General features: G+C 66.5%; 61 protein-coding genes and 1 pseudogene (2 of these 62 only partly in view). 21 read left to right on the top strand and 41 right to left on the bottom strand.

The genetic code is table 11. The features are described from left to right. The 11 genes from PT015_RS18375 to PT015_RS18325 all read right to left on the bottom strand — a co-directional run. On the bottom strand, nt 1–406 hold the start of the coding sequence (locus PT015_RS18375; RefSeq protein ID WP_285186350.1) for a cytochrome P450. The gene continues 821 nt to the left of window position 1, outside the view; only the first 406 of its 1,227 coding nucleotides appear in the window; its start codon is at nt 404–406; its stop codon lies off the left edge, out of view. A 13-nt stretch (nt 407–419) separates the two neighbouring features. Further along, nucleotides 420–842, bottom strand: a complete 423-nt coding sequence (locus PT015_RS18370) for a VOC family protein (RefSeq protein WP_285186349.1) — start codon at nt 840–842, stop codon at nt 420–422. Continuing rightward, nucleotides 835–1,884, bottom strand: coding sequence for an NAD(P)H-dependent amine dehydrogenase family protein (locus PT015_RS18365; RefSeq protein ID WP_285186348.1), 1,050 nt, complete (start codon nt 1,882–1,884; stop codon nt 835–837). Before PT015_RS18365 ends, PT015_RS18370 begins: the two co-directional genes overlap by 8 nt. After that, a complete protein-coding gene (locus PT015_RS18360) occupies nt 1,881–2,324 on the bottom strand; it encodes a hypothetical protein (protein WP_285186347.1) in 444 nt (147 codons plus the stop codon). Before PT015_RS18360 ends, PT015_RS18365 begins: the two co-directional genes overlap by 4 nt. Nucleotides 2,325–2,344: 20 nt before the next feature. Next, a complete protein-coding gene (locus PT015_RS18355; RefSeq protein ID WP_285186346.1) occupies nt 2,345–3,010 on the bottom strand; it encodes a hypothetical protein in 666 nt (221 codons plus the stop codon). A gap of 32 nt (nt 3,011–3,042) precedes the next feature. Next, complete coding sequence (locus PT015_RS18350; protein WP_285186345.1) at nt 3,043–3,171, bottom strand: hypothetical protein; 129 nt, start codon at nt 3,169–3,171, stop codon at nt 3,043–3,045. Between the two features lie 25 nt (nt 3,172–3,196). Then, nucleotides 3,197–4,000, bottom strand: a complete 804-nt coding sequence (locus PT015_RS18345) for a CbbQ/NirQ/NorQ/GpvN family protein (RefSeq protein ID WP_285186344.1) — start codon at nt 3,998–4,000, stop codon at nt 3,197–3,199. A gap of 22 nt (nt 4,001–4,022) precedes the next feature. Beyond that, a complete protein-coding gene (locus PT015_RS18340) occupies nt 4,023–5,555 on the bottom strand; it encodes a nitric oxide reductase activation protein NorD (protein ID WP_285186343.1) in 1,533 nt (510 codons plus the stop codon). A gap of 141 nt (nt 5,556–5,696) precedes the next feature. Further along, entirely contained in the window at nt 5,697–6,299 is a 603-nt protein-coding gene (locus PT015_RS18335; protein WP_285186342.1) for a TetR/AcrR family transcriptional regulator, read from the bottom strand. Nucleotides 6,300–6,361: 62 nt separating this feature from the next. Next, nucleotides 6,362–7,060 (bottom strand): hypothetical protein, encoded by a 699-nt coding sequence (locus tag PT015_RS18330; RefSeq protein WP_285186341.1) that lies wholly within the window; start codon nt 7,058–7,060, stop codon nt 6,362–6,364. 57 nt (nt 7,061–7,117) lie between these two features. Continuing rightward, the gene (locus tag PT015_RS18325; RefSeq protein WP_285186340.1) at nt 7,118–7,717 is read right to left on the bottom strand and encodes a TetR family transcriptional regulator; all 600 of its coding nucleotides are present in this window, start codon (nt 7,715–7,717) and stop codon (nt 7,118–7,120) included. A gap of 139 nt (nt 7,718–7,856) precedes the next feature. Here PT015_RS18325 and PT015_RS18320 point away from each other — a divergent pair, with 139 nt between their 5' ends. From PT015_RS18320 to PT015_RS18310, 3 genes are all read left to right on the top strand, one after another. Then, the gene (locus tag PT015_RS18320) at nt 7,857–8,645 is read left to right on the top strand and encodes an SDR family NAD(P)-dependent oxidoreductase (protein ID WP_285186339.1); all 789 of its coding nucleotides are present in this window, start codon (nt 7,857–7,859) and stop codon (nt 8,643–8,645) included. A gap of 16 nt (nt 8,646–8,661) precedes the next feature. Next, nucleotides 8,662–9,735 carry an NAD(P)H-dependent amine dehydrogenase family protein gene (locus PT015_RS18315; RefSeq protein WP_285186338.1) on the top strand — a complete coding sequence of 358 codons (1,074 nt, stop codon included), beginning with the start codon at nt 8,662–8,664 and terminating at the stop codon, nt 9,733–9,735. A 118-nt stretch (nt 9,736–9,853) separates the two neighbouring features. Next, entirely contained in the window at nt 9,854–10,222 is a 369-nt protein-coding gene (locus PT015_RS18310) for a hypothetical protein (protein ID WP_285186337.1), read from the top strand. Here PT015_RS18310 and PT015_RS18305 read toward each other — a convergent pair. After that, nucleotides 10,219–11,619 (bottom strand): alpha/beta hydrolase domain-containing protein, encoded by a 1,401-nt coding sequence (locus tag PT015_RS18305; RefSeq protein ID WP_285186336.1) that lies wholly within the window; start codon nt 11,617–11,619, stop codon nt 10,219–10,221. The genes PT015_RS18310 and PT015_RS18305 overlap by 4 nt on opposite strands. A gap of 160 nt (nt 11,620–11,779) precedes the next feature. Between PT015_RS18305 and PT015_RS18300 the strand changes: the two genes are divergently transcribed. Further along, nucleotides 11,780–12,988 (top strand): MFS transporter, encoded by a 1,209-nt coding sequence (locus PT015_RS18300; protein ID WP_285186335.1) that lies wholly within the window; start codon nt 11,780–11,782, stop codon nt 12,986–12,988. Here PT015_RS18300 and PT015_RS18295 read toward each other — a convergent pair. From PT015_RS18295 to PT015_RS18275, 5 genes are all read right to left on the bottom strand, one after another. After that, nucleotides 12,959–13,633, bottom strand: a complete 675-nt coding sequence (locus PT015_RS18295) for a hypothetical protein (protein ID WP_285186334.1) — start codon at nt 13,631–13,633, stop codon at nt 12,959–12,961. The two genes, PT015_RS18300 and PT015_RS18295, sit on opposite strands and share 30 nt — an antisense overlap. Before the next feature lie 192 nt (nt 13,634–13,825). Next, nucleotides 13,826–14,254, bottom strand: coding sequence for a pyridoxamine 5'-phosphate oxidase family protein (locus PT015_RS18290; RefSeq protein ID WP_285186332.1), 429 nt, complete (start codon nt 14,252–14,254; stop codon nt 13,826–13,828). A 30-nt stretch (nt 14,255–14,284) separates the two neighbouring features. Then, entirely contained in the window at nt 14,285–15,289 is a 1,005-nt protein-coding gene (locus PT015_RS18285; protein ID WP_285186331.1) for an NADP-dependent oxidoreductase, read from the bottom strand. Next, the gene (locus tag PT015_RS18280; RefSeq protein ID WP_285186330.1) at nt 15,286–16,290 is read right to left on the bottom strand and encodes an LLM class F420-dependent oxidoreductase; all 1,005 of its coding nucleotides are present in this window, start codon (nt 16,288–16,290) and stop codon (nt 15,286–15,288) included. Before PT015_RS18280 ends, PT015_RS18285 begins: the two co-directional genes overlap by 4 nt. Next, nucleotides 16,287–17,417, bottom strand: a complete 1,131-nt coding sequence (locus PT015_RS18275; RefSeq protein WP_285186329.1) for an acyl-CoA dehydrogenase family protein — start codon at nt 17,415–17,417, stop codon at nt 16,287–16,289. Before PT015_RS18275 ends, PT015_RS18280 begins: the two co-directional genes overlap by 4 nt. Nucleotides 17,418–17,474: 57 nt before the next feature. Between PT015_RS18275 and PT015_RS18270 the strand changes: the two genes are divergently transcribed. Beyond that, nucleotides 17,475–17,975 (top strand): winged helix-turn-helix transcriptional regulator, encoded by a 501-nt coding sequence (locus PT015_RS18270; protein WP_285186328.1) that lies wholly within the window; start codon nt 17,475–17,477, stop codon nt 17,973–17,975. On the opposite strand, the gene PT015_RS18265 is transcribed toward PT015_RS18270, so the two are convergent. Both PT015_RS18265 and PT015_RS18260 read right to left on the bottom strand, forming a co-directional pair. Continuing rightward, on the bottom strand, nt 17,951–18,418 hold the full coding sequence (locus tag PT015_RS18265; protein WP_285186327.1) for a PNPOx family protein: 468 nt from the start codon (nt 18,416–18,418) through the stop codon (nt 17,951–17,953). The genes PT015_RS18270 and PT015_RS18265 overlap by 25 nt on opposite strands. Before the next feature lie 25 nt (nt 18,419–18,443). Continuing rightward, a complete protein-coding gene (locus tag PT015_RS18260) occupies nt 18,444–19,163 on the bottom strand; it encodes an NUDIX hydrolase (RefSeq protein WP_285186325.1) in 720 nt (239 codons plus the stop codon). Nucleotides 19,164–19,228: 65 nt separating this feature from the next. Here PT015_RS18260 and PT015_RS18255 point away from each other — a divergent pair, with 65 nt between their 5' ends. Next, complete coding sequence (locus PT015_RS18255) at nt 19,229–20,683, top strand: MFS transporter (RefSeq protein WP_285186323.1); 1,455 nt, start codon at nt 19,229–19,231, stop codon at nt 20,681–20,683. Here PT015_RS18255 and PT015_RS18250 read toward each other — a convergent pair. Beyond that, nucleotides 20,673–21,215, bottom strand: a complete 543-nt coding sequence (locus PT015_RS18250; protein ID WP_285191164.1) for a cob(I)yrinic acid a,c-diamide adenosyltransferase — start codon at nt 21,213–21,215, stop codon at nt 20,673–20,675. The two genes, PT015_RS18255 and PT015_RS18250, sit on opposite strands and share 11 nt — an antisense overlap. A gap of 225 nt (nt 21,216–21,440) precedes the next feature. Further along, nucleotides 21,441–21,626, bottom strand: a pseudogene (locus PT015_RS18245) (MerR family DNA-binding transcriptional regulator); the annotation flags it as partial. Between the two features lie 73 nt (nt 21,627–21,699). Between PT015_RS18245 and PT015_RS18240 the strand changes: the two are divergent. Then, entirely contained in the window at nt 21,700–22,275 is a 576-nt protein-coding gene (locus PT015_RS18240; RefSeq protein WP_285186321.1) for a hemerythrin domain-containing protein, read from the top strand. 65 nt (nt 22,276–22,340) lie between these two features. Here the strand turns inward: PT015_RS18240 and PT015_RS18235 are convergent, their stop codons facing one another. The 4 genes from PT015_RS18235 to PT015_RS18220 are packed head-to-tail and all read right to left on the bottom strand — an operon-like array spanning nt 22,341 to nt 24,272. Then, complete coding sequence (locus tag PT015_RS18235; protein ID WP_285186320.1) at nt 22,341–22,682, bottom strand: PE-PGRS family protein; 342 nt, start codon at nt 22,680–22,682, stop codon at nt 22,341–22,343. Nucleotides 22,683–22,726: 44 nt separating this feature from the next. Continuing rightward, nucleotides 22,727–23,080 carry a VOC family protein gene (locus tag PT015_RS18230; protein ID WP_285186319.1) on the bottom strand — a complete coding sequence of 118 codons (354 nt, stop codon included), beginning with the start codon at nt 23,078–23,080 and terminating at the stop codon, nt 22,727–22,729. A gap of 3 nt (nt 23,081–23,083) precedes the next feature. Further along, on the bottom strand, nt 23,084–23,482 hold the full coding sequence (locus PT015_RS18225) for a VOC family protein (protein WP_285186317.1): 399 nt from the start codon (nt 23,480–23,482) through the stop codon (nt 23,084–23,086). Beyond that, nucleotides 23,472–24,272, bottom strand: a complete 801-nt coding sequence (locus PT015_RS18220) for a helix-turn-helix domain-containing protein (RefSeq protein WP_285191163.1) — start codon at nt 24,270–24,272, stop codon at nt 23,472–23,474. Before PT015_RS18220 ends, PT015_RS18225 begins: the two co-directional genes overlap by 11 nt. Before the next feature lie 111 nt (nt 24,273–24,383). On the opposite strand from PT015_RS18220, the gene PT015_RS18215 reads away from it, so the two are divergent. After that, nucleotides 24,384–24,653, top strand: coding sequence for a YdeI/OmpD-associated family protein (locus tag PT015_RS18215; RefSeq protein WP_285186315.1), 270 nt, complete (start codon nt 24,384–24,386; stop codon nt 24,651–24,653). Nucleotides 24,654–24,765: 112 nt separating this feature from the next. Next, entirely contained in the window at nt 24,766–26,322 is a 1,557-nt protein-coding gene (gene qcrB, locus PT015_RS18210) for a cytochrome bc1 complex cytochrome b subunit (RefSeq protein ID WP_285186313.1), read from the top strand. Here the strand turns inward: qcrB and PT015_RS18205 are convergent. Further along, on the bottom strand, nt 26,300–27,118 hold the full coding sequence (locus tag PT015_RS18205) for an inositol monophosphatase family protein (RefSeq protein WP_285186311.1): 819 nt from the start codon (nt 27,116–27,118) through the stop codon (nt 26,300–26,302). The genes qcrB and PT015_RS18205 overlap by 23 nt on opposite strands. A gap of 481 nt (nt 27,119–27,599) precedes the next feature. On the opposite strand from PT015_RS18205, the gene PT015_RS18200 reads away from it, so the two are divergent. Beyond that, a complete protein-coding gene (locus PT015_RS18200; RefSeq protein ID WP_285186309.1) occupies nt 27,600–28,460 on the top strand; it encodes an aldo/keto reductase in 861 nt (286 codons plus the stop codon). A 56-nt stretch (nt 28,461–28,516) separates the two neighbouring features. Beyond that, a complete protein-coding gene (locus tag PT015_RS18195) occupies nt 28,517–29,734 on the top strand; it encodes a GNAT family N-acetyltransferase (protein WP_285186308.1) in 1,218 nt (405 codons plus the stop codon). Here the strand turns inward: PT015_RS18195 and PT015_RS18190 are convergent. Genes PT015_RS18190 through PT015_RS18180 form a run of 3 tightly spaced genes read right to left on the bottom strand, consistent with a single transcriptional unit; the run spans nt 29,731 to nt 33,693 of the window. Beyond that, nucleotides 29,731–30,756 carry a ketopantoate reductase family protein gene (locus PT015_RS18190; protein ID WP_285186307.1) on the bottom strand — a complete coding sequence of 342 codons (1,026 nt, stop codon included), beginning with the start codon at nt 30,754–30,756 and terminating at the stop codon, nt 29,731–29,733. The two genes, PT015_RS18195 and PT015_RS18190, sit on opposite strands and share 4 nt — an antisense overlap. Nucleotides 30,757–30,790: 34 nt before the next feature. Next, entirely contained in the window at nt 30,791–32,584 is a 1,794-nt protein-coding gene (locus PT015_RS18185; protein ID WP_285186305.1) for a SulP family inorganic anion transporter, read from the bottom strand. Continuing rightward, on the bottom strand, nt 32,581–33,693 hold the full coding sequence (locus PT015_RS18180; protein WP_285186304.1) for a sulfate ABC transporter substrate-binding protein: 1,113 nt from the start codon (nt 33,691–33,693) through the stop codon (nt 32,581–32,583). Before PT015_RS18180 ends, PT015_RS18185 begins: the two co-directional genes overlap by 4 nt. Before the next feature lie 144 nt (nt 33,694–33,837). Between PT015_RS18180 and PT015_RS18175 the strand changes: the two genes are divergently transcribed. After that, entirely contained in the window at nt 33,838–34,332 is a 495-nt protein-coding gene (locus PT015_RS18175) for a nuclear transport factor 2 family protein (RefSeq protein ID WP_285186303.1), read from the top strand. On the opposite strand, the gene PT015_RS18170 is transcribed toward PT015_RS18175, so the two are convergent. The 3 genes from PT015_RS18170 to PT015_RS18160 all read right to left on the bottom strand — a co-directional run bounded on the left by PT015_RS18170 (nt 34,325) and on the right by PT015_RS18160 (nt 37,097). Next, nucleotides 34,325–35,911, bottom strand: a complete 1,587-nt coding sequence (locus tag PT015_RS18170; RefSeq protein ID WP_285186302.1) for an MFS transporter — start codon at nt 35,909–35,911, stop codon at nt 34,325–34,327. The two genes, PT015_RS18175 and PT015_RS18170, sit on opposite strands and share 8 nt — an antisense overlap. Nucleotides 35,912–35,976: 65 nt before the next feature. Further along, the gene (locus tag PT015_RS18165) at nt 35,977–36,540 is read right to left on the bottom strand and encodes a TetR/AcrR family transcriptional regulator (RefSeq protein ID WP_285186301.1); all 564 of its coding nucleotides are present in this window, start codon (nt 36,538–36,540) and stop codon (nt 35,977–35,979) included. After that, nucleotides 36,537–37,097, bottom strand: a complete 561-nt coding sequence (locus PT015_RS18160; RefSeq protein ID WP_285186299.1) for a TetR/AcrR family transcriptional regulator — start codon at nt 37,095–37,097, stop codon at nt 36,537–36,539. The genes PT015_RS18165 and PT015_RS18160 overlap by 4 nt, the downstream gene beginning before the upstream one ends. 325 nt (nt 37,098–37,422) lie before the next feature. Here PT015_RS18160 and PT015_RS18155 point away from each other — a divergent pair, with 325 nt between their 5' ends. The 3 genes from PT015_RS18155 to PT015_RS18145 are packed head-to-tail and all read left to right on the top strand — an operon-like array spanning nt 37,423 to nt 40,059. Further along, on the top strand, nt 37,423–38,529 hold the full coding sequence (locus PT015_RS18155; protein ID WP_285186298.1) for a type III polyketide synthase: 1,107 nt from the start codon (nt 37,423–37,425) through the stop codon (nt 38,527–38,529). Nucleotides 38,530–38,536: 7 nt separating this feature from the next. Beyond that, entirely contained in the window at nt 38,537–39,046 is a 510-nt protein-coding gene (locus PT015_RS18150) for an isoprenylcysteine carboxyl methyltransferase family protein (RefSeq protein WP_285186297.1), read from the top strand. Beyond that, on the top strand, nt 39,043–40,059 hold the full coding sequence (locus tag PT015_RS18145) for an NAD(P)/FAD-dependent oxidoreductase (protein ID WP_285186295.1): 1,017 nt from the start codon (nt 39,043–39,045) through the stop codon (nt 40,057–40,059). The genes PT015_RS18150 and PT015_RS18145 overlap by 4 nt, the downstream gene beginning before the upstream one ends. A 10-nt stretch (nt 40,060–40,069) precedes the next feature. On the opposite strand, the gene PT015_RS18140 is transcribed toward PT015_RS18145, so the two are convergent. Both PT015_RS18140 and PT015_RS18135 read right to left on the bottom strand, forming a co-directional pair. Then, nucleotides 40,070–40,831: an SDR family NAD(P)-dependent oxidoreductase gene (locus PT015_RS18140; RefSeq protein ID WP_285186294.1), complete on the bottom strand. Its 762-nt coding sequence runs from the start codon at nt 40,829–40,831 to the stop codon at nt 40,070–40,072. A gap of 98 nt (nt 40,832–40,929) precedes the next feature. Further along, on the bottom strand, nt 40,930–41,862 hold the full coding sequence (locus PT015_RS18135; protein WP_285186293.1) for a TauD/TfdA dioxygenase family protein: 933 nt from the start codon (nt 41,860–41,862) through the stop codon (nt 40,930–40,932). Nucleotides 41,863–41,932: 70 nt separating this feature from the next. Here PT015_RS18135 and PT015_RS18130 point away from each other — a divergent pair, with 70 nt between their 5' ends. From PT015_RS18130 to PT015_RS18110, 5 genes are all read left to right on the top strand, one after another. Continuing rightward, nucleotides 41,933–42,502 carry a TetR/AcrR family transcriptional regulator gene (locus tag PT015_RS18130; RefSeq protein ID WP_285186292.1) on the top strand — a complete coding sequence of 190 codons (570 nt, stop codon included), beginning with the start codon at nt 41,933–41,935 and terminating at the stop codon, nt 42,500–42,502. 74 nt (nt 42,503–42,576) lie between these two features. Next, a complete protein-coding gene (locus tag PT015_RS18125; RefSeq protein ID WP_285186291.1) occupies nt 42,577–43,155 on the top strand; it encodes a TetR/AcrR family transcriptional regulator in 579 nt (192 codons plus the stop codon). A gap of 286 nt (nt 43,156–43,441) precedes the next feature. Continuing rightward, a complete protein-coding gene (locus PT015_RS18120) occupies nt 43,442–43,978 on the top strand; it encodes an OsmC family protein (protein ID WP_285186290.1) in 537 nt (178 codons plus the stop codon). Between the two features lie 18 nt (nt 43,979–43,996). Further along, complete coding sequence (locus tag PT015_RS18115; RefSeq protein ID WP_285186288.1) at nt 43,997–45,067, top strand: acyl-CoA dehydrogenase family protein; 1,071 nt, start codon at nt 43,997–43,999, stop codon at nt 45,065–45,067. 30 nt (nt 45,068–45,097) lie between these two features. Then, nucleotides 45,098–45,982, top strand: a complete 885-nt coding sequence (locus PT015_RS18110) for a formate/nitrite transporter family protein (RefSeq protein WP_285186287.1) — start codon at nt 45,098–45,100, stop codon at nt 45,980–45,982. A 1-nt stretch (nt 45,983) separates the two neighbouring features. Here the strand turns inward: PT015_RS18110 and PT015_RS18105 are convergent, their stop codons facing one another. From PT015_RS18105 to PT015_RS18075, 7 genes are read right to left on the bottom strand one after another with little or no spacing between them, the layout of a single operon-like run. Next, nucleotides 45,984–47,579, bottom strand: a complete 1,596-nt coding sequence (locus tag PT015_RS18105) for an AMP-binding protein (RefSeq protein WP_285186285.1) — start codon at nt 47,577–47,579, stop codon at nt 45,984–45,986. Further along, nucleotides 47,576–49,771 (bottom strand): acyl-CoA dehydrogenase, encoded by a 2,196-nt coding sequence (locus tag PT015_RS18100; protein ID WP_285186284.1) that lies wholly within the window; start codon nt 49,769–49,771, stop codon nt 47,576–47,578. Before PT015_RS18100 ends, PT015_RS18105 begins: the two co-directional genes overlap by 4 nt. After that, nucleotides 49,768–50,622 carry an alpha/beta fold hydrolase gene (locus tag PT015_RS18095; protein WP_285186283.1) on the bottom strand — a complete coding sequence of 285 codons (855 nt, stop codon included), beginning with the start codon at nt 50,620–50,622 and terminating at the stop codon, nt 49,768–49,770. Before PT015_RS18095 ends, PT015_RS18100 begins: the two co-directional genes overlap by 4 nt. Then, entirely contained in the window at nt 50,619–51,500 is an 882-nt protein-coding gene (locus tag PT015_RS18090; protein WP_285186282.1) for an SDR family oxidoreductase, read from the bottom strand. Before PT015_RS18090 ends, PT015_RS18095 begins: the two co-directional genes overlap by 4 nt. Nucleotides 51,501–51,532: 32 nt before the next feature. Then, on the bottom strand, nt 51,533–51,964 hold the full coding sequence (locus PT015_RS18085; protein WP_285186281.1) for a type II toxin-antitoxin system Rv0910 family toxin: 432 nt from the start codon (nt 51,962–51,964) through the stop codon (nt 51,533–51,535). An 18-nt stretch (nt 51,965–51,982) separates the two neighbouring features. Next, nucleotides 51,983–53,191, bottom strand: a complete 1,209-nt coding sequence (locus PT015_RS18080) for a lipid-transfer protein (protein ID WP_285186280.1) — start codon at nt 53,189–53,191, stop codon at nt 51,983–51,985. A 12-nt stretch (nt 53,192–53,203) separates the two neighbouring features. Then, nucleotides 53,204–54,055, bottom strand: a complete 852-nt coding sequence (locus PT015_RS18075) for a MaoC/PaaZ C-terminal domain-containing protein (protein ID WP_285186278.1) — start codon at nt 54,053–54,055, stop codon at nt 53,204–53,206. Nucleotides 54,056–54,148: 93 nt separating this feature from the next. On the opposite strand from PT015_RS18075, the gene PT015_RS18070 reads away from it, so the two are divergent. Further along, nucleotides 54,149–54,526, top strand: the 5' end (the start) of a protein-coding gene (locus tag PT015_RS18070) for an AraC family transcriptional regulator (protein ID WP_285186277.1). 657 nt of this gene lie beyond the right edge of the window; the window shows 378 of its 1,035 coding nt (coding positions 1–378); it begins with the start codon at nt 54,149–54,151; its stop codon lies off the right edge, out of view.

The raw sequence follows: 54,526 nt of genomic DNA, 5'->3' as shown, positions 1-54,526 counted from the left end.
CGGCGACGGCATCGACGAGTTCGTTGACTATCGCGTGGATCGTGTCGTCCATCCGCGCCGTCGCCCGGGGCGTGAATGCCTTGGACACCAGGCCGCGCAGACGGCGGTGCTCGTCGCCCTCCATATTGAGGATGCTGTGGGTGACTCTGTCCCACAACGGTCCCGACGTGATTCCGTGAGCAGAGAGATGTATGCCCGGAGGAATGACGAACCGTGGATCGCGTAATACGGTTCGGGCCAATTCGTACGAAAGCACCTCGGGACCAATCGGTCCCAGCGCGATCGGCGCCACTTCCTGCGCTGCTCGAAACTGTGGATAGATCTGCTGAGGCGTATCGGTGAGTTCGTAGCTCAGCGTGGGCAGTCCGGCGTCGAAGACGCTCGGCGCAGCCATGTCGACGGTCACAACGCCTCCTTCCTCACGGGATGTTGGTCGCCAGCAGCGTCAGCGGAAGACCGAGCACCGACTGGTCGACTTCGGCGAGATGGGAACCATCACCGGAAAAGCTCTGCCGGAAACGGGTTTTCGCCCCGTACCTGTCGGTGACGGCTTCGGCGGCGGACGCATTCGGTATGCGCAATACCACGGTGTACACGCCGTCACCGTTACGCTGCACGAAATCGTCGACCGATGCCGCCACCTCGGCGGTGGCACCCGGTATCGCGCTGATCAGTTCGAGACCGCCGTCCCAGTCCAGGTAGATGTGCAGCCCGAGTTCAGCAAGTTCGGTGTTTTCGAACGTGAAGCCGAGTTCGGTGAACATCTGCGCCACCGTCGCTTGGCGGTCTGGCGCGACAGCGAAGACGACGTGATGAAGTTGCGTCTCTCGTTGTTCAGACATGAGTGACTCCACGCGGAAGCAGCAGCGGCAGATCGTTGTACGTCGCGATGCCTGGCGGGGCGGCGACAACGGCGGGTATCGCGGTGATGGCCGGGACGGCCGTGATCGTCAGACCGAGCAGGATGTATTCCTCGATCGTCTCCGCGACGAAGTCCGCCGGCGGTTCGAACGACAGCGTCGTCTTGATCGTCGGCCGGCCTTCGACGGTGATGTTGTATCCGAAGCCCATCGACCAGGTTGGCTCGAGCGACTGTCCCTTGGTCCACACACCCCGCACCTCGACGACGTCACGCTCACCTACGTAGCCCTTCCAGCTCACATCTATTCCGGCAACGCACCCCTTGGCGATCATCCACTCCCCGGGCAGGTGAACGTCTTCGGTGGCTTCGGCATACTCAGCTGTGCAACGAATTTCGTCGAGCTCGACCCCGAGTGCGTCGGCGACGATCAGAACCGCCTCGCGGAAGATGCCCGACCCGTCCTCTGTTACCGCGCGCAGATTCGGATCGTCGATCGGGTATCCGAACCCCATGATCTTCTCGGTCTCCGGCGAGTTGTAGATCGTGGTATCGAACGATTCGACGATGCACACCCGGTCGATGCGATCCGACAATCCGGCGGATACGATCGCGAAGAGTTCGATGAAACCGGGGTTGAGCCCGCTCCCGAAGATCGTCGAGCCACCGCTTTCGCACGCCTCGACGATGCGTTGGCGTCCTTCGCCGAGCCGGTGGCCGGTGATGAACTCCGACGTAGTGACCACGTTGATCCCCGCTCCGAGAATGCGGACCAGGTCGTCGACGTTGGCGAACATCTGGTTGTAGACAACGCAATCGGGCTCGAGTGCGATCAGGGCTTCGATGTCGTTGGTGGCCAGGATGCCGAGTGGTGCGATGCCGCACAGCTCTCCGACGTCGTGCCCGACCTTGCCCGGCGACCACGCATAGCAGCCGACGAGTTCGAGTAGCGAATTCTCGACGATGGCGTGCACCGACTTCGTACCGATATTTCCGGTCGTCCATTGGACCACCCGGTAGGTCACGGACTCGGCGCCGAATGTTGTTGTGCCGCTTGTCGGGCGACCCGTGCTTCATGGATCCGGACCAATTCGCGGAACTTCAGCCGATGATATTTCGGGACCGGCTGGATGCCCCACTGGTCTCGGGCAGTGTCCTTGCCTTCGGCGCCCTCCGGCGGACCCAGCATGGGATAGGGAACCTTGCACTCGAGCGTGTCGTCCGAGTAGCGCACCTTCAGCAATTCACTGCAGATCTGGGTCAGGCTCAGCGTGGGGTAGCCGTAGTAGACCGCCATGAAGGGCAGTGTGAACGCACCCTCGATGACGAGGGCGACGAGGCAGACCAGGACGGCCCGCTTGATGTAGAGGTGCATCCTCGCGTAATACGGCGTGGTGCCCGGCGGTAGGTCCTCGGCGGCGTCCTTGTCATCGGTGGATGCCGGCGCGGGTGATGGTGAAGTCACGGCGATGCTCCTAAATATGTTCAGTCGGTGAAGATTTCGCGGTTGACCGTGTGCAGATACGGGATCGCCAGAAATGGCGTGATGTAGAAGATGTCGTAGAGCCACCAGCCGACGACCGGGAAGACCACGCCCGCGTAGCGCACGTCGGCGAACATCGTCATGTTGAACACGTAGGCGCACCAGATCACCACGCCCATCCAGCAGGTGATCACCATCCACTGGTGACCCCATCGTTTCATTTGCAGGAAACCGATGGCGGCCGCGCAACGCATCGCGAAAACCGTCAGGATCAGCCCCGCGACATACGCTTTCTCGCCGGGGCCGGCCGCGCCGCCGACCCACAGTTCGTTGTAGTGCCAGAAGTAACCGGCGTCGAACATGTTGCCCCAGCCGACCATCAGCACCCGGTTGATCAGCGTGTGGTTGGCGACGAGGTCCAATGCCCACCCGAGGCTGTTCAGCGCTCCGTCGATCAGCACTAGATAGCCGATCAAGGTGACGATCATCGGCCGCACCGACAGACCGGCCCGTAAAGCCTGTCGCTGCAACCAGACTCCGCGCATGAAGACGGGAAAGCCGATCAGTCCAGGTGCCCACATTCCCATCAGCGCGGCTCCGACGATCATCCACTTGTCAGCTCGGCGCTGCGCGAGACGAGACTGGTCGTGGTGCTCGTCGAGGCTCATTGAGCCGCCGGCTCGAATTGCCGACGGAGCACTCACAATTCCCACCAGCCGCGCGCGAAGGACATGTAGAGCTGGATTCCGAACATCGTCAACAGATAGCCGTAGATGACGATCTGCAGGATGATGAGCGCCTTCTTACGCTGTCGTTCCTTCTGATCCACGGTTGTGACTCCTTTCCCGTTTCTACTAGCGAGCAGTGCCTGGTGTGTCGGAGGAGGCGAGACATGCGATGGCAACCTCACGCAGGCCATCGCTGATAGCGCCGTCGGCCGACAACGGCGCGAGGATGCAGGCTTCGGCAGCCTCGAATTCACCTGCACCGGCTGCGATTAGCTGAGCCGCGGTGACCAATACCCGAGTGGACGGCGGCTCGAAGTGGAACGCGTGGTCGGCGGTCCTAATGGCGGTGGCACAGGCGACGAGTCGTCGCGCGGCCGGCAGTTCGATCTCGCTCTCGGCGACAATCACCTCCGCCTCGCGTTCGGCGGGCAGATACCGCATCGGCAACGTCACGAACCTCTGCCGGAAGGAGGGCTTGAGTTCTTTCAGTGAGCTGCGGTAGGCGGGGTTATAGGAGCAGACGAGCATGAAATCGTCTGGCGCTATGACTTCTTCGTCTGCGCGGTCGAGGTAGAGCGCACGTCGGTGGTCGGTAAGCGAGTGCAGGATCGCCAGCGAGTCGTGGCGGGCTTCGACGACCTCGTCGAGATAGCAGATCGCGCCCGCTTTCACCGCGCGGGTCAGCGGACCATCGGTCCACACCACGTCACCGCCGGTCACCATGAATCGGCCTACCAGGTCCGAACTGGTCAGATCGTCGTGGCAGCTGATGGTGACCACGGGCCGGCTCAGCAGCAGGCCCATGTGCTCGACCAGCCGTGTCTTGCCGCAGCCGGTCGGCCCGGTCAGCATCACCGGCAGCCGCCGGCGATAGGCCTGCTCGAACAGCTGGACTTCGTTGCCGTTCGAGTAATAGGTGTCGATGGTCATGTGTTCCTCGGCATGTCGTCGGTCATGCGGCTACCAGCTCGCGATGGACGTGGGCCAGCACCTGTGGAAGTTCTTCGATCCGTCGAATGCGTTGAGAACGTGCGGGTCCGAAGACCTCGGGGAGCGGGTCGACTTGGGCCGGCCCCACCCCCAGGTAGTAGATCGAGACGCCGGCGTCGTGCGCTTCCTCGACCGCATGGGCGACGTCGGCCCAGGCGTAGCGCCCCTCGTAGCCCTCGTCCGAGATCATGCCGTCGCCGATCACGATGAGCAGCCGGCGCTCGGAGGGCTGGCTGAGGAGCCGACTTGTCAAGTGGCGCAACGGTGCACCGAGTCGGGTGTAGCCGCCGGTAGTCAGGCCCAGTTGTCCCGGTGGCACGAAGCGCCGGTCCGTGAAGTCTTTGAGGCAACTGACCTCGACGCGGTGTCGTGTGTTGCCGGTGAAGACGAAGATTCCGTGCCGCTCCCGCGCCAGAGTCATCGCTTGTGACAATGCGTCGGCGCAGGCCAGTTCGAGCTTGAAGATCTGCCCGCCGTGCACGCCCAATGACGAACTGCCGTCGAGCAATAATGCCGTGGTGACATCGCGGCACGCAGGTAGTAACTCACGAAAGATGCGCGGTTGAATCGCTTCGCCGGCCGCGAGGTCGATGTAGTGCCGCACATACTGCTCGACATCCACGTCGGAACCGTCCTCCAGGCGGCTTTTCATCGCCCGGTGGGTGTGCTCTTCAAACCACTTCCGCAGCTCCGCCGATGCCGGCTCCGGCGAACGCGCGGGTGTGGCGCGCGGCCGTTCGAGAACGGCGACGTGGTCCCGCATGAAACTCTTTGTCCAGGAGTTCCATTCGGGATAGGGAATTCCTGGCCGGTGCTCCGGCGTGATGTCGAGGTCGTTGTCCTGCGGCCTGCTCGGCGGTGGCAGGTTCGGGTTGCGCACGCCGCCGTCGCCGCCGACCGGAACGGAGTAGGGACGCGGGAGCCGCTTCTGCGTTGACGTCCAGGGCATTCTGCCAAAGCTGCGCCGTAGCTTGTCCGCGACACCCTGAGGCGCCGTGTAGGCCAGCGGCAGCCGTCCCAACAACGGATGAATACTCAGCGGCTCGGACGTGCGTGACATCGACACGGCGCGCTCGACCATCTCCGCCGCATCGGTGTCAGCGGGCAGCGCCGGTAGGTCCGGTACCAACCGGTGCACTTCGTCAAGCAGTCCGGGCCAATTGGACGCGACCCATCCCAGGGCGACGCTCGCCTCGACGAGGGTCGCGGCACGCAGTTCGCGCGCCGACATATCGTTCAGCCGAAATGTGACCAGCCTTTCTTTTGACGGTGAACATTGCAGTGCAACACCGCATGTCAGAGTTCTGCGCGTCCATCCGGATTCAGGCGACGGGTATGGGACGTGCACGTAGCCGAATGCGGGACTCACGCCGAATGTTCGATGCTCCCCGGTCACCAGGCGCGCGCCTACTCGACGCTGCCCGCTCAGCGCGACGGCCGTCACGGCGCAACTACGTTCCAGCGCCATGGCATGCGTGTCGGCGAGCTCGATCATCGACCGTCAGAACGTGCCGAGGTTCGAGAACAACCAGTACCAGAACCAGATGACCAATCCTGTTCCGCCCCAGGCCGCGACGTAGCGCAGGATCTCCCAGACCCAATCCATCTCAGACCTCCTAGGTAGTCGGTTGTTGCGTCATCGGATCTCCAGACCACGCACGGCGGTGGCGATCAGCTTCGTGAGCATGGTTTCGCGCCGCACGGGGTCGTCGGTCGTGGTGAGGACGCCGTAGATGCCGAGCAGAAAGAACGTCGCGCTGTAGAAGGCGTCCACCTCCGGATGCGCTCTGCCAACACCGCGCGCCCGCTCAATCGCGTCGACGAGCAGGACGATCACGGGGTGCTCGCTCCAGTCGTCGTTGGTGGGCCTTGTCGGCGAGAAGTGCAGCGCCAGAAGCTCTTTGAAAAGTTGCGGACCGAAGAGCTGCTCGAGGTCAGCTACGAGGCGAACGACTTCGGCCAGAGCGGCCGGAAGGCCGGGCGCGCCTGCGAGATATGCGCCGAATTCCGCGGCGATGCGCGCTTCTTCGCGGGATTCCAGGTCGAGGAGGACATGCTCCTTGCTAGGGAAGTGGAAGAAGAACGTTCCGTGCGCGACGCCCGCGGCCGCAACGATCGCGTTGACGTCGGCGCCCGCCATTCCCGAGCGTGTGAACTCGGCAATCGCCGCGCCGAGTATGCGTTCCCGGGTTTGTCGCCGACGCACTTCGCGTGCCGTCACCTTGAGCTGTGGCGCCATGATTCTGCATTTGTAGTCCGATTACTGACCAGAGTCAATGATTTAGGTCAATAAAGACCTGACTAATCCGTGAAGATCTCGCGGTTGACCGAGTGCAGGTATGGAATTGCGAGGAAGGGCGTGATGTAGAAGATGTCGTAGAGCCACCAGCCGACGACCGGCAGGATGACCCCGGCGAAGCGCACATCGGCGAACATCGTCATGTTGAACACGTACACGCACCAAATCAGCACGCCCATCCAGCACGTGATCACCATCCACTGGTGACCCCACCGCTTCATCTGCAGGAAGCCGATGGCAGCCGCGATGCGCATGGTGAAAACCGTGAGGATCAGCCCCACTTCCAGAGCCTTCTCACCCGGGCCGGCCGCACCACCGACCCACAGCTCGTTGTAGTGCCAGAAATAGCCGGCGTCGAACATTGCACCCCAGCCGTTCAACAGGATTCGGGCCAGGATGGTGTGGTTGGCGACCAAGTCGAGCGCCCACCCCACCGTGTTGATCGCGGCATCGATGATGACAAGGTAGCCGAGCAGAGTCACCAACATCGGGCGGACCGACAGGCCTTCGCGCTGCGCTTTTCGCAGCAACCACACCCCTCGGAGAAATAGCGGAAGTCCGAAGATGCCAAGGGCTGCCGTGCCGATCAGGATGCTCCCCGAAATGAGCCACTTGTCGGCCTGCCGCTGCGCGACGCGCGATTGCTCGAAATGTTCGTCGAGCCGGCTGCCTGTCGCGGTCAATACGGGCGAGTTCACCATGCCTCCTACCGATCGGCTGGCCCGATCCTGCCGTAGGAACTGACTCGCGTCAATCAGTCAGCGTTTCTCGAGGCCCCGCATCGCGCTCGCCACATAGTCGTCGAGCATCGCGCTCTGAGTGGGCCAGTCGTGTGTGGTGGTCAAGAGTGCGTACAGACCCAGCAAGAAGAAGACGGCGCTGTTGACCGGAACGACTTCTGGCGCAACATGACCGAGTCGCTGCGCCCTCTCGATCTCCTGAGCCACTCGGACGATGACCGGGTGTTCCTTGCTTTCATCGGCGGGGCGGGTCTGCGAGAAGTGCAGAGCGAGAAAGTCTTTGAAGAGGCTTGCACCGAGCCGGCGTTCGAGCCCCAAGACGAGACGAACCGCCTCCTTGAGAATGGCGGACAAGTCGTGTGATGCGTCAGGATAGCGGTCGAGCTGCTTGGCGATGCGCTCCTCCTCGCGGCGTTCCAATTCCAGCAGCACGTGCTCCTTGGTCGGGAAATGAAAGAAGAAGGTGCCGTGGGCGACACCGGCAGCCGCGACGATCGCCCCGACGTCGGCATCGGCCATGCCCGCTCGTTTGAACTCGGCGATCGCGGCTCCCATCAGGCGCTCACGCGTCTGTAGGCGCTTGGCCTCGCGGGCCGACGGCTTTTCCACCGTTGCCATGTCCCTGTCCTCTGATCTACTCACCCACTCCGTTTGCAGAATAACCGCCCCGCCGGCAAGCGGCGCTCATTCGTTCCATTGACTAAAGTCAGTTTTATTTGTTAGATCGGCATCAGACGGTGCCGACGAGAGGACTGGCATGGCGCTTGAGCAGTTCGACCTCAACGGGCAGGTCGCGATCGTCACAGGCGCCGGAAAAGGTGTCGGACAAGGGATTTCGCGGGTTTTGGCGGAGGCGGGTGCGACGGTCGTCGGTACGGCGCGCACGGAGTCCGACATCCGCGCAACGATCGCCGGCATCGAAGGTGCGGGTGGAAAAGGTCTCGCCGTCGTGGCGGACGCCATGAGCCGTACCGACAGCGAACGCGTGGTGTCGACTGCCATGGACAGCTTCGGGCGCATCGACATCTTGATCAACAATGTCGGCGGTTCTACATACGCCCGATTCCTCGACATCACCGACGAAGACTTCCGACACACGTTCGACTGGTGTGTCACGTCGGCATTCATCATGAGCCAGCTCGTCGCTCGGCACATGATCGAGGCCGGCCACGGCAACATCGTCAATATCTCCTCCGGCTCAGCCCGTTTCGGCATCCGCGCGCTCACCGCGTACTGCGTCGCGAAGGGCGGCCTGGAAGCGCTCACCCGCGCGATGGCGCAGGAGCTCGCGCCCAAGATCCGCGTCAACGCGATAGCTCTGGGGTCGTTCGCCACCGACGGGCTGCAGGGCAGTCTCGACCTGATGCCCGGATCGCGGGAGAAGATGCAGGAGGCGACTCCGTTGCATCGACTGGGCGATGTCGCCGACCTCGGGCGACTCTGCGTCTACCTGTCCACCCGCGACTGCTACGCGACCAATGCGATCTTCCATGTGGATGGCGGCATCGATTCCAACAACTCGCCGCTACCGATCCCCGACTACTGATCAAGGGCGACCGCAGATGCGCAGAGTTGTGCAATTTTCCACCGGCAACGTCGGGGTCCATTCATTGCCGGCGATCATTGGGCGACCGGATCTCGAGTTAGTCGGTGTGCACGCCGCCAGCCCAGAGAAGATCGGGCGGGACGCCGCCGAACTGTGCAGCCTGAGCGAACCGACCGGCGTCATCGCCACCGACAACATCGACGCGCTGATAGCCCTGAAGCCGGACTGCGTGGTGTACACCGCGCAGGGCGAGACGCGGCCGATGGAAGTCATCGAGCAGATGACGAAATTCCTTTCGGCAGGCATCAACATCGTGGCGACGTCGATGGTGTGGCTGGTGACTCCGCGCCAGGCCGACGACTGGCTGCGGGTCCCACTGGAAGAAGCCTGCAAGACCGGAAAGGCTTCGCTGTACGTCAACGGCATCGATCCCGGCTACTCCGGCGACACCGAGGTTCATACCGCGCTGAGCCTGGTCACTCGCGCCCGCACGATCACCGTGCAGGAAATCTTCGACTATGCCAACTACGACGATTACGAATTCACTGGCAAACAAATGGGATTCGGTACCAGCTCCGAGGACGACACCCCGATGCTGTTCCTACCGGGAGTCCTCACCACGATGTGGGGTGGTGCCGTTCGCAATCTCGCCGAGCAGTTGGGCGTACGGCTCGACGAGGTTCGGCAACGGATCGAACCCTGGTACACCGAAACCCGCATCGAATGCACCATGGCGACAATCGAGCCGGGCGGTATGGCCGCCGTGAAGTTCGCGGTCGAAGGTGTTCGCGACGGAGTGCCGGTGATCACCATGGAACACATCACCCGGCTCACCGCCGCGGCGGCGCCGGATTGGCTTTATCCGCCCGACGGTCTCCCCGGCGTCCACCGCGTCGTGGTCGACGGGGATCCGCGGGTGGAGTTGAACACCCACGTATCGCATCCGAAGCTCGACGTCACCGAGGCCGGATGCCTGGCTACCGCCGCCCGGGTGGTCAATGCGATCGACTGGGTCTGCCGCGCTCCACACGGTTTGATCGCTGTAGAGGACATCCCGGCGGCAGAGACCATTCGTGGTCTGATGTGGTGACACGACCTGCTCCCGAGGGCGGTCCGACCTCAACCGACGCCACGATTCGAATTTCCGCCGCGGCAATGGGCGTGAAGCCACCGATATTCGACCGCCGCTGGCTACACTTCGGCGTGTGATGAGCCCGGCGACCCCATGGGGGAACGACCGTGGGCATCTCATGCGGGTACAGGCGCACGTCGCCGGCCGTCGGCAGGCGCGCCGATTGAGCCGCCGCTTCGCTCGCGTCGGCGTCAGCACGTCTCCCGATCGGCTCCGGCACATGCTGGCGGGCTCGCCCGTCGCCTGCGCCGAGGTCGCCGACTTCAATTTCGCCTTGATCGCGACGCAGTACAAGCGCGACCAGTTCAAGGCGCGGGTTCGGCGGGCGAAGCGCCGCGGCGCGCGTTCACTTCTTTTCGTGGGCATGGTCCTGGTCACGCTGAACTTCTTGTTCTGCATGGCCTGGGCGCTGTTCAACCTGGCGCTCGCGGCCCCGCCGCTCTAGTCCGGATACGTCGCGGCGGCGATCTCGAGGATCTCGGTGCGATCTGCCGACAGCAGGAAGCCGGCCTCGATCGTTGCGTCGAGCGATGCGGTGAAACGTTCCAGATAGTCCGCCCGTCCGCCCGGATACAGCCGCCGCACGGTTGCGGCGTCGAACGGCTCGCCGGAGCCGAAGATCGGCGACATCGCCGTCTGATCGCCACCCACACCGGAGGTCAGCGCGATCGGCACGTCCGCCCACGGCGTCCTGATGCCACCCCGCACGAGCCCGTGTTCGCCGAGCACGGGTTGGTCGCCGTCCAGTTCGATCTGCGCGGCGTGCGGCGCCTGCTGCCCCGTCCGCACCCAGTCGTTCAACCGGGACAGGGCGGCCTGCAGGACGTAGTGGTGCTGCGGCGCGAAGTTGATGCAGTGGTCCAGTTCGGCGCCCATCAGCATGTTGGTCGGTGCATAGGCCGCGACGATGTCGGCCAGCGGCGCGGTCCCGGTGTCGATCGGCGCGACCTGGATCGTGTAGTTGTCGGCGTGTGCGGTCCCGGCGATCTCCCACACCCGAAGTTGCTGATAGTCAGACTGTCTCGCGCTGTGGTAGCCCTGATGACGGGCACCGAACAGATCGGTCTCGGTGATGATCGTGAGCAGCGGCACCGTCAGGTCCGGGCGGAACGCAATGCCCGGCGACGAGGTGCTTTCCAGCACCTCGAACACCGAGTCGCCGTTCAGCGGCGCCGCGGGTCCGAACCGCGAATGCACCAGGAAACCGTCGTAGACGCCGCCGGCGGGTTCGACGGCATTGACGTAGGTCGTCAAGAACATCGCCGACTGCGATTCACCGATCGCGATGACGTGCTCGGCGCGCAGACCGCGCAGAATCTCCGGCTTCCTGGCCAGCTGACCGGCTTGAGCGAAGATGTCGTACGCGTACGCGTCGCCGGGGTGCTCTAGCGACGAATAGCGGTGTGGATTCTGGCTTTTCAACGACATGTCCATGCCCGTGAGGGTTTCACCGCCGTCGACGCCTACGCGCTGCGCCGACACAGCGACGTATGCATAACCGCTACGCAGCATTTCGCGATGGGCCATCATCCACACGGCCGGTGCGTCGATGCCGCCGCTGACGTTGAGCCATTCGACGAGCACCGTCCCGTTGAACCGGCTCGCATCCTTCGGCGTCAGTGTCACGATCCGCGTGGTGTAGCTCGCAGCGGCCGCAGGCTCCGCGCTCCACCGTCCATCCGGCCCGAGTTCGCCGGCCGCCTGATAGGACGACGCCGTTCCCGAAACGAAGAATTCCTCTGCGACATATCCCACATCGCCGATCTCGAAGGCCCCCAACAGGAGTGCGGGCTTGCCCGACACCGGCGTATAGGTCACGACATCATCGGCGCTGGTTGCCATGGCCGAATCATAGGACTCAGCACTTGCTCGGCACGGCTCCATCGACGCCGACGGCCGCCTGAACACCTCGTTAACTGCGTTGCGGCAGCCCCTCTACCGGGAATAACTTTCCTCGCGTCGTGGTCGTTCCAGATCGCGATCACAAGGAGGACTGCAGTTCATGAACTCGCCGGATGGGGCAACCAGCGTGCTGCCACGGCCGCGCACGGCACCTGACGACACGAACCTACAGTTCGGCGTCGTCCTGGCGGTTCTGCTCGTCACCGGATGGATCGCGAATCACTTCGTCGCTCTGATGCCCACGATCAGCGACCGCCAGCACCTGAGCACCGCGACGCTCGACGCGATCTTCGGGATCTACGCGGTGGGGCTGCTGCCCGGCCTGCTGATCGGCGGTCGCGCCTCGGATGCATTCGGCCGCCGGGCCGTGGCGCTGACGGGTTCGGCGACCGCGGTGATCGGCACGATCGCCATGCTCTTCTCGCAACATCCCGACGTTCTGCTCGCCGGTCGCCTGATCGTGGGCGCGGGCGTGGGCCTCGCGATGACCTCGGGCACGGCGTGGGCCTCCGACCTGCGCGGCCCGGCCGGAGCCGCAACCGCCGGCGCCGTGATGATCATCGGCTTCGCGGTCGGGCCGCTGGCCGGTGGGCTAATTGCCGGCGCCGGGGATCTCGGCGTAGAAGTGTCCTTCGCGGTGGCCGCGGGTCTCGTCGTGCTGGCGATGACCGCCACGATCGTGGTCGCACGTCGTACCACGGCGCCGTCGTCCGTCTCGACCGCAACGAAAAAAATCGTGCAGTACCCGCTTTCGAGCGCACGGGCGCTGAGTTGGGCGATGCCATTGGCTCCGTGGGTATTCGCCTCGGCCACATTGGGTTTCATCACCATCCCGGCAAGGGTCCACACCGGACTCGCGGCACCCACCGCAGCGGGCATCGCAGCACTCATCGTCAACGGCGCCAGCGGCGTCATCCAGGCCGTCGCCAGGATCGGCTCGTGGGGCCCGCGTGCGGGCACGGTCGGCGCGGCGCTGGCGGCCGTGGCCTACGCGCTGATCGCGGTCTCGCCGGCGAACATGACGCTCACGCTCGCCGTGCCGCTGTTGCTGATGCTCGGTGGGGCAGGCGGTCTTTCGCTGCGCGAGGGCCTGATCGATCTGGAAGCGGCAGCGCCGCAACATGTTCGGGGCGCGCTGACCGGAGTGTTCTACTGCGCGACGTACATCGGCTTCGGTCTACCGCTGCTGTTGACCAGCGTCGGGTATGGCGGCACCCAGGTCATACTCGCCGTCATGGCGGCGCTTGCGGCGACTGCCGCGATCTCCCGCGTCGTCCGGCTACGCCGAGATAGCCACCGGCAGAGCTGATTCCATGCGGCGCTGCCGGACACCGGCAACCGGGATCGGATCGTTGCCCACCACGCTCAAACCTGCCAGGCGGCGCCAGGACCGGATCGCGTTGCGGGTCACCTCGATGATGCGCGCCGGCCCGGCATCGCCGTTGGCCAACCGGTGGGCGCGCAACGCGTTGCCGGTGACGGCGTCGAGGGTGTCCCAGTCGTCGGTCTCGACCAGAGCAGTCGACTGGCAGGCGGCTCGGACCGCGTACAGCTCGGCGCCTTCCGATGCCTCGGCGGCCGCGCGGCCGGCTCGGGCCGCGCTGTCCCAGTTGACGATCGACGGCACGTCGCCGGGCACGAAGGTCCGGTGCAGATCGGCGATGTCGGCGATGGCCACCGCCGAAACACCGTCGGCATAGCGCAGGACACCCCAGGGTGGGCTGGTCAGCAGTTTGGTCACCCAGAGGTGCATGACGGCGTCGGCGACGTCGGCGGTGCCGACGGTCAGCCACCCGAGGTCGAGCACTAGCAGGCTGTTCGCCGGGGACAGGTAACCGTCCGGTTCGGCCAACAGGTCGTTGCACAACTGCACGAACGACGCCAACGGCCGTGCCGAGGTCGCCGGGAAATCGGTGATCTGCTCGTCGCCGTTGATGTACGAAATCACGTTCATGGCGCACCCTTTGCCCGAGCCGGGCTGATGCGACCCCCGCGCTAGCCGCATGGGGCTGGTAATGCGATCGAGGTCCATTTGAGCTGCTTCCTAGGGGTTTTCGAGCGTAGCGACCTAGAGTTTCGAGGTCTTCATCCTATGGAAGGTCCGGCTCTCGACCGCCGCGACACGGCGGCCACGGCCGCCCGAAATCTACAGCTCGCCGGAGAAGTCCGCGGTGATCCAGCGATCGGGCCGGATGGTGAACAGAATGCCCGGCCGGTCGGCCATGCCCTGGACGAACGCGCGGCCGCCCTCCTCGCCGAGGTAGCGGATGGCGATCGCCTCCCGCACATCCAGCGGCGCGGGTGTCGTGGTGTCGACGACGGTGCCCTCGACGACGACGTATTGGTACGGCGGCTCCTCGCGTTGCACCGCGAGCGTCACCACACCGGCGGCTTCGATCAGCGCCGTCTTGCGAGCCTCCACCCCGGTGTTGACCAGGATGTTGCCGCCCGGCGTGTAGCCGTACCAGATCGGCGCGCTGGCCGGGGGCCGACCGTTGGTCGCCGCCACGGACAGCACCGCGACGCGCTTGTCGGCGAGGAATTCTTCACGTTGGGTCTCGGTAAACGCAGCCATGGCCCAGTTCAACGACCCCGTGACGGTGGGCTATTCCCCCAAGCCGAGGATCAGTTTGCCGGTGTTCTCGCCGCGGAACAGCTTGGCCAGAGTGTCGGGGAAGTCCGCGACACCGCCGTGCTCGACCTGCTCGTGCGAGCGCAGTTCGCCGCTGGCGAGCCACTTCGCCAGTTGCGCAACGGCTTCCGGGTAGCGTTTCGCGTAGTCGAAGATGACGAAGCCGGTCATGGACGCCCGGGAGACGAGCAACTGCATGTAGTTGGCCGGCCCTCGCGGCGTGTCGTTGTACTGCGACACCGCGCCACACAGCACGATGCGCGCACCGAACGCGAGCCGGTTCAGCGCGGCTTCCAGCGTCGCGCCGCCGACGTTGTCGAAATAGACGTCGACGCCGTCCGGGGCGTGGGACTTGAGCTCCTTGCGGAGATCCGCAGCCTTGTAGTCGATCGCGGCGTCGAACCCGGCCTCCTCGATCAGCCAGCGGCGCTTCTCCTCGCCGCCGGCGATCCCAATCGCCCGGCAACCCTTGATCTTGGCGATCTGGCCCACGACACTGCCGACCGATCCGGCTGCCCCGGACACCAGCACGGTCTGGCCCGGCTCGGGCTTGCCGATGTCGAGCAGCCCGAAGTACGCCGTCAGGCCGCTGATGCCGAGCGCGCTGAGATAGACCGGCGCTGGCGCGAGAGCGGTGTCGATCTTGTTGACCTCGGCGCCGTCGGACAGTGCGTAGCGCTGCACGCCGAAGATGCCGGACACGTCGTCGCCCACCGCGAAGCGGGGATGCCGCGATTCGACGACGCGACCCACGCCCAGGGCCCGCATCACTTCGCCGATCTCGACCGGTGGCACGTAGCTGCGGCCCGCGTTCATCCAGGTCCGCATCGCGGGGTCGATCGACAGGTAGTCGACCTGGACGACCAATTGACCTTCGGAGGCAACGGGTTTGGGCTCATCGACTATGGCCCAGTTGCTGGCCGTGAGGATGTCGGTCGGCCGCTCGGCGAGTCGGCACTGGGTGTTGACGGTGGTCATATCGCGGTCTCCTGAGCGGTCGGGATGGTGCGGGCGATGTCGGCGGCGCAGCCGAGGGCGTTGCGGCCGGCGGGGTCTTCGGCGGTCACAGGGATCACCGCCACGGTGTCGGCGCCGGCGTCCAGGTAGGCCCGAATCCGGTCGGCCACCTGATCCGGTGCGCCCAAAGCTGCCAACTGCCCGGCCAATTCGAGTGGAATCGTCGCGGCCAGGTCTGCCCGCCGCGCGCCGCCCCGAGCCTGCGCGACGAGATCGCCGAAGCCGAGTTCGCAGAACATCTCGCCGTAGCCGGGCGGTGCGAGGTACACCGCGAGCTGACCGGCCAGCTGGCGCAGCGCGGCCTCGCCGGGCTCAACCGCGACCGGCACCCACGCGGTCACGTGCGGCGGGATACGCCCGGCCGCGGTCGCGTCCCGCTCGATCTGCTCCCGAACCTGCGAGACGCGTTGCGGTGAAACCAGGTTCAACACCACTTCGTCGGCGGCCAGCGCGGTCAGTTTCATCATCTGCGGGCCGAAGGCGCCGATGCCGATGCGGCTGCGCGGCAAGGGGTTACGTAGCCGGAACCCGTGGCTGCGGATCACCCGGCCGTCGTAGTCGCCGCGTTCCCCCCGCAGGATCGGCCGCAGGCACTCGATGGTCTCGCGCATCCGCGTGACGCTGTGCGCCCAGTCCCGGTCGTGCCAGCCAGCGACGATGAACGGGCTGGAGGCACCTAACGCGATGTCGACCTGGGCGCCCGTGAGGGCGGCAACGGAGCTGGCGCCCAACGCAATTGCGGCCGGCGTGCGCACACTGATCGGCAACGGGCCGATCCGCAACCCGAGACCGGGGGCACGTATACCGATGGCTGTCGCCAACGCGAACGCGTCGAACGTCGCCATCTCGCCGACCCACAACCCGCCGATGCCGGCGGCGTGCACGGCCTCCGCGATCTCGAGTGCCTCCAGATCGGGGCGGTCCAGCCAGAGCGGCAGCACCGCTTCGATCGCCGACCTCACAGCATCGCCGCCTCGGTGGCTTGACCCAGCAGGACACGACCCGGCAGTTCCCGGGAGGCCTCGTTCACCTGGAAATGCGCGGACGCGGTGAAAGCGTCGCGCAGCCGGCGTTGCAGCGGTGCGCCGTCGTAAATGGCGCTGCCCCCGGCCAAGTCGTACATCGACCGGACGACATCGGTGGAGACCCGCGCGCCATGGGTGGCAGCCAGCCGCACCCGGGTGCGGGCGGCCAACGACACCGTCGACCCATCTTCGGCCGCCCGCCAGGCGTCGTCGACGGCCTGGTAGTAGCCGGCCCGGGCGGCTTCCAGCGCCGACTCCGCGGTCGCGACCGCCGCCTGGATGGTGGATCGCTCGGCCATCGTCCGGCTGCCTGCCGCACCCTTCTTCGTGGCGGCGAGTTCGACGAAGTTGTCTATCGCGGCGCGGGCATTGCCCATCGCGGCGGCGGTGATGCAGGACGCGAAGAAACCGAACGGCGGGAACCGGTACAGCGGCCGGTCGATCACCGGGCCGTCGAAGATCGACAGCACCCGCTCGTCGGGAACGAACACCTCGTCGGCGACGCTGTCATGACTGCCGGTGCCGCGCAGGCCGAGGGTGTGCCAGGTGTCCAGGATCTGCAGTTGCTCGGTGGGCAGGACGACGACCGCCGGTTTGTCCTCCAGGATGCAGCCTGCGAACAACACATCGGCGTGGGTGATGCCGCTGCAGAATGCCCAGCGACCGGAGACCACCACGCCGCCGGACACGCGGCGGGCCTTGCCCTGCGGCGCCCACACCCCGGCGGCCAATCCCCGCCCACCGCCGAAGAGCTCGTCGCGACTGGCCGGGCGCATATATCCGACGAGCAGGGTGCTGGTGATCCCGATCGAGACGCACCAGCCGGCCGAGGCGTCGCCGCGGGCCACTACCTCAGCGCAGCGCAGCGCGGTGCCGGCGGGCAGTTCCAGCGCGTCGACCTCGAGCGGGGCGCCCGCCCGCAACAGGCCCGAATCACGCAACGCAGCAACGAGATCCGGCGGGAGCCGGCGAGCGGTGTCGATCTCGGTGGCCATGCCCCGGGCCAAGTCGGCGATCTCCGCCGCCCGGGTCAGCACAGGCGCGGCGGCGACATCGGTGTCCATAGTCCGGTGACGTTACCACTACCGGTTTAGTTTTTGAACCGGTACATTGAGTGAACCATGGACTACCCGGACCTGTCCCACCGCTTCGACGGCGAGTCCGTCGCGCGCGCGTTGGAGATCGTCGGCGAGCGGTGGACGCTGCTGATCCTGCGGGAAGCGTTCTTTGGGGTGCGCCGCTTCGGCCAGTTCGCGCGTAACCTTCAGATCCCGCGGCCCACGCTGTCGGCGCGACTGCGGACCCTGGTCGACAAGGGTCTGCTGGAAAAGGTGCTTTACGCGAGCGACCCCGACCGGCACGAGTACCGGTTGACCGACCCCGGCCGCGACTTGTTCGCCGCGATCGTGGTGCTCATGCAGTGGGGCGATCGGCACCTGCCGAACCCGAACGGCCCGCCGATCGTCCTGCACCACCAGCGGTGCGACGAGACCGCCGAGCCGATGCTGGTGTGTGCGCACTGCCGCGAGGAGATCACCGCGCACAACGTGACACCCGAGCCGGGACCGGGCTTCCGCGTACCGGAGCCGTCCGGCGCTCAGACGACCCGAAACACGGGGTAGTGATTGACGATTCGCTCGAAATCGTCGATCGGCGACCGCCGGTCGACCGCGAAGAACGGGCGCGCCCCCGGGGCCAACTCGAGGTAGCGGCGCAAGATCGCGGCACGATCATCGGAGGTGTCCTCGACCAGTTCGATCTCTTCGCGCCGGCCATGCCGCAGCACCGCGCGGCCGTCACCACCGCGGAGATTGCGCACCCAATTCGTGGTGTGACCGAGCATCGCGACCAGATAGCGCTCGCCGCGGTCGTCGGCGACGACCACCGGGAACGAGATCAGCCGCCCGGATTTGTGACCCCGCACCTCGAGTGTCGCGGCCCCGCCCGGGACGAGTCCGGCCGAAATGGCCAAGGCGCCCAATCGGTTTGAGATGCGCGCTGACCATCCCGGCCGGCCGCCACGGTATTGCCATCGTTGGAACTTGCTCAGCGCGCCACGCAGCATGCGCCCACCCTACTGCGACGCGCGGTCACTTCCAGGCGAAGACGGGCTGCTCCAGCTCGTCGACCGGATCGCCGCGGCCGTCGAGACACAGCCAGCGCAGTTGCAGCAGCACCGCGCCCGTCGGCGCGTGAATCAGGTCGTTGCCCAGCGGTATCTGGACGACCGGTCGGTCGCTCTCCGGGATGGTTATGAATCGCGGTGAATCTGATCGCTGCAGCTGATGCAGCCCGACGCGATAGACGGCCACGACCTCGTCCGGCGCCGGCCGTGGGTCGAGTCGGCCGCCGCCCCAGATCACCACGGGGGTGATGACGTAACCCGACCGCGTCGGGTAGTCGTCGAGCAGGCCCAGCACGTTCGACTCGGCCAGCTTGATGCCGACCTCCTCGTCCAGCTCGCGCAGGGCCGCGTCGATCACGGTCTCCCCCGGGTCGAGACGGCCGCCCGGGAGCGCCCACTGCGCGGGATGCGAGCTGAGCCGAGAGGTTCTGCGGCACAACAGAAATGCCGCACCACCGGATACGTCGACCATACGGCCGTCGAGACCCGCCTCCGGCATCGGCCGCCCCGCTATCCACTCCTCGACGGGTGCCGGGTCGATGCGGTCCTCTCCGACCTCCGAGTCGACCAGTAACACCGCGACGGCCGCGTGCCGCTTCGTCGGGTCGGTCACCGCGCGACGGTCGTGTGCGGCGAGCCGGTCCCGGATCTGCTCGCGCAGCGCCTCGTCGTAGGGAACGGTCATGAGGCGAGCGTAGTGACCCATTCAACTCGCACGACGGTGCCTCAGCGACCGTCGCCTAAGTATTGTTGGGTATATCCAGCGATCGCGCCTCCCTGTCGATCGACATCAACCGCGAGGCGGACGTGACGACGACAACGCAACTCCCGGCGGCGCGGCCGACGGCCACCGTACTGGTGGTGTCCACCGCGGCATTCCTGGCCAGCCTGGATCTGTTCATCGTCAACATCGCCTTCCCGGAAATCCGGCAGGCTTTCGGGTCGGCCGGCCTCGGGTCGATGTCGTGGATCCTGAACGCCTACACGCTGGTGTTCGCGGCGTTCATGAACCCGGCGGGCCGACTGGGCGACCGCTACGGGCATCGCAGGATCTTCCTCGCCGGCGTGTGGGTGTTCACGGTCGGGTCGGCGGCGTGCGGGCTATCCGGATCGTTCCTCGCGCTTGTCGCCGCCCGTGCCGTCCAGGCGCTGGGCGCGGCGCTGCTGATGCCGAGTTCGTTGGCGCTCCTGCTGGCGGCGGTCCCCGCGGAGCGCCGCACCGTCGCGGTGAGCACCTGGTCGGCGGTGGGCGCGACGGCGGCCGCGCTCGGCCCGCCTGTCGGCGGCCTGCTCGTCCAATTGTCCTGGCGTTGGATCTTTTTCGTCAATGCGCCGGTAGGGCTGATCGCGGCGCTCGCCGGCGGCCTCGTGCTGTCGAAAGCGGCCGGCAGCGGCACCGGTGTCCCCGACCTGTTCGGCGCGCTGAGCCTGGTGGTCGGGGTCGGCGCCCTGGTGTGGACCTTGATCGAGCTGCCGGTGGTGGGCCGCGATGCCATCACACTCGTGGCGGCGGCAGTCGGCGCCGGATGCGCGATGGCGCTGGCGGTGTGGCGGTCGCTGCGGCACCCCTCGCCGGCGGTCGATCTTGCCGCGGTGAAGGTACTCCCGATGTGGTCGAGCTGCCTTGCCCTGCTGGTCTTTTCGGCCGCACACGGCGCGATGCTCTTGAGCGGCGTCATGCTGCTCACCACGGTCTGGGGGATGCCGCCCGCGATGGCCGGGTTGTGCCTGTCGCCTGGTCCGATCATGGTGGTGCTCGTCTCGCTGCTGGCGGGACGACTGGTCGGCAGGGTCGGGGTAGGCAAGGTGGCCGCCGCGGGAGCGGCGCTGTACGCCGTCGGGATCGTCGTCTGGTTGTGCACGATCGGCCCAGAGCCGCACTACTTCACCGATTACTTTCCGGCGCAACTGTTTACCGGTACCGGCGTCGGGCTGGTGATGCCCAGCATGTCGGCGGTCACCGGACTCGCGCTGCCGGCGCACCGCTGGGGGGCCGGGTCGGCGGTCACCAACACCGCTCGGCAAATGGGCATGGTGCTGGGCACCACCGCGCTGACGATGATCTACCAGGCCGGAGTGGACCTCGCCGCGGTCAGGCGCGGCTGGGTGTTCGTCGCCGTCGCGGCCGCCACGGCGGCAATCATCGCCGTCGTCCTGGCCTTGCGCTGGCAGCCCGCGACCGACGAGGACCGCGTCACTCGTTAGTGACGCCGGGTACCCAGGTCCGCTGATCCACGGCAACGGCCCGGGCGACGATGAAGAGCAGATCCGAGAGCCGGTTGAGATACCGGACGATCTCGGGGTTCAGGTCGACGACGGACACCGCGTGCCGCTCCGCCCGGCGGCAGACGGTGCGTGCCACGTGGAGCTCCGCCGAGGCCAACCCCCCACCGGGCAGCACGAACGACGCCGGTGGCGAGAGCTGCGAGTTGGCCTCGTCGCAGCGCCGCTCGAGGCGATCGACGTAGCCGGCGCCGATGCGCAGGCCGTCACCGTCCGCCGGGCGGGAGAGATCCGCGCCGAGGTCGAACAGCTCGTTCTGAATTTGGCTGAGCCACGCGGCGAAGGGCTGCTCACTCAACTGCGCGAGCACGACGCCGAGTTGGGCGTTGAGCTCGTCGACGTCGCCGCCGGCTTCGATTCTCGGATCGTCCTTGGGCACCCGGGCGTGGCCGGCGGTCGAGGTCTCGCCACCGTCGCCACGCCGGGTGTAGATCTTCGTCAGGTTCACGTTCACAGTCGCCTCCGTGGCTCGGATGATCTCTTCGGTCGACGGTTGCAAGGACGAGTCGAGTGCGCTCAACAGGCGCTCGAGCCGGTGATTGAGTTCCGACGTCTCACGCAGCCGGTCGCGCACCTGGTGTAGGTGGAGCCGGACGATGCCGGCGAGGTCCTCGCCGCCGTCCAGTGCCCGACCGATCTCCTGAAGGTCGAAGCCGAGGCTCCGCATCGCGGTGATCTCGTAGAGCCGCTCTGCCTGCTCGGCGCGGTAGCGCCGGTGCCCGGCACCCGTCCGAGAGGCCGGCGTCAGCAGCCCGACCTGCTCGTAGTGGTGCAGCGTGCGCACGGTGACGCCCGCGGCGTCGGCGAGTGCGCCGACACTCCATTCGTCGTTGTCGCCCTCGATGCCCAACCCTGTTTCCGTCATCGCCGTGAACGTACGACCTGACGCTACGTGAGGTGCAAGCGGTCGCCGTCGCGCAGCTGATTTACTGGTCGGGATGGCCGACATCACCATGTTGATCCTCGAAGACCATGACTGGTTCCGCGAGCAGTTCGCCCGGCTGGACGAACTGCAGGCGCAGACGCCGGTCAACCAACGCGCGCTCATCAGGGTCTGGCGTCCGCTCGCCGACAAACTCGACGTACACGCCTACATCGAGGAGAAGATCTTCTACCCGCAACTGCTCACCCGCGGCGGGGACGACGCGGAGGGCGAGACGCTCGACGCCATCGGCGACCACAACGACATCCGCGACGGCGTGCGCGCCGCGAATGCGGCCGGCGTCGCCAGCGACGAGTGGTGGGCAGCCGTCGGTCGGACGCGGGTGGCCAACGACGACCACATGGCCGAAGAGGAACGCGAAGGACTGGCCGACTTTCGGCGCAACGCCCCGATCGGACTTCGCGAGTCACTCGGCCGTCAGTACCGCGAGTTCATGGCCGAGCATCCGACTACGCGTGGATTGCCGATCGTCGACCGAGACCCACAGAAATATGTCGCCGAGAATGAGCAAGGCGCGCGACCGGTGCGCACCGACTACTCGCTGGGCATCGGCAGCCTCAAGGGCGAGTAGACCGAGACAAACGACTCATGCGGCCCGGTAGCCCAGGCCGCATGAGTCGTTGGTTGAGTCGCTCGTTACTGGTGGCCGGAGCCGCAGATGTTGGTGTTGGGAATGCAACCCGCACCGCCTGCAATACCGGGGCCACCGAAGTTCTGCCCGCCGGAACCGCAGACGCCCGTGCCCTGAATGCAGCCCTGGCCGCCGGGGCCACCACCGGGGCCACTGTTCTGGCCACCGGAACCGCAGACGTCGCCGTTACAGCCACTGCCGCCCGGGTCCTGCTTGTAGATGACATGGGTGGGAGCGGAGCCGATCGGGCCCACGCTGGCCTCAGCTGCCGCGATGGGGAAGAACGCCATCACCGCAGCAGCAGACCCACCGACAAACAATGATTTCGTAACACTGAGTTTAGACATGTTAGGTCTTCTACCCTTCGCGCACGTGTCCAAAACCTCGGATTTCAGTCGTGATGATTCACGATGTTGACGACGTTGCCGTCGGGCGCACGGACGAAGAATCGGCGCATCCCCCAGGCCTCTTCGGTGAGCGGGTGGACGATCTCGTAGCCCAATTCCTGCGCCTCGGCGTAGGCGGCGTCGATGTCGTCGGTGGACACCGAGATGACGGAATCCTCCGACGCGGTCAGGTCGCCGGTGACGAGTTGCAGTCGCGCCGCGGCATCGGGCGATGAGAATCGGGCCACCCAGCCCAGGTTGAACTCCTCCTTGGGCAGCCCGAGGTAACCGGTGTAGAAGCTGCGGGCGGAGTCGATGTCCGCGACGTGCAGGTTGGCGAAGACGTTGGTGGCGCGCATCGGTCAACTCGGCAACGGCTCGCCGCGATAGTCACCGAACGACCACAGATTGCCTTCGGGATCGCGGACGGCGAATTCGTTCGCGCCGTAATCGGTCAGGGCCAGCGGCCGGATCACGTCCGCCCCGTGTTCGCGGACCCGGTCGTACAGCCCGCTCGGGTCGGCGGTGACGAGGTAGGCCCCCGCGGTTCCGGGTTCGCGGCACCACTCGGCGCCGGGCTTGTAACTGCCCAGCATGATGCCGCCGCTGCCTTCGGGCCAGAGCAGTTGGGCGTGGTCGACGGTGTCGCCCTCGCCGTAGCGCGCCGCGACCACCATCCCGAAGGTGTCGACGAAGTAGTCGATGAGCTTGGGCGCGTCATGGGCCTGCAGCGTGGGCCACACGGTCGGATTAGAAGTCATGCTCGCAGTCTGCGCGCAGCACGTGGCCGCCGTCTTGAATGTTTCGGAACTCCTCGGCAATCCAGTGACTCGGCGGGACACCCGTGAACCGGGCGAACTCCCGGGTCAGATGGGCCTGGTCGCTGAAGCCGGTGCTTGCCGCGATGCTCGCGAGATCGGCTGTCGCGCAACGCCGTACCGAGTCCGCAATGCGAGTTGACGCCCGCTCGAACCGCATCAGCCTGGCGACCGTCTTCGGGGATCGGCCGACTTCCCGGTGAAACAGCGTGGTCAAGTGCCGGCCGGTCACGCCGACCCGGTCGGCGACGGCAGCCATCGACGCCCGTCCGCCGCTGCGCTGCAGCAGCCGCCAGGCGTGCACCACCTCGGGGCGCACCCGGACGCCGTCGCGGCGGTGCCATGAGTCCGCCAGGTACTCGGCGATCCAGCCGAACGCGTCGTCCCAACCACCGGCCTCGCTCACCCGGTTGCGCAGCCGAATTGCATTGCGGCCCAATATCGCAGCGGCATCCCACTCGGCCGCGTCCAACTCCGCACTGGGCATCCCGAAGAGCGCACGCGCGGCCAGCGGATGCACCGCGAGTTGCACGCCGGTCTGACCGCGACGCTGCCGGACATGCGCGGCCCGAACGTGCAGACCACCCAGCAACAGCGGGTTCGGCCGCGCGGCCGGCAGCGCCTCGGCGGTCTCGGCCGCCTCGACGCCGTCGTCCAGACTCACGATGAAGGTCAGCATCGACGAGGGCATCCCGCGGTGCAGTTCGTTGTCCGGGGCGCGATACCCCACCATCGACGCGACGCCGGGAGCGATGCGCGGCGCAGCGGTGGCGAAGTCCCAGACCCGATCCTCGTCGGCCACGACCTCCACGCTAGCGGCTCAGTCGCCGATTAACCTGGCGAGATGAGCGGTAACAGGGTGCCCGGCGGGGTTGTCCACACACTTCCCGCGGATCTGCGCGACGCGCTGCTGACCAACGCGACGGCGCTGGCCGCGTGGAAGGACATCACCCCGCTCGCGCGCAACGAGTTCATCTGCTGGGTGGACGACGCCAAGCAGGACAAGACCCGCGAGCGGCGAATCCGTCGCACCCAGGAAGAACTCGAGGAGGGCATGCGGCGGCCGTGTTGCTGGCCGGGATGCAAGCACCGAGAGCGCAACGGTAAGGCCTGAATTAACCCTTTACGGCGTGCGATCCGAGTACTACGCTCTGTGGTACTACGCACGATAGTAGACATCCGACTGGCCGCGGAGCTGCGGTTTCAGTCGTGAGGGGATGGTTGCCATGGACCTCCGACCGGCGGACAGCATCGACGCCCGGTACCACCACTCGGCCGCGCTGCGGCGCCAGCTCAACAAGGTCTTCCCGACGCACTGGTCGTTCCTGCTCGGCGAGATCGCGCTCTACAGCTTCATCGTTCTGCTCATCACCGGCATCTACCTGACGTTGTTCTTCGATCCCTCGATGACCGAGGTCACCTACCACGGCGTGTACCAGCCGTTGCGCGGTGTGGCGATGTCCCGCGCGTACGAGTCGGCGCTCGACATCTCGTTCGACGTCCGCGGCGGACTGTTCGTGCGTCAGGTGCACCACTGGGCCGCGCTGCTGTTCGGCGCGTCGATCATGGTGCATCTCGCTCGGGTTTTCTTCACCGGTGCGTTCCGTCGGCCGCGCGAAGCCAACTGGGTCATCGGGTCGCTGCTGCTGATCATCGCGATGTTCGAGGGTTACTTCGGCTACTCGCTGCCCGACGATCTGCTGTCCGGAATCGGCCTGCGCTGTGCACTCTCGTCAATCATGTTGGGATTCCCAGTGATTGGCACATGGATGCACTGGGCGTTCTTCGGCGGCGACTTCCCCGGCACGACGCTGATCCCCCGGCTGTACGCGCTGCACGTCCTGGTGTTGCCCGCAATCCTGCTCGCGCTCATCGGCGCGCACCTGGCAATGGTCTGGTTTCAGAAGCACACGCAGTTCCCCGGGCCGGGGCGCACCGAGAGCAATGTCGTCGGCGTACGGGTGATGCCGGTCTTCGCGGTGAAGTCAGGGGCGTTCTTCGCGGTGACGACCGGCGTGCTCGGCCTGATGGGCGGCCTGCTGCAGATCAACCCCATCTGGAATCTGGGGCCTTACCAGCCCTCGCACGTGTCGGCCGGTTCGCAGCCGGACTTCTACATGATGTGGACCGAAGGCCTGCAGCGGCTGTGGCCGGCATGGGAGATCTACCTCGGTGGGCACACCGTCCCGGCAGCGGTGGGGGCCGCGTCGATCATGGGCCTGGTCCTGGTGCTGCTGACGATCTATCCGTTCCTGGAGAAGCGGTTCAGCGGCGACCGCGCGCACCACAACTTGTTGCAGCGGCCGCGAGATGTGCCGGTGCGAACCGCGATCGGCGCGATGGCCATCGCGTTCTACCTCGTGCTCACGCTGGGCGCGATGAACGATGTGATCGCGCTGCAGTTCCACGTATCCCTGAATGCGACGACGTGGATCGGGCGCATCGGTATGGTGGTCGTGCCGCCGGTCGTCTACTTCGTCACCTACCGCTGGTGCATCGGCCTGCAGCGCAGCGACCGCTCGATTCTCGAGCACGGCATCGAAACCGGCATCATCAAACGACTTCCGCACGGCGCCTACATCGAAGTGCATCAACCGCTCGGCCCGGTGCCGCTGGAGTATCAGGGCGCGCCGGTGCCCGGAAAGATGAACAAGCTGGGCTCCGGTGGTGCGCCCGGCGCCGGCAGCTTCCTGCACGCCGACCCGGCGGCCGAGGACGCCGCGCTCACCGCGGCCCACCATGCCGCCGGACACCGCGCCCTTACCGCGTTACGGGGTCGCTGACCCGGTTCGCCACCCCGATCACCGCGGTCAGATCGTCGATGATCGCGGGGGTGGCCGCGACGATCGAATCAGATTGGTGCGTATGCGGATTCCCGTGCGCGTCGCTCAACAGCGCGCCGGCCTCGCGCGCCAGCAACGCACCTGCAGCGGTGTCCCACGGCTTGTTGGACATCATCACGCAGGCGTCGAGTGCACCCTCCGCGACGAACGCGAGATCGAGGGTTGCCGCGCCGACCATCCGGACCCGTTCGATCACCGGTATCAGCTCAGCGGTGAGCGCCAGGCGTTGCCGATTGAGGGCGGCGGCGTCGGGGCCGACGGCGTAGTCGCCCAGGGACACGATCGCCTCGGTGAGGCTGCCGGTCGTGCTCGCCGCGATCGGCCGGCCGTTGAGGAAGGCGCCACCGTCCTTGACCGCGTGATAGGTGCGACCCAGCAAGGGCGCGTGGATGACGGCGACCACGGCCTCCCCGCGGTGCATCAATGCCAATGCCACCGAACACAAAGGCAGCCCGTGCGCGAAGTTCGAAGTGCCGTCGATGGGATCGAGCACCCAGAGCCACTCCGAGGTCGCGATGTCGGGTTGCCGGGCGAACTCCTCAGCGAGCAGGTCGATATCGGGTGTCGCCGTGGCGAGAAAATCGGCGACGTCGTGCTGGATGGTCAGGTCGATGTCGGTGACCAGGTCCCGGTCACCCTTGTGTTCGATCGTTCCGGGCTGCGCCGTGCCCAGCGTCGTGGATCCGATCTGGGCTGCTTGCCGTGCTATCTCGAGGAAATCGTCGTAGTTCTTCATGCCGCGAACAGCCTCGCTTCCGTGGGTAGTCGAGTGCGGGCCGAGCGTAACGACTCGCGCGAACATATGCGAGCCGGTCAGATTTCGCCTGTGCCGCAATGTGTTTCGCATCGTGACCGAGGTCACCCGAATGCGGAGTTTAGCGAACGCCTCGACGACGCCGCGCTGCGCCTGTATTCGACGTCACACCATTGCTTGACGTCGCGTGAATGATTGTTCTACCTGGAGATCGAAAGTTTGGATGGCACAGTCATTTTGCTCGTTGAAATCCACCCGTTCCTGACGTGAGCTCGGCCGGGGACTCAGTTACTGTTCAGTTCGATCGACCCCGGCGTGCCGCGCGGAGACGCAAAACGGTTCGGATTATTGAACTTTGGCGTCTCACGCGCTACGGGCAGCGGAGTCCGGTCCTGATGGGGGGCTGCCGGCGCGATCTTGTCCACGTAATCCACAAAGCACATGTGCAGGCAGGTGATGACGCATGACCGCGATCGACGAACGATTCAGTACACCCACGACGATTCCCACGAAGGCGCTGCACAATGACGCGCAGATGCCGGTTCTGGGCTTGGGGGTCGCCAAGCTCTCGGACGCCGAGACGGAAAGCTCGGTGCTGGCCGCGATCGAAGCCGGCTGCCGGCTGATCGACACGGCCGCCGCGTACGGCAACGAGGAAGCCGTCGGGCGCGCGATCGCCGCCTCGGGCATCGCGCGCGACGAGCTCTGGGTCACCACCAAGCTCGGCACCTCGAAGCAGGGCTTCGACAGCGCCCAGGAATCCTGCAAGGCCAGCCTCGATCGGCTCGGACTGGACTACCTGGACCTCTACCTGATTCACTGGCCGGCGCCGTCGATCGGCAAATACGTGGAGAGCTTCGCCGGCATGATCGAAGCCCGCGAACAGGGCCACGTTCGCTCGATTGGCGTCTCCAACTTCACCGAGGATCACCTCAGGGCTGTCATCGACGAGACCGATGAAGTGCCGGCCGTCAACCAGATCGAGTTGCACCCGCGCCTCAACCAGGCCGAGTTGCGGCAGGCGCACGCCGACCACGATGTCGTCACCCAGTCGTACAGCCCGCTGGGTGTCGGCCGGATGCTCGAGGAGCCCGCGGTGACATCGATCGCCGCCGAATACGGTCAGACGCCCGCCCAGGTTCTGGTGCGCTGGAATCTGCAGCTGAACAACGTGGTGGTGTCGCGATCCTCGAAACCCGAGCGGGTTGCGGAAAACCTCGACGTATTCGGCTTCACCCTTGACGACGAGCACATGACGGCCATCGACGCGCTGCACGACGGCACCCGGGTGCTGCACGATCCGCTGGTCTTCACCGGCACCTAGGACAGCCCGCCACGAGGCGCCTTCGCCGTCGCGTCGATCGCGAGCATGATGTCGGGGTGACCACCGACATCCGCGTGCTCGACAGCGAGGGCGACCTCGTTGCCGCGGCCAACGTGTTCCGCGCCGCCATGATCGGCTTCCCCCGCATGTCGGACCTCGAGGCCGACCAGATCCGGCGGCTGCTCGAACCCGGCCGCACCATCGGCGCGTTCGTCGACGGTCAACTCGTCGGCACCGCCGACGCGCAGACGAGCACGCTCACCCTTCCCGGCGGTGCCAGGGTCGGTCATGCGGCCGTGACCCACATCGGGGTACTGCCGTCGTTCACCCGACGCGGTGTCGCCACCGATCTCGTTCGCCACCAGCTGCATGACGTCGCCGCGCGCGGCGAACCGGTCGCGACGTTGCGGGCATCCGAGGCGACCATCTACGAGCGCTACGGATACGGCGTCGCGACCAGATCTCAGACCGTCGAAGTCCAGACCGCGCGGGCGAAGCTGCGGCCGGGCGCGCCGGCCGGCGGTCCGGTGCGACTGCTGGATCCCACGGACGTCTGGGAGGCGTTACCGCGGATCTACGGCGAGAACCGGCCATCGCGGCCCGGGACGATCGACCGACCGGGGATGTGGTGGCAGGGAATCCGGCTACGCACCGAATCCGCTTCTGGTCCTTGGTATGTCGCGGTACATGGCGCGGCCGGGCGCGAGACGGGATTCGCCCGCTATCGCCCGATCGACACCGACAAATGGTTCGTCAGCGACCAGCGCACCATCGTCGTCGAGGACTTCTTCGCGCCCGACTCGGAGAGCTACGTCGGCCTGCTCCGCTTCCTGCTCGGACTCGACCTGATCGATCGGGTGGTGTTCTTCATGATGCCGGTCGACGACCCGATGCCATGGCTGCTGCTCGATCAACGCGCCGCGAAGGTGACCAACGCCCACGACGAAACCTGGCTCCGGATCATCGACGCCGAAAAAGCCTTGGCGGCACGCCAATACGCCGGTGACTCGGAAGTCGCCATCGCAGTCGAGGATTCGCTGTTACCGGGCAACTCCCGCACCCTGTCTGTCACGCCGGACGGCGCCGAGCGCGTCGACCGGAATCCTCAGGTGCACGTCGGGGTGGCGGGCCTCGCCGCCGTGCTGCTCGGCGGGGCGACGTGGCGCAGCCTGGCTTTGGCCGGGGTGGCGCGCGCCGAAGACCCGGCGCATCTCGTCGCGGCGGATCGCCTCTTCGCGTGGCCCGAAGCCCCGCACGCCGGATTCTTCTTCTAGGCTCCTAGCAGGGCTGCCAGTTGCTCGGCCGAATAGTGGCCCGGCCCATGGTGATTGCGCACTGCATCACGTGCGGCCCGAGCCAGTGCCGCGTTCAGGGGTGCGTCGATCCCGTGCTGGTGTGCGATACGGACGATCTCGCCGTTGAAGAAGTCGGTCTCCACGTCGCCGGTGTTGCGGCTCAGGGACTGCCAGGTGGAGCTGCTGGCGCCGGTGTCATCGCCGGGCACCGGCCGCAGTGTCGGCCCGTCGGCCCGCCCCGCCGTCGTCACCTCGAACGAGACGAAATCGATTCCAGCGCAAGCTAGTACCCGCTCGGCCTCATCGCGTAGCGGGCGGACGAACTTGTTGAGATCGCCCGTGGCCAGCGCGCCCACCGCGTTACCGAGGTTGCTCAGCAACTTGTTGTATTTCCACGGAGCGACGTCGTCGACCGCATTGACCCGGATTCCCGCCGCGGTCCAGGCGGCTGCCAGATCGTCGAGCAACTCGCTGTCCTCGGCGGTGCGCAGCGTGGCCGGCCACCGGGCGACGTGGAATTGACCGGCGACCGGCCACGAACGGACGATCACCTCGCCGGCGTTCAGATGGACGGCGGGTAGCCACACGCAGATGCCGAACACCCGCCGGAAGTAGCGCAGCGCTTTCTCCTCTGCCACAACACCGTTGAGCGCGGTGAACACCGGCAGCAGATCGCCGGCGGTACCGGCGACGCCGTCGGGACCATGCACCGGCCGATCCACCCATTGCTGCAAGGCCGCGTCAAGCTGCTGGGTCTTGGTGGCGAACACCAGCACGTCGTCGGCGGTCAGCCGCACCTCGTCGGCATCCGAAACCGCGGCCACCGCCGTGTGAAAGATGCCGTCCGGCGTCCTGAGCATCAGGCCGGTGGTGGCCAGCACCTCGGCGTGCTGCCCGCGCGCCACCAGCACCGTGGGCACGCCGGCCCGAGCCAGCACGCCACCGACGGTTCCGCCGATCGCGCCCGCACCGACGATGACGTAACGACGTCCGGAACTCACTCGGCCAGATTACGTGTGCGGTATGGCCGGCCGATCAGACCAGGTAGTAGTAGTGCTTGGCGTCTCCGTTGGTGGCAACGGCATCGGCCGGCACCTTTTCCCCCGATTCGTCGAAGCCGCGCAGGGCATGGGCGTAGCGAACCGCCTTCAGCGTCGCGGAGAATTCCTGCTCCTCCTCGGGGAAGACCCGCTCCGACGGGAACCACTTGTCGAAGCCCACGTTCGTCAGCAGCGTCCACAGGTCGTCCTGCACGCCGGCCAGCAGGACCACTACCCCGCGTTCGGTTTCGTCGCGAACGAACTTGTCGACCCGCTGAATCACGACGGCGTCCGGGTGGCGCACCCGCTTCACGCGCAGCACGAGATACTTGATGCCTTCCTTCTCGATGCGCTCGGACAGGTCACCGAGGTAACGCTCCAATTCCGGTGCGGCACCGAAGAACAACTCGCCCTCGAAATCGAAGATCAACGTCGACGGGTCGGGGGGATCGCTGGGCACCCGCTCGCGCACCACCCGCTCGGGTGCGACGACCAACTCTCTCGCCTTGAGCCGCGCGGCCCGCGGCACGAACAGCAGGATGGACAGGGCGACGCCGAGCAGCACCGCGGTGTCCAGGTCGACCAGCACCCCCGTGAACGCCGTGATCAGGACCAGGCCCGCGTCGTAGCGAGACGCCTTGACGGCGTAGCTGATTCGCTTGACGTCGATCAACCGCACCGCGGTGATCAGTAGCAGTCCGGCCAGCGCGGCGCGGGGCATGTAATGCAGCAGCGGCGCGAACAACAGCACGATGATCGCCACCCCGATGGATGCGATCACCCCGGAGAACCGGGTCACCGCACCCGCCTGGTAATTGATCGGTGACCGGGTCACCGAACCCGAACCCGGGACCGCCTGGAAGAAGCCGCCGGCCAGGTTGCCCAGACCTTCCGCGATGATCTGGCGGTTGTAATCGATCTTCTGCCCGCTCTCGTAAGCGATGGCCTTCGCGATCGACAGCGCCTCCAGCAGACCGATGAAGGCGATCGCGAGCGCGCCCTCCGACAGCTGGCCAATTTCGCCGAGTTGGATCGAGGGGATGTGCGGATGCGGCAGGCTCTGCGGGATTTTCGCGGTAAGGGTGATCGCGGTCTTGCCGTGGTGTTCGGTCGCCCAACCGGCCAGATATGCGATCAGGGCCGCGAAGATCAGCGTGGCCAGCAGGTCGATCTGCGGCAGCCCGTACCGCTTCACCACCCGTCGCAGGACAACTGCGAGGACGATGGTCGACACGGCGATGATCAACGCTCGGTAGTTGACGGCGTCGCCGTGGAACAGCGTGAGGTAGGTGCGCTTGAGCACCGACTGTCGGCCGTTGCCTTGGTCTTTCACCCCCAGCGCATTGCCGAGCTGGCCCAGCGCGATCAAGATCGCGGCGGACAGGATGAACCCGAGGATGACCGATTCGGAGATATATCGAGTCAGGTCACCGAGTTTGAATACCGCGATCAAGATCTGGAACGTGCCGACCAGGACGCCGAGCAAAAACAGCGCCTCGAACAGGGCCGTCCGGTTCTCCGGGTCGATGAACGCCAGCGAGCTGAACACCAGCAGCGAGATCGCGCTCGTCGGTCCGTTCACCAAATGCGAGGACGACTGGAAGATCGACGCCACGAAGGTCACCACGATCGAGGAATACACGCCGAACTTCGGGTCGACGCCGGCCACCAGTGCGTAGGTGATCCCTTGCGGCAGCGACACCGCCGCGACCGTGAGGCCGGCGATGAGATCGCGGCGCGCCTTCTCACCGGAGTAGTTCAGATTCGCAAATCTCGCCGAAATGCTCATGAGGTCTTCGCCTTTCGTCGCGAGTGGGCCGACGCCTTCCGGGCCGGAGCCGAGGAGACCACGTCGTAGATTCCGTTGTTGCCGAAGAACTTCTCGCGCGCGTCGTTCCAGTTCTTCGCGATCGCGGAGATCGGGAAGAGGTCGATCGCGGGCAGTCGGTCCCTGTGCTTGGCGAGGATCTCCGGTTTGATCGGCCGGTAGCCGTACTCAGCGGCGGTCTCCTGCGCCGCGTCGGTGTAGAGATACTCCAGATACGCCTTGGCGTAGGACGCGAGCTTCTTGTCGGACAGGTTCGCATCGACCCAGGTGACCGCTGGCTCGGCGCGGATACTCGTTGGTGGATAGACGATTTCGAACTCGTTCTTGTTCTCCGCGACCTCGCGCAGTGCTTCGTTTTCCCACGTGAGGTGGACATCGCCGACCTTCTCGACCGAGTAGGTGATTGCGGCGCTCCGCGCGCCGGGATCGGCGGCGACGACGTGCGTCAGTAGGTCCCGGACGAAGTCGGACGCCTGTGCGTCACTGCCGCCGCGGGTGGTGACCGAACCCCAGGCGGCCAGCACACTGAGCTTGCCGTTGCCCGACGTGCGTGGATCCGGGTTCACGATCTCGACGTCGTCCTTGATCAGATCGGGCCAATCGTGGATGTGCTTCGGATTGTCTTTGTGGACAACGAAAACGATCGTCGAGGTGTAGGGCACCGAGTTGTTCGGCAGCCGCTTCTGCCAATCGGCGCCGACCAGGCCGCGCTTCCGTAGCGCTTCGATGTCGCTCGGCAGCGCGAGCGACACCACGTCCGCCTTCTGCTTGCCCGCGATGACGTCCGCCGTCTGGCGGCCCGAACCACCGTGCGACTGCTTCACTTCCACCGTCACGCCGGTCTGCTTCTTGTACTGCTCGACGAAATGCCTGTCGATCTCCGCATACAGCTCCCGAGTCGGGTCGTAGGACACGTTGAGGATCTGGTTCGCCGACTTGTCGTGCTGCAGGTTGTGGAACGCGAGCAGGCCCGCCGCCACCACAATCGCGGCGAGACCCACAATGTTGAGCCGAGGCACCCCGGCCACGGCTCTGCGCCATCGCGGCGGTTGCTGGGTGGGCTCGGTCATTACTTGCCTCCATACCGGTGACCGGGTTCACGAGAAGTTGCCGGCGGGCGGCGACTGGATTTGGCGAGCGTAGCCATCGCCCCCGGTAAACACAGCCGTGTAAATCAGCCTGATTGCAACGGCAAGTCCGCCAAGATGTTTGCCATGCCCAATTCAGACGATCTACACATCTGGGTCGACAAGGCCGCGCTGACGGAATTGGTGGCCCGGCTCGCCGCGGCGGCTGATCGCGCCGACAAAGCAGGGATCATCGAGTGCTACGCGCCGCAGTCCTACGACGACCACGGCGCGTTCAAGGGATCCGGCTCCGAGTTCGCCGAAATGATCTGCGCGCCAGACAGTCGGGCGGGCCAGCTGACGATGCATCACCTCCTGGGTCAGTCGGTCTTCGACGTCGACGGCGACAATGCCTGGGGTGAAACGTTCTTCGTGATGCATGCGCTGATCGGTGGCCAGGTCGTGGCCAGCTACGGCCGCTACATCGATTACTTCCGGCGACTAGACGGCGACTGGAAGGTCAGCTACCGGCGGGTGGTGCCTGACGTCACCATTCCCGGCGACGACCCCGCCCAGTACTGGCCCGCACGCCGGGACCGGACCGATCCGCGCTACGACCGCCGGACGGCGCCGCCTACTTAGACCGTCGCCGCGCCAACAGGTAGCGCACCGGGCGCAACTGCTGGCCGTCGCGTCCCGGCGCCCACAAGCCGATCAGCACTGCGCTGACCGCAATGAGGATCGCCAACACCAGCAACGACGAATGCATGGCATCGATGAACGCCACCTTGCTGGCCTCCGCTAGTCGCGTCCCCGCCGGACCGAGCCGTCGCGACACCTCCAGCGCCTGACCCAAGGACGTGGCGGCCGCATCACCGACGGATTTTGGAAAGCCAGTCAGGTTGGGCGCCAACGCCTGTGCGTACCGCGCCGCCAACATAGATCCCGCCAACGCTATTCCCAGCGCGGCACCGATCTCCCGGCTGGCGTCGTTGACCGCCGAGGCGACGCCTTGCTTGTCGTCGGGAGCCGTGGTCATGATCGCCGACGTCGTTGGCGCCGTGCACATTCCGATGCCGACACTCATGATCAGCATCGGCCACGCCGCCCGCCAATAGGGCGAGTCGACCGCGATGCCCGCCATGCAGTACGACCCGAGGGCAATGAAGAGCAGGCCGACGAAGATCGTCGTGCGCAGGCCGAGTCGGGGCAGATACCAGAACGACAACACCGACAGCACCAGGACCGGACCCATGATCGGGCTCAACGCCAGCGCCGTCTTGTTGGGGCTGTAGCCGAGGATCAACTGCATGTACTGCATCAACAGGAACAGGTAGCCGAACATCGACAGGAAGAACACCGTGATGGTGGCCGCGCCGATCGCGAACGCGGGCACCGCGAACAGGCGCACGTCCAACAGCGGATAGCGCTGGCGCATCTCGACGAAGCCGAACGCCAGACCCAGCAGCAGACCGGTGCCGATGGTGGACAGCACCAGCGGGTGGGTCCAACCGCGGGCCGGCGCTTCGAGGATGCCGAACACCAGCGTCGCCACCGAACCGGCGATGACCACCGCGCCCCGCCAGTCCAGTGGATGCGCGTCGGCCTCGCGCGAACTCGCAATGGTCAGGGTGAGAACGAAAATAGTCGACGCCGCGCCGGCGAATCCCCAGAAGATCGAGTGCCACGACCAAAAGTTCAGCAGGGCACCGGATCCGAGCATCCCGACGACCGCACCGCATCCCGCCACGCCGGCCCAGATGCCAACCGCCTTGTTGCGCTGATCTTTTGGATGCGCCGCGGTGATCAGCGACAGCGTGGCGGGCATGATCAACGCCGCACCGGCACCGGCAACGCCGCGAGAGATGATGACGATCAACGGGTCGGACAACACCGCCGGCACCAGCGACGCCGCGGCGAAGATGGCCAGGCCGACCAGCATCGCGCCCCGGCGACCGTAGCGGTCACCGAGCGCACCGGCGGGTAGCAGTAGGCAGGCCAGCACAAGGGTGTAGCTGTCCACGACCCAGGTGAGCTGAGTCTGGGTGGCCGAGGTCGCGATGGCGATGTCGGGCAGCGCGGTGTTGAGCGCCACCATCGACGAGATCACCAGCAGCACGCCGAAGCAGGCGACGGTCAGCAGCCACGTCCTCGTGCGGGACGTCAGGCCAGCCAGCGCGAAGTCGCCGTCGGGGTATGGATCGGCCACTGTCTCGACCACGAAAGCCTCCACCCAGTGCGTTTCGAAACGAGACTATCAGTCTCGTTTCGTCCGGGCGAGGTGCCTCAGACCGGCGCCGGGCCCACCAGGAGTTGCCGGATGACCGGCGCGGCCCATCGGCTGAGTTCGTCGCGATCGAGGCCGGCAATCGGCGGATTGACCAGCACGTACCGCGTGATCGCCAGGCCGATGACAAATGCACCCATCAGCCCGATCCGCTGCACGGGATTGTCCGGGGTGGCGGTGATCAGCTTGGGCGCCACCTGCTCGGCGAACACCCGTCGCAAGGTATCGGCTGCCAGCGGGCTTGTCATCGCCGCCCGCAGCAAAGCCAGGAACGTCTCGTCCTCCTCCCACACCGCGAAGAACCGCGGCAACAGGATGCCGGCAACCTCGTCGGGCGCGACGTCGGAAAGGTCCGGAAGGTCGATCTCGAAATCGGCTGCGGCAGCGAACAAGTCCTGCTTACTGCCGAAGTAACGGATCACCAGAGCCGCATCCACACCGACGTCGGCGGCAACCGCCCGCAGGGTCGTCCGCTCGTAACCTTCGGCGCCGAAGCGACGGCGGGCAGCCGCGAGGATGTCCGCCCGCGTCTGCGCGGCGTTGCGGGGCCGGGTCACGGTCATACCGGCGCCGGACCCGTCAGCAACTGCCGGAAGACGGGTGCGGCCCACTGGCTGAGCTCGTCGCGGCTGAGCTCCGCGGCCGGCACGTTACCCAGCACCGAACGGGTCGCGGCCAGCCCGATGACGAAGGCATCGGTCAGCGCGATGCGTTGCCGCTCGTGGTCCGGCGTGGCGCCCTTCAGCGTCGGCGCCACATGCGTGGCGAGCGTCTCGTTGAGCTTATCGGCGGCCACCCGGCTGGTCATCGCCGCCTGCAACAGCGCCATGAACGAATGGTCTTCCTCCCACACCGCGAAATACCGCGGCAGCAGCAGGTCCGCGATGTCGTCTGGTGTCGCACCGGCCAGGTCGGGCAGCTCGATGGCGAACTCGGTGGCCGTCGCGAACAGGTCCTGCTTACTGCCGAAGTACCGGCTGACCAGGGCGGCGTCCACGCCGACGTCGGAGGCGATCGCACGCAGCGTGGTCCGGTCATAGCCGTCGGCGGCGAACCTGCGGCGCGCCGCATCCAGGATGTCCGCCCTGGTCTGCGCGGCATTGCGCGGTCGCTTCGTCATCGGTGAACCAGTTTATGTCACCGCCCGTTGACTAGATGTGACCGCGGGCGTACCTTCAAGTCATCAGTCGTTGACAAAAGTCATCGGCTGTTGAAATCGAGAGATTGGGACATCCCATGATCGCGGACCTTGGCAATAAGATGGAAAGCGAACTCACCCGCTCCCATCCGGAATCACGGACCACCTCCGCGCTGTTGATGTGTCTACCCCAGCAGTACGGATTCAGCGAAAGTTCGGCTGTCGCGGCACAATTGCCCCGACGGCTCCCAGTTCTACCAACGGCATCGTTGCCGGCACGCCATGTCGTCTACAAAGGGGCAAGAAAATGAGCGCACGTTCGAGCGGCAACGAATTCAGGTCACACCGGGCCGGCAGCGTCATCGCCGGAGTGCAGGGCGCACTGCCCGAGCATCGTTACGAGCAGGCCGAAATCACCGAGATGCTCGCCGCGCTGCCGGCGTTCGCCGAGCACGGCGACCTGCTGCGCAAATTTCACGCCAGCTCGAAGGTGGACAGCCGCTATCTGGTCCTGCCGCTCGAGCGCTATGCCGGGCTGACCGACTTCGGACGTGCGAATGACATCTGGATCGAAAACGCGGTCGAACTCGGTTGCGCGGCAATGACAGCCGCGCTCGACGAGGCGGGGCTACGGCCCGAGAACGTCGACGTGGTGATGTCGACGACCGTCACCGGGCTGGCCGTGCCGTCGCTGGAGGCGCGCATCGCGACCCGCCTCGGGCTGCGCCCCGACGTGCGACGGGTGCCCATGTTCGGCCTCGGTTGCGTTGCCGGCGCCGCTGGGGTCGGACGGCTCAACGACTACCTGCGCGGTGCGCCTGAAGAGGTCGCGGTGCTGCTGTCGGTCGAGTTGTGCTCGCTCACCTTCCCGGCGACGACGCCCTCGTTGGCGTCGTTGGTCGGCACCTCGCTGTTCGGTGACGGTGCCGCTGCGGTGGTCGCGGTCGGCGCCCGCCGCGCCGAGCGGATCGGGGCCCGCGGACCGGAAGTGCTCGGCTCACGAAGCCACCTCTACCCCGACTCGCAGAACACCATGGGCTGGAAGATCGGTTCCACCGGGTTCGGCCTGATCCTCTCCCCGGACGTCGCCGACGTCGTCGAGCGGTACCTGGCCGACGATGTCGCGGGACTGCTGGCCACTTACGGGGTGGACCTTGGCGACATCGGCGCCTGGGTCAGCCATCCGGGCGGACCCAGGGTCATCGAGGCGATCGTCTCCTCCCTCGGATTACCCAGCGACGCACTGGAACTGACGTGGCGCTCACTGGCCGAGGTCGGCAACCTGTCGTCGTCGTCGGTGCTGCATGTCTTCCGCGACACGATCGCCAAGCAGCCGCAGGCCGGCAGCCCGGGGATTATGCTGGCGATGGGCCCGGGCTTCTGTTCCGAGCTTGTCATGCTGCGCTGGCGGTGAGGCGGCGATGATCTGGTACATACTGCTGGTCGCCGCGGTCGCAATCGAGCGACTCGTCGAAGTCCGTGTCGCCGAGCGCAATCGCGCCACCAGTGTGGCGCGCGGCGGCGTGGAGTTCGGCGCGGGGCACTACCCAGCGATGGTCGTGCTGCACTTCAGTCTGCTGGTCGGCTGTTTGGTGGAGCCAATCATGTTGCATCGCAGCTTCATACCCGCACTGGGGTGGCCGATGTTGGCGGTGGTGCTCGCCGCGCAGACGCTGCGCTGGTGGTGCATCACCACCCTGGGGAGTCAGTGGAACACCCGCGTCATCGTGATACCGGGCGCTGGTCGGATCACAGGCGGCCCGTACCGGCTGATACCCCATCCGAACTACGTCGCGGTGATCGCCGAGGGTGTGGCCCTGCCACTGGTGCACACGGCTTGGCTTACGGCGCTGGTGTTTTCGGTGCTGAACGCCTGGCTACTGAGCACCCGGATCAAGGTCGAGAACACCGCGTTGGCGAGCCTGACATGATCGACCTGCTGGTGGTCGGCGGCGGGCCGGCCGGACTGGCCACCGCCATCCACGGCGCCCGAGCCGGGCTGGACGTGGTGGTCGCGGAACGGCGTCGAGGCCCGATCGATAAGGCGTGCGGCGAAGGCCTCATGCCGCACACGCTGCGCCACTTGCACGCGCTGGCCGTGCATCCGCTGGGCAAGCCGATCCGCGGCATCAGCTACCGCGACGGCGACCGACACGTCGACGCCAAATTCAAACGTGGCACCGGACGCGGCGTCCGCCGGACGGTGTTACACGGCGCGCTGATCGATGCGGCGGTCGAGGCCGGCGTCGAGATCGTCCGCGACGAGGTCCGCGAAATCAGTCAGGACGGCAACGGAGTTCGCGCCGGGCGCTGGCGGGCGCGGTATCTGGCCGCGGCCGACGGCCTGCACTCCCCCATCCGCCGGACGTTGGGACTCGAGCTGCCGAGCCCGGGACCGCGGCGCTGGGGAATCCGACGGCACGTTCAGACCACGCCCTGGACCGACCACGTCGAGGTGCACTGGGCGGCGGGTGCCGAAGCCTACGTGACACCGGTCGCCGACGACTGCGTCGGCGTCGCACTGCTGAGCTCCGGACGCGGTGGATTCGAATGTCACCTCGAGGAATTCCCCGAGCTGCGCGAGCGGATCGACGGCCTTGCGCACGAACCCGATCGCGCGGCCGGTCCACTGCGGCAGAAGGTTTCGAGCCGGACAGCGGGCCGGGTGCTACTGGTCGGGGACGCCGCGGGTTACGTGGACGCCCTGACCGGCGAGGGTCTCGGTCTGGCGTTCGGCGCGGCCGAGGCGCTGGTGGATTGTGTTCTGTCCGGCCGGCCAGGGGATTACGACAGGCGGTGGCGGCACCTGACGCGGCGCTATCGGATGCTCACCGCGGCGTTGCTTCAGGCCAGCGCCTACGGTCCGGCCCGTTCGCGCATCGTCCCCGCCGCGGTCGCCATGCCTGCGGTGTTCACCGGCATTGTGAATCTTCTCGCGCAGTAGACGCCCGACGTCAGACCTGGTTGAATCCGCCGTCGGCGTCGATGGTCGAACCGGTGATGAAGCTGGACAGGTCGCTAGCCAAAAACACTGCGGCATTTGCGATCTCGACGGCCTCGGCGAAACGCCCCAGCGGGATGGTCGAGACTCGGGCGGCGCGGAACTCCGCCACCGTCGCGTTCGGATTGGTCTGCGCCGCGAGATTGTCGCTGCCCGGCGTCGCGGTCGAGCCGGGGACCAGGACGTTGACCCGGATCCTGCGGTCGGCGAGTTCGTGCGCCCAGGCCCGCGCCAGGGAGCGCACGGCGGCCTTGGATGCGGCATAGATGCTCAGCCCCGGGCGGCCACGATCGGCGGTGGTGGAACCGACCAGCACGATCGACGCGCCGTCATTGAGCAGCGGCAGCGCCTTCTGCACGGTGTAGACCACGCCCTTGACGTTGGTGGTCAGCAAGGTGTCGAGGTCGTCGTCGCTGATCTCGCCGAGTCGCGCGACCCGGGTGGACCCGGCATTCGCGACGACGATGTCGATGCCTTTTCCGGCCGCGGCAACCTCCGCGTAGAGTCGGTCGAGGTCGGCCGGTACCCCGACGTCCCCGGGAACCGGAACGGCGTGTGGCCCCAATTGAGCTGCGGCGGTGGTGAGTTCACGCTTGCGACGGCCGGTGATGAACACCCGGTCGGCGCCTTCGGCAATGAACCGCTCGGCAGTGGCCAGGCCGATTCCGGAGTTCGCGCCGGTGACGACCGCAGTCTTGTGGTCGAGCAGTCCCATTCGCTCATCCTCCCGCCCCGGCTCGCGAGAGTGCAACTAGCGAGGGCCTCTCCCGGCACTCGTCTCGCTAGTTGCACTCTCGACGCCTCACCGGGCGGCTAGGCGACAAGCGGTTTAGGGGTGTCCACGATCGAGTAGTCGCTCGCATCGCCCGCAACCGCTCGGCTGTGCTCACCACGGACGCTCACCGGAATCTCGCCGGCCAGGGTGATGCGGCGGACCTCGCGGCGCTGATTGCCGAAGTCGGAGACCGCGTAGTGCTGGGTCGCGCGGTTGTCCCAGATCGCGACGTCGCCGAGCTTCCAATTCCACCGAATCGTGTTCTCCAACCAGGTGATTCGTTCCTGGAAGAGCCGGTACAGCGCCTGGAACTCAGCGCCGTTGAGCCCGAGAAATGACTTGGCGAATGAGCCGAGTAGCAGCGACTTCTCACCCGATTCCGGATGCACACGAACGACGGGGTGCTGCGTCTCGTAATGGGTTGAGTGGAACTGCGACGCGTACTTGAGGATCGCCTCCGGGTCGGCCTCGGCCGCGGCGAGCTTCGCCGGGTCGATCTGGGCGTAGTCGAAGGCATTGTTGTGCACCGCCCATAGATTTTCCGCAAGATCCTTCAGCGGCTGCGGAAGCTGTTGGTAGGCAGCAACTGTGGAGGCCCACGTGGTCGTGCCACCGTAGGGCGGCAACTCGACGGCCCGCAGGATGGAGGCTTTCGGCGGACGATCGACGAACGTCACATCGGTGTGCCACTGGTTGGCGCCGCCACCGCCGATCGCTTCCAGGCGCATGACCTTGCTCCCCTCGAACTTCAGCGTCGGGTGCGGCGTGGTGGGTACGCCCAGGCTCTCGGCGAACTCGTAGTGCGAATCGTCGTCGAGGTGGTCCTGCCCGCGGAAGAAGATCACCTTGTGCGCGACGAGCGCCCGATTGATCGCGGCCGAGGTCTCGGCGTCGACGGCACCCAGCCGCACTCCGTCGATGCGCGCCCCGATGTTCTCGCCCAGTTGCACCACGCGTAGGTCACTACTCATCCCTGCTCCTTCGTCGGGTTTTTGGTGTAGGCGACTGACTACACTTGCCGTTATCGGTTAATGTACACAGATGGCTACAGCAGAGGCAACGGTTACAACCACGGCGAAGCCAATCGGCAAAGACAAGGTCAGCGCGGCTGTTCTGGAGGCTGCCAGTCAGTTGTTCGCCCAGAAAGGCCCCGCCGCGACGTCGATCCGGGAGGTCGCGTCCCGGGCCGGCGTCAACCACGGCCTCTTGCACCGCCACTTCGGGAGCAAACACCAACTACTGGCCGCGACGCTCCAGCATCTCGCCGACTCGGCCGCCGCGCTGCGCGCATCCGGGGCCGAGCGGGCGGAGTTGGAGGCCGCGTACGAATTCCAGGCGCGGGTCATGGTGCGTTCGACCCTCGACGGCTTTCCCGTCGAAGAGCTTCAGCAGCGCTTTCCCGGCATGGAGGCCTTTCTCAAGCAGGTCCAGGCCGACCACAGCGACGATCGGACGGCGCGATTGCTGGCCGCGCATGGCATGGCACTACAGGTCGGCTGGGGATTACTGGGGCCGACGCTGCGGGTCGCATTCGGGCTGCAGGACCTCGACGACACCGAGATCCGGGCGGCGGTCGCCGAGCAGATCGCGAAAATCATTGCCGCCGAATAGCACTACGCGAAGGCCTGCGCCCAGCTGACGCTGGCGAACAGACCCCTCTGTCTAGCCGTGCTAGCTTGACTGGCATGCAGACCACGGAGGCGAGATCGGCGCGGCCGGCCGATCGCCTGCTCGCCGCGGCGACCGACCTCTTCGGCAAATACGGCATCCGCGCGATCGGCATCGACCGCATCCTGCGCGAAGCCGGCTGCGCAAAAGCCAGTCTCTACAGCAGCTTTGGCTCCAAAGACGCATTGGTCACCGCCTACCTGACCGAGCTGGATAGCGTCGACCGCGATCGATTCGCCCAGGCGATCGAGGGCATCGGCGATCCCGTCGCGCGGGCGTTGACGTTCTTCGATCTGGCGCTCGTCAAGGCCCAGCGCCAGGACTACCCCGGCTGCCTCTACACCAGCGCGGCATCCGAATTCCCCGGCGTCCGTTTCGAACCCATCGACAACCACCGGCAGTGGGTTCGTTCCACCCTGAGCGGATTCATCAAGTCGGCCGGGGTCCGAAAGGCCGCGCCGATGGCCCGCCAGATTCAGTTGCTCTACGACGGCGCGCTGGTCGCGTCGAAGGTGGAGCAGTCGGTGGAGCCGATTCGAATCGGGCGCAGCCTCGCCGCGGACGCAATCGCCCGCGCTCGCGACGCCATGCCCTGACGATCAGTCCGTTCAAATCACCGCGATTCGATAGCGGTCGGCATCAACCGTCTGCCGCGCCGGATGCCGGTGCTGTCCGCTGGTCGCTCGGCGATGCTTCGTCATCCCCGGGGAATTCGCTGCTCACGGGCAATTTCGCAGTCGCGCAGCGCCGCGTCCGCCCCCGGCCGGCTCGCGTCGCCTTGTGCCAGCCACCGCGGGATATCGCGCCATCGCTCCATAGACAGAGTGGTCTGTCTATGTCAGCGTGTGAGCATCATCGACGTACCGCTAGGAGCCCGCACCCATGACCACCTTCTCCGGACAAGCCCTCACGATCGACGCCGCCGGCCTCGACCGACTCTCGTGTAACGCGAAGGCCGACCCCGCCACCGGGAAGAAGACGCTCAAGGCGAAAACGGTGTGCGAATCGAACTTCCGCAACCTCACCTACGTGCGTGACCTGGCACCGATGCTGGTCGGCGAGCCACCCGCGCTGCTGGGTGACGACGCGGCGCCCAACCCGTCGGAAACCGTTCTGGCAGCGCTGGGTTCGTGCATCGCCGTCGGCCTGCTGGCCAATGCCACCCACCGCGGGGTCGCGTTGACCAGGATCGAGGTGAGCATGGAAGGCGACATCGACATCTCGGCGGTGTGGGGGGTCGGCGACACTCCCGACGACAAGGTCCCCGGATTCACCGCGGTGCGTAGCCAGGTCGTGCTCGCAGGAGACGCCGACGCCGACACTCTGCAGGCGATCCACGACAACGCCATTCACTGGTCCCCGGTCGTGAATACCTTGCGCCGGCCGGCGACCGTCGACTCCACCCTGACCGTCGAATAGCCCGACTCGAGGACGCAGATGACCACCGAACTCGACCACGTGCGACCGGTACCCGTCGCGCGCGACATCGTCGACCAGATTGCCGACAGTGCAACAGATCTCGATGAGGGCGCGCGCAACACCAGGGACAACCTCGCGCTCCTCGCACACAGCGGGCTGCTCGGGCTCGGCGCCCCCGACAATCACGACCACGCGCTGCCTAAGATGGCCGCGGTCATCGCCGAGCTGGCGGGCCACTGTTTGTCGACCGCGTTCTCGGTGTGGGCGCACCGCATGACGCTCGAGTATCTGACCGCCGCGGGCACGCCGTGGTCGCTCGACGCCGCAACCGCCCTGACCGGAGTCGGCGCGCTGGGCGTCACGGGGATGGCCTCGGCGTTCAAAGATGCGGCCGGCTGCGGATCGATCGAGGTGTCCGCGACTCCGGTGGGTGGCGGATTCCGCCTCGACGGCACCCTGCGTTGGGCGAGCAATCTGTATCCAGACTCGATCATGGTGACCGCGGCGCAGACCGAGTCGGGCGACAAGATCGTTGTCGGGCTGCCCTTGGCCGCCGAAGGGGTCACGATCGGGGACCATTTCGAGCTGCTCGCATTGGGGAGCACGGCCTCGTCGTCGGTCAAGCTCGACGGTGTCTACGTCGGTGACGACCGGGTCCTCAGTCGCGACATTGCACCCTTCCTGGCCGACGTGCGTCCGACGTTCCTGGTGCTGCAGTCCGCGATGTGTGTCGGCCTGGCGCGCCGCTGCCTCGACGAAGTGGAGCCCAGCCTCAGCGGCGTCAACTCGGCGTTTGCCGTCGAATTCGACGATTTGACAGCGGAACTGGCCGATATCGAGGCACAGGTCGACGCCTATGCCGCCGCTGTGGGTGGTCCCGGAACGCCAGCCAAGCACGACCTGCTGACGCTACGACTGGCCGCGGCCGACACCGTCAGCGCGGCGGCGGCCCTGGAGATCCGGACCGCGGGCGGCAAGGGCTACGCGCGGCGCACAGACGCGGGCCGTCGTTTTCGCGAGGCCGCGTTCATTCCGGTGCAATCCCCGTCAGAGGCCCAGCTCCGCTGGGAACTGCGAACCGGCCGCTGAATTTCACACGACTTCTCCTGGGAGACAACCATGTCCGTACCAACCCTGACCGTCAACGGCGCCGCATCATCGACAGCGGCAGCACCGGTCGACGGTCACCGGGACCCGCTCGAACTGTTCACGATCGCAGAGATGACGCATCGGGTTGCCGACTCCGCGGTCGAAAAAGCCTCGCATCCGCTGAGTTTCCTGGTCCGCTCGCTGGTCGGCGGCGCCATGGTCGCGTTCGGTGTGTTGCTCTCGCTGGTGGTCAGCACCGGGGTGTCGACGCCGGGTATCGCGAGCCTGCTGATGGGCTTGGCGTTCGGCATGTCGTTTGCGCTGATCCTGGTGTCGGGCATGTCCTTGATCACCGCCGACATGGCCGCGGGAGCGATCGCGGTGCTGCAACGCCGCTTGACAGTGGCTGGATATCTGCGGCTACTCGCGATCGGGATGCTCGGAAACTGTGCGGGCGCTCTGGCTTTCGTCACGGTGTGCGCTGCGGCGGGCGGGCCGTACCTTGGTGCGTTCGCGCAACGTGCCGCCGTGGTGGCTGCGGCCAAGACCTCGCAGCCGACGTTGACCGCGATCCTGCTGGCGGTGGTGTGCACGTGGTTCCTGCAGACCTCGATGTGCCTGTTCTTCAAGGCCCGCACCGACATCGCCCGCATGGGGTTCGCGTTCTACGGCCCGTTCGCATTTGTCAGCGGGGCCACCCAGCACGTCATCGCGAACGTCGGCTTTCTCGGGTTACCGCTGCTGCTTTCGGCGTTTCACAACGAGGCGCCCCACACGGCGCTGACGTGGGGCCTGGGTGCCCACGGACTGTTGACCAACATCCTGATCACCACGGTGGGCAACCTGATCGGTGGCACGCTGTTCGTCGCGGTGCCGTTCTATCTCGTCACCGCGCTGCAGGACAAGGGCCGCTAGCTCACGGGGTCGGCAGCGACCTCTTCAGCACCTTCCCAGTTGGGTTGCGCGGCAACGCATCGACGAACACCACGTCGCGGGGCACCTTGAACCGGGCGAGGTTGGCCCGGACGAAGTCCTTGACGTCCTGTTCGGCAAGCTCCACCCCGGCGCGGAGCGCGACGAAAGCCCTTAGCCGCTGGCCATATTCGTCGTCGGGAACGCCGATCACCGCCGCCTCGCGGACGTGGGCGTGGGAAGCCAGCACGTCCTCGACTTCGCCGGGAAAGACATTCTCGCCGCCGGAGACGATCATGTCGTCGTCGCGGCCGTCGATGAACAGCAACCCGCGCTCGTCGAAATGACCGACGTCGCCGGAGGCGACCAACCCGTCGATGCTGTCCTTGGTGCCACCGCCGGTGTAGCCCTGGAAGCGAAAACCGTTGCCCACGAATATCCGGCCGACGCTGCCCGTGGGCTGCTCCCTTCCGTCCTCACCGATGATGCGGACGGTCGCACTGCGGACCACCGAGCCGACGCAGCCCGGTTCGGCGGCCAGCTCGTCGGGTGTCGCGATGGTGGCGTAGTTGACCTCGGTCGACCCGTAGAGGTTGTACAGGACCGGGCCGAAACCCCGGGTCGCCCGGATGCATAGCGCCGAGCCGAGCTGAGATCCCGCGACGAAGATGATGCGCAGCGCCGACAGGTCGCGGTGGGCTCGTGGCGTGGCGTCGGCATCGAGCAACCGGGCGAGCATCACCGGTGCCACGATCATCGCGGTCACCCGATGCGTCGCAACGCTTTCCAGCGTCGCCACGGCGTCGAACTTCCGGCGAACCACGAGGGTGGAACCCAATCCGACCGCCAGCATCGCGTGTGCGAAACCGAGCGCGTGGAACATCGGCACACAGCATTCCGTCGCCTCGCGACCGCGGAACGGCACCTTGCCGAACAGCCCGCCGAAGGGCGTGAGCGAACGCGGATCGGAGCGTGTGGCCCCTTTGGGAGTTCCGGTGGTGCCGCTGGTCAGGATGACGATTTTCGAGTGCGCCGCCGGTCTGGGTGGCAGCCGGGTGTCACCACCGTCGATCAAGGCATCGAGGCGATCGGATTCGGCGTCGTCAGCCCAGGCGCGCCAGGTGCCGAACGCGAACGCGATATCCGTTGCGGTGTCGGTGTATTCATCGTCATGCACGAGCAGATCGATGCCTTCACGGGCCGCGACCTCACGGATCTGTGGGTTCGCGAAGTCGGTGTTGAGCATCACGATCCGCGCGCCGCACTTCGCCGCGGCGAACGCCGCGTCCAGCAGACCGCGGTGATTTCGGGCGAGGATACCGACCGTGTGATGGGCGCGCAGGCCCTGCGCACGCCAGCCGTTGGCCACGGCGTTGGAGCGGCGGTCCAACTCGGCGAAGGTCAGCGTGCCACGCTCGTCGATCAGGCCGGGCCGCGTGCCGTGTCGCAGCGCGGCGATCCGGATGATGCCGCCGACCGGTCCGAACCTGTTGGCCGCCAGCGCAATTGCCGCCAACCGGTGCGGCGGATCGGCGCCGAGCAGCCCCGCGCGCACGCAGGCGCGGGCCGAGGCCAGTTCGGCACAGATCCGGTCGATCACGCCGCGGGTTCCGGTTCGCGGGGCAGACCGAGCACCCGCTCCCCGATCACATTCAGCTGAATTTCACTGGTGCCGCCGTACACCGTCATGGCTCGCGATGACACGGTCTTCTCGATCCAGTTGCACGACAACTGATCCGCTTCTTCGTAAACACCCGCGGCACCGAGCTCGGCGTGGCAGAAGTCGGCGATCCGCTGACCGAACCTCATCGACAGGTACTTCGAGATGTTGGGCGCGGCACCGGGATCCACCCCGCGTAGCTGTGCCAGCAGCGTCCGGCCGTTCATCGTGGCGATGGTGTGGTTCTCGGCGACGAGTTCGCCCAGCGTCGCGGCCGGCACCTCGCGCTTGTTCGCGAAGTCCAACAGGTCGTCGATGTTGGCGTTGATCGGCAGGCCCTTGCCGAGCGCGACCCTCTCGTTGCCGAGCGTCCCCCGAGCCACCTGCCAGCCGTCGTCGACGGCACCCACCACGCCGGAGTCGGGCACGAACACGTCGTCGAAGAAGATCTCCGAGAACAGGCTGCCACCGCTGGCCTCGCGCAGCGGGTTGACGGTGATGCCCTGGGTCGTCATGTCGACGACGAAGTATGTGATGCCCCGATGTTTCGGCGCGGTGGGGTTGGTGCGGGCCAGCAGTACACCCCACTCCGCCGCGAATCCCAGTGACGTCCAGATTTTTTGGCCGTTGACCACCCAACCGCCGTCGACCTTGACCGCCTCGGTGCGCAGCGCCGCAAGGTCGGAGCCCGCCTCCGGCTCGCTGAACATCTGGCACCAGAACACATCTCCCCGCAGCGTCGGCGCCAACAGGTCGCGGTGTTGCTCCTCGGTGCCGTGTACGGCGACCGACGGCATCAGCCACGTCGCCAGCCCCAGCTCGGGGGTGACCAGCCCGGCCCGCTCGAGTTCCTCGGCGATCACCACCTGCTCCACGGGGCCCGCGCCTCGGCCGAACGGCGGAGCCAGGAACGGCATCACCCATCCGCCATCGCCCAGGCGGGCCAATTGCTCGTCCTCCTCCAGGCCGACGAGCTCGGCCAGTTCGGACCGGACCGAATCCCGGTACTGCTCGGCGACATCGGGGAGTTCGTAGTCGAACGGTCGGCGGGCGCCGGCCAGTGCCGCGTCGGCCACCGCGGCGGCGGCGTCCCGGCTACGACCGAGCAAGGCGCGCACCGTGATCGCGCGGCGGTAGTACAGGTGTGCGTCGTGTTCCCAGGTGTAGCCGATACCTCCGAGTACCTGCATGCAGTCGCGCGCCGCCGCGACCGCGGCGTCGGGAGCGACAAGGCGCGCGACCGCTGCGGCGAAGCCGGCCGTGTCGTCGCCCGCGTCGTAGGCCCGGGCGGCGTCCCAGACGGCGGCGCGCGCCTGTTCCAGACCAACAGCGGCCGAGGCGCAGCGATGCTTGACGCCCTGGAATTGACCAATGGGCCTGCCGAATTGAACGCGCAGCTGCGCATACTCCGAGGCCGTCGAAACGCACCACGACGCCAGACCGACCGCTTCCGCGCCCAGCACAATGGCGGCGATGTCGGCGATCCTGGCGGCGTCGACGTCGGCCAGCAGGCGATCGTCGGGCACGGTGACGTCGGTCGCGGTCACCGTCGGGGTGGCCCGGGTGACGTCGACAGCGGTCGTGGTGGACACCGTGAGCTCAGTGCTATCCATTGCGACATAACGCCGTTGGCCGTCGACGTGCACGGGGACAACGATGACGTCGGCCAGACCGGCGCCCAGCACGGGTGTCTTCCCGTTGACCGTCACTGCCCCCGTCGCGTCCACGCTCCCCGTCAGGCCGTCGGCAAAACCCACAGCGCCGCAATGGGTCCCGTCGACGAGTTGCGGGAGCAGGGCGGTAGCGGCCTTGCCGTCGTCGGCGGTCAACGCGGCCGAGCACAACACCGTCGAGACGAGCGGTCCGGGCGCACAGGTGCGGCCCAGCGCCTCGAGTGCTACCGCGAGTTCGAGCAGCCCGGCGCCTTGGCCGCCGTGGTTCTCGTCGACGTGCAGGCCCAGCACGCCCTGCTCGGCGAGCGCGGCCCAATACTGCGGACGCACCTCGTCGGACTCGACCGCACCGCGGCGAAGATCCGCGGTCAGCCAGCGGTCGGCGAATTTGGCCACCGAGGTGGAGAGGTCAATGTGGTCGGCGGTCAGCCCGAGGCCGAGCCGATAGTCGATGCTCATCCCGAATTCCTTTGTTGCAGTGTACTGTCGGCGAGCCTGATGGCCAGCCTGGTGACGTCGTCCGGCGCATCTAGCTGCGGGCAGTGCCCGGCGCGTGGCAAGACGACGAGGGTGCTACCCGGAAGTTGGTCGCGCAGCCGCTTGCTGGCGTCCAGCGAGACGATGCGATCCCGCCGGCCATGGATCACGGTGACCGGACAGCTGACCGTGCCGATTCGCTGATGGGTCGACACCTCGGCCGCGTACGCGATCGCGGCACGCATCAACCGACGTGTCGAGGCCGGGTCGCCGAGTTGCGCGGTCAGCAGGTCGACCATCGCACGGTCGGCCTGCTTGCGGTCGCCGTACATCAGCAAACCGCCGATGGTGTTGGCGGCCTGCCTGCGCACCCGGGCCGGCACTGGCACGCCGGCCAGCGCGACCAGCGGCCGCAGATTGCCCGCTGCGCCGACCCGGATCGCCGGTGTCCAGCCGAATCCCGCTGCGCACAACGGAAGAGCGGCCCGCACCGGCAGCCCGGCCGCCGCAGCGCGCACCGCCATCAGCCCACCGAGCGAGTTACCCATGACCGTCACCGGTTCGTGGCTGCCGTGCTGGTTGATCACGTCGGCGACGAAGGCGTCCAGCTGCGGGAGCTTTCGGCCGCGCCGGGCATCGTCGGCCTGGCCGAAGCCAGGCAGGTCGACGGCCACCGCCGACCTGCCCGCTTTCGCCAATCGCTGCAGTACGGGCCGCCAACAGTCGGAAGGGTGGCCAAAACCGTGCAGCAGCAAAAACTTCGGGCCATTCCCCTCGACCGTCAGCTCGCGGGTGGCATACCCGGCGTACCGCGATCGGTGACTGTCGATCACTTGGCCCAGTGCTCGAGCTGACCCGGCAGGTCGTCGAGCACCCACGGCCCGTCGACTTCGACGTTCTCGGTGATCGTCCAGCCCTGCAGCCGCGACACCGCACCACCCTGCACCGCCAGCACCTGCCCCGTCAGCGGGCACTTCTCGCTGGCGAGATACGCGACGATCGGCGACACGTTGTCCGGGCTGAAGGCGTCGAACTCACCCTCGGGGACCTCTTCGGCGAAGATCGCGCCCATCCCCGGCGTGGCCAGCGTCAGACGGGTACGGGCAACCGGCGCAATGGCATTCACACGGACGCCGTAGCGCTCCAACTCCTCGGCGGCCACCAACGTCATCGCGGCGATGCCCGCCTTGGCCGCACCGTAGTTGGCCTGGCCGGGGATCACCGAGAAGGTGCCCGAGGCCGACGCCGTGTTGATGACGGCGGCGTTCGGCTGGTTGCCCGCCTTGGACTGCTCCTTCCAATACGCCGCCGCGTGGTGCAGCACGTTGAAGTGGCCCTTGAGGTGGACGCCCATCACGATGTCCCAGTGCGCTTCGGTCATGCCGGGCACGAACGCGTCACGCAGGATGCCCGCGTTGTTGACGACGATGTCCAACCCACCGAACTCGCGCACGGCCTGCTCGACAATGCCCGCCGCGGAATCGAATTCGGACACGCTGTCGGTATTGGCAACGGCCTGACCGCCGGCAGCGATGATCTCGTCGACCACCTGCTGGGCAGGTCCCGCGTCGGAGCCCTCCCCCGCGTTGGAGCCGCCTAGGTCATTGACGACGACCTTGGCGCCTTCCGCAGCCAGCAGCAAAGCGTGCGAGCGGCCGATGCCACGCCCGGCGCCGGTGACGATCGCCACCCGGTTCTCAAGTGAACCCATGGTTCTCCCTCGTAACTCGTTGACCGGTGGTCTTATTCGACGATCGCGGCGAGCTTGTCCAGCGACGCGTCGAGTTCCTTCTTAGCGGCGCGCTCGATCGCCTTGCCAATCGCACCGACCATCATCTGGCTGACGAAGTCAGCGCGGGCGGCCATCGAGGTGGTGTCGCCGTCTGCGTCGACCGACAACGTCAGGCTGACCTTGGCGCCGGCCATGCCGGTGCCGCTCATCGTCACCAGCTTCGGCGGGTTGTACTCGTCGACATTGAGGGTGATGGCGTTCGCCATGCCCATGATGGTCAGCACGGCCGTCATCTGCGCATCCTGCGAAAGAGAGTCGGGCACATCGCTTTTCCACTTGGTGAACAGCGTGTTCCACTCTTCCCACCGCTTCAGGTCGGTGGCGACTTCCCAGACCTTCTCGAACGGTGCATTGATGGTGCGGTTGACGTCGGTTCCTGCCATGATCTCTCTCCTTTGTTCTCAGCGGTTGGCTGGTCGGTAAGCGGTGACCACGGCGGAGCCGCCGAGGCCGATGTTGTGCTGCAACGCAATTCGGGCGCCGCCAACCTGACGGCCCTCGGCGTCACCGCGCAGCTGCCAGGTCAACTCGGCGCACTGCGCCAGGCCGGTCGCACCGAGCGGGTGCCCCTTCGAGATCAGCCCGCCGGAGGGGTTGACCACCCAGCGGCCGCCGTATGTCGTGTCGCCGTCGTCGACCAGGTGGTGCGCCTCACCTTCGGGGCACAGTCCCAGCGCCTCGTAGGTGAGCAGCTCGTTGGGCGCGAAGCAGTCGTGCAGCTCGATGACGTCGACATCCTCGGCCGAGATCTCGGCCTGCTGGTAAACCCGTTGCGCCGCAGTGCGGCTCATATCGGCGCCGACCAGAGTGGCGAGGCTCTTCGACTCGAACGTGCCGGGCGTGTCGGTCACCAGCGCCTGGCCGACGATCTCCACCGCCCGGTCACCGAGGCCGTGCTCGTCGACGAAACGCTCGGACGCCAGCACCGCAGCACCGGACCCGTCCGAGGTCGGCGAGCACATCGACCGGGTCAGCTCGGCGGCCGGGTAGATCATCTTGTCGGCCTTGATCTGGTCCTCGGTGTACTCGTCCTGGAACTGGGCGTACGGGTTCTTCGCCGAGTGCCGGTGATTCTTGGCCGCGATCTTGACGAAGTGGTCGACCGTCGACCCGTACTTCTTGTTGTGCTCGATGCCGGCGGCACCGAACATCCACGGCGCGGGCGGGAAGTACAGCTCCTCGAGTTCGGCCATCGCCAGCAGGTGGCGCTGCATCGGCTGCTCGCGGTCGTCGTAGCTGGTGGCCAGCGATCCCGGCTTCATCTTCTCGAAGCCCAGCGCCAGCGTGCAGTCGGCCATGCCGCCGCGGATCGCCTGCGCGGCAAGGAAAAGCGCGCTCGATCCGGTCGAACAGTTGCTGTTGACGTTGAATACCGGGATGCCGGTCAGACCCAGTTCGTAGACGGCGCGGTGCCCCGAGCACGACTCGCCGTAGCAGAACCCGGTGTAGGCCTGCTCGACCGTGTCGAACGCGATGCCCGCGTCGTTGAGCGCGTTGGTGCCGGATTCCCGGGCCATGTCCGGGTAGTCCCAGTCCTCGCGGCGCCCAGGCTTCTCGAACTTCGTCATGCCGACGCCAACGACGAAGACCTTGTGTGCGTTCTTACTCATTCGTTGCTGCTCCTAGTTGAATTCGGCCAGGCCGTCGGTGATGACGAACTTGTCGGGCTTCTCGTCGCCGGCAGTTTCGAACCGGTACGTGCCATCCGGTGCGTGCCAGGCGGAGGTGGTGATGGTCTCGGCGGGGAACGCCGGCTTCGACATCCGTACCGCGAGGCGCTTCAGCCTGGCCGGGTCGTCCGGGCAGACGTTGCTGATCAGGGCGTGCGAGGTGAAGGCGATGGTGCACAGGCCGTGAATGATGATGCCCGGCAACCCCATTTGCTTGGCGAAGTCGTCGTCGAGGTGGATCGGCATCGGGTCGCCGGAAGCCTCGGAGTAACGGAACGTCTGGTCGTCGTCGTACTTCGCGGTCACGGTGAAGTCCGGCTGCTCGGTGCGCAGCTCCGCAGGAAAGGCGTGCTCCGGGGCCTTCACCCCGACCGTGCCGTCGAACGACCCGCCGCGGAAGAACCCGATGAAGTACTGCTCGTTGACGAGATCGCCGGTGCTGTCGCGGGTTTCGATCAGCGTCGTCACGACCACTCCGGAGTCCTTGCCCTGGATGCCGATCGGCTTGGCGCGAACGGTCAGCGCATCGCCCGGTTCGATCGGCCGGTAGATACGGAAGTCGTGCTCGCCGTGCAGGATTCGCAGCATCAGGTCGTCGGGGACCACCGACAGCGTCGCGTCGGCCATCATGATCGTCACCGGCACCACCGCGAACACCGGCGGCGCATAGACGCCTTCGAGGTGCGCGGCCACCGGGTCGTTGGTGGCACGGGCGTAGGCGACGCATTGATCGCGGTCGACCTTGAATTCCAGTTCGTCGCCCCAGACGTCGAGGCGGTCGAGGTTGAAGCCTTCCGATTCCATACCTGACGACGCTATGGATTCGTCCGCCTCGTCACGATGACCGGACCTCTCGCATTCATTGACCCGAACGCTCGACCCGGTAGTTTCGGTGCCGTGACTGCACCGGGTGCCCGCCGATCGAGTGGTTCGTCGCGCCCCGGCTACACCGTCCCGATCCGGCGGGTGCAGGCGTTTGTCGGCATCGGCCTGCGCAAGGGGTGGGACATCGAGGGAATGATGCACGCCGCGGGCATCTCCCCGATGCTGCTCGCGGAGGAACGTGCCCGCGTGACCACGGATCAGATCGCGACGCTAGTCCAGGCGCTGTGGACGACCACCGAGGACGAGTTGCTCGGCCTCGGCGCCGCCCCGATGCCGCGTGGAACGTTCCGGCTGCTGAGCTACGGGCTGCTGTCCTCGCCCGACGTCGCCACGGCGATGGAGCGGTTCAACCAGTTCAGCCGCGCGTTGCCGGCCGTGCCGACCGGGGGC

This window comes from Candidatus Mycobacterium wuenschmannii (assembly GCF_030252325.1).
GTDB classification, from domain to species: domain Bacteria; phylum Actinomycetota; class Actinomycetes; order Mycobacteriales; family Mycobacteriaceae; genus Mycobacterium; species Mycobacterium wuenschmannii.
Note: the sequence above shows the minus strand (reverse complement) of the source record. Positions and strands in the feature narration are given on the sequence as shown.

Bases quoted from the DNA above. Each gene is read 5' to 3' on its own strand.
- PT015_RS18370 (WP_285186349.1), bottom strand. From the start codon at position 842: ATGTCTGAACAACGAGAGACGCAACTTCATCACGTCGTCTTCGCTGTC.
- PT015_RS18355 (WP_285186346.1), bottom strand. From the start codon at position 3,010: ATGAGCCTCGACGAGCACCACGACCAGTCTCGTCTCGCGCAGCGCCGA.
- PT015_RS18345 (WP_285186344.1), bottom strand. From the start codon at position 4,000: ATGACCATCGACACCTATTACTCGAACGGCAACGAAGTCCAGCTGTTC.
- PT015_RS18340 (WP_285186343.1), bottom strand. From the start codon at position 5,555: ATGATCGAGCTCGCCGACACGCATGCCATGGCGCTGGAACGTAGTTGC.
- PT015_RS18335 (WP_285186342.1), bottom strand. From the start codon at position 6,299: ATGGCGCCACAGCTCAAGGTGACGGCACGCGAAGTGCGTCGGCGACAA.
- PT015_RS18330 (WP_285186341.1), bottom strand. From the start codon at position 7,060: ATGGTGAACTCGCCCGTATTGACCGCGACAGGCAGCCGGCTCGACGAA.
- PT015_RS18325 (WP_285186340.1), bottom strand. From the start codon at position 7,717: ATGGCAACGGTGGAAAAGCCGTCGGCCCGCGAGGCCAAGCGCCTACAG.
- PT015_RS18320 (WP_285186339.1), top strand. From the start codon at position 7,857: ATGGCGCTTGAGCAGTTCGACCTCAACGGGCAGGTCGCGATCGTCACA.
- PT015_RS18315 (WP_285186338.1), top strand. From the start codon at position 8,662: ATGCGCAGAGTTGTGCAATTTTCCACCGGCAACGTCGGGGTCCATTCA.
- PT015_RS18310 (WP_285186337.1), top strand. From the start codon at position 9,854: ATGAGCCCGGCGACCCCATGGGGGAACGACCGTGGGCATCTCATGCGG.
- PT015_RS18305 (WP_285186336.1), bottom strand. From the start codon at position 11,619: ATGGCAACCAGCGCCGATGATGTCGTGACCTATACGCCGGTGTCGGGC.
- PT015_RS18300 (WP_285186335.1), top strand. From the start codon at position 11,780: ATGAACTCGCCGGATGGGGCAACCAGCGTGCTGCCACGGCCGCGCACG.
- PT015_RS18295 (WP_285186334.1), bottom strand. From the start codon at position 13,633: ATGAACGTGATTTCGTACATCAACGGCGACGAGCAGATCACCGATTTC.
- PT015_RS18290 (WP_285186332.1), bottom strand. From the start codon at position 14,254: ATGGCTGCGTTTACCGAGACCCAACGTGAAGAATTCCTCGCCGACAAG.
- PT015_RS18285 (WP_285186331.1), bottom strand. From the start codon at position 15,289: ATGACCACCGTCAACACCCAGTGCCGACTCGCCGAGCGGCCGACCGAC.
- PT015_RS18275 (WP_285186329.1), bottom strand. From the start codon at position 17,417: ATGGACACCGATGTCGCCGCCGCGCCTGTGCTGACCCGGGCGGCGGAG.
- PT015_RS18270 (WP_285186328.1), top strand. From the start codon at position 17,475: ATGGACTACCCGGACCTGTCCCACCGCTTCGACGGCGAGTCCGTCGCG.
- PT015_RS18265 (WP_285186327.1), bottom strand. From the start codon at position 18,418: ATGCTGCGTGGCGCGCTGAGCAAGTTCCAACGATGGCAATACCGTGGC.
- PT015_RS18260 (WP_285186325.1), bottom strand. From the start codon at position 19,163: ATGACCGTTCCCTACGACGAGGCGCTGCGCGAGCAGATCCGGGACCGG.
- PT015_RS18240 (WP_285186321.1), top strand. From the start codon at position 21,700: ATGGCCGACATCACCATGTTGATCCTCGAAGACCATGACTGGTTCCGC.
- PT015_RS18235 (WP_285186320.1), bottom strand. From the start codon at position 22,682: ATGTCTAAACTCAGTGTTACGAAATCATTGTTTGTCGGTGGGTCTGCT.
- PT015_RS18230 (WP_285186319.1), bottom strand. From the start codon at position 23,080: ATGCGCGCCACCAACGTCTTCGCCAACCTGCACGTCGCGGACATCGAC.
- PT015_RS18225 (WP_285186317.1), bottom strand. From the start codon at position 23,482: ATGACTTCTAATCCGACCGTGTGGCCCACGCTGCAGGCCCATGACGCG.
- PT015_RS18220 (WP_285191163.1), bottom strand. From the start codon at position 24,272: ATGGTGGGGTATCGCGCCCCGGACAACGAACTGCACCGCGGGATGCCC.
- PT015_RS18215 (WP_285186315.1), top strand. From the start codon at position 24,384: ATGAGCGGTAACAGGGTGCCCGGCGGGGTTGTCCACACACTTCCCGCG.
- qcrB (WP_285186313.1), top strand. From the start codon at position 24,766: ATGGACCTCCGACCGGCGGACAGCATCGACGCCCGGTACCACCACTCG.
- PT015_RS18205 (WP_285186311.1), bottom strand. From the start codon at position 27,118: ATGAAGAACTACGACGATTTCCTCGAGATAGCACGGCAAGCAGCCCAG.
- PT015_RS18200 (WP_285186309.1), top strand. From the start codon at position 27,600: ATGACCGCGATCGACGAACGATTCAGTACACCCACGACGATTCCCACG.
- PT015_RS18185 (WP_285186305.1), bottom strand. From the start codon at position 32,584: ATGAGCATTTCGGCGAGATTTGCGAATCTGAACTACTCCGGTGAGAAG.
- PT015_RS18180 (WP_285186304.1), bottom strand. From the start codon at position 33,693: ATGACCGAGCCCACCCAGCAACCGCCGCGATGGCGCAGAGCCGTGGCC.
- PT015_RS18175 (WP_285186303.1), top strand. From the start codon at position 33,838: ATGCCCAATTCAGACGATCTACACATCTGGGTCGACAAGGCCGCGCTG.
- PT015_RS18165 (WP_285186301.1), bottom strand. From the start codon at position 36,540: ATGACCGTGACCCGGCCCCGCAACGCCGCGCAGACGCGGGCGGACATC.
- PT015_RS18160 (WP_285186299.1), bottom strand. From the start codon at position 37,097: ATGACGAAGCGACCGCGCAATGCCGCGCAGACCAGGGCGGACATCCTG.
- PT015_RS18155 (WP_285186298.1), top strand. From the start codon at position 37,423: ATGAGCGCACGTTCGAGCGGCAACGAATTCAGGTCACACCGGGCCGGC.
- PT015_RS18150 (WP_285186297.1), top strand. From the start codon at position 38,537: ATGATCTGGTACATACTGCTGGTCGCCGCGGTCGCAATCGAGCGACTC.
- PT015_RS18145 (WP_285186295.1), top strand. From the start codon at position 39,043: ATGATCGACCTGCTGGTGGTCGGCGGCGGGCCGGCCGGACTGGCCACC.
- PT015_RS18140 (WP_285186294.1), bottom strand. From the start codon at position 40,831: ATGGGACTGCTCGACCACAAGACTGCGGTCGTCACCGGCGCGAACTCC.
- PT015_RS18135 (WP_285186293.1), bottom strand. From the start codon at position 41,862: ATGAGTAGTGACCTACGCGTGGTGCAACTGGGCGAGAACATCGGGGCG.
- PT015_RS18130 (WP_285186292.1), top strand. From the start codon at position 41,933: ATGGCTACAGCAGAGGCAACGGTTACAACCACGGCGAAGCCAATCGGC.
- PT015_RS18125 (WP_285186291.1), top strand. From the start codon at position 42,577: ATGCAGACCACGGAGGCGAGATCGGCGCGGCCGGCCGATCGCCTGCTC.
- PT015_RS18120 (WP_285186290.1), top strand. From the start codon at position 43,442: ATGACCACCTTCTCCGGACAAGCCCTCACGATCGACGCCGCCGGCCTC.
- PT015_RS18115 (WP_285186288.1), top strand. From the start codon at position 43,997: ATGACCACCGAACTCGACCACGTGCGACCGGTACCCGTCGCGCGCGAC.
- PT015_RS18110 (WP_285186287.1), top strand. From the start codon at position 45,098: ATGTCCGTACCAACCCTGACCGTCAACGGCGCCGCATCATCGACAGCG.
- PT015_RS18100 (WP_285186284.1), bottom strand. From the start codon at position 49,771: ATGAGCATCGACTATCGGCTCGGCCTCGGGCTGACCGCCGACCACATT.
- PT015_RS18090 (WP_285186282.1), bottom strand. From the start codon at position 51,500: ATGGGTTCACTTGAGAACCGGGTGGCGATCGTCACCGGCGCCGGGCGT.
- PT015_RS18085 (WP_285186281.1), bottom strand. From the start codon at position 51,964: ATGGCAGGAACCGACGTCAACCGCACCATCAATGCACCGTTCGAGAAG.
- PT015_RS18080 (WP_285186280.1), bottom strand. From the start codon at position 53,191: ATGAGTAAGAACGCACACAAGGTCTTCGTCGTTGGCGTCGGCATGACG.
- PT015_RS18075 (WP_285186278.1), bottom strand. From the start codon at position 54,055: ATGGAATCGGAAGGCTTCAACCTCGACCGCCTCGACGTCTGGGGCGAC.